At 63.5% G+C, this 56,111-nt stretch carries 52 protein-coding genes and 1 tRNA gene (1 of these 53 cut by a window edge); 32 read left to right on the forward strand and 21 right to left on the reverse strand.

Annotation, left to right across the window (positions count from 1 at the left end; all coding sequences use genetic code 11):
• Window positions 1-10 precede the first annotated feature (10 nt).
• From EOC83_RS19475 to EOC83_RS19500, 6 genes are all read left to right on the forward strand, one after another.
• Complete coding sequence (locus EOC83_RS19475) at window positions 11-997, forward strand: ABC transporter substrate-binding protein (protein ID WP_063169129.1); 987 nt, start codon at window positions 11-13, stop codon at window positions 995-997.
• A gap of 92 nt (window positions 998-1,089) precedes the next feature.
• Window positions 1,090-2,793, forward strand: a complete 1,704-nt coding sequence (locus EOC83_RS19480; protein WP_063169128.1) for an iron ABC transporter permease — start codon at window positions 1,090-1,092, stop codon at window positions 2,791-2,793.
• The gene (locus tag EOC83_RS19485) at window positions 2,781-3,860 is read left to right on the forward strand and encodes an ABC transporter ATP-binding protein (protein WP_063169127.1); all 1,080 of its coding nucleotides are present in this window, start codon (window positions 2,781-2,783) and stop codon (window positions 3,858-3,860) included. Before EOC83_RS19480 ends, EOC83_RS19485 begins: the two co-directional genes overlap by 13 nt.
• Window positions 3,860-5,026, forward strand: a complete 1,167-nt coding sequence (locus tag EOC83_RS19490) for an MBL fold metallo-hydrolase (RefSeq protein ID WP_063169126.1) — start codon at window positions 3,860-3,862, stop codon at window positions 5,024-5,026. The genes EOC83_RS19485 and EOC83_RS19490 overlap by 1 nt, the downstream gene beginning before the upstream one ends.
• Complete coding sequence (locus EOC83_RS19495) at window positions 5,023-5,781, forward strand: 5'/3'-nucleotidase SurE (protein WP_027162942.1); 759 nt, start codon at window positions 5,023-5,025, stop codon at window positions 5,779-5,781. The genes EOC83_RS19490 and EOC83_RS19495 overlap by 4 nt, the downstream gene beginning before the upstream one ends.
• 108 nt (window positions 5,782-5,889) lie before the next feature.
• The gene (locus EOC83_RS19500) at window positions 5,890-7,053 is read left to right on the forward strand and encodes a DUF930 domain-containing protein (RefSeq protein ID WP_063169125.1); all 1,164 of its coding nucleotides are present in this window, start codon (window positions 5,890-5,892) and stop codon (window positions 7,051-7,053) included.
• On the opposite strand, the gene EOC83_RS19505 is transcribed toward EOC83_RS19500, so the two are convergent.
• Together EOC83_RS19505 and EOC83_RS19510 are read right to left on the reverse strand one after the other, a co-directional pair.
• Window positions 7,050-7,724: an HAD family phosphatase gene (locus EOC83_RS19505; RefSeq protein WP_024503715.1), complete on the reverse strand. Its 675-nt coding sequence runs from the start codon at window positions 7,722-7,724 to the stop codon at window positions 7,050-7,052. The two genes, EOC83_RS19500 and EOC83_RS19505, sit on opposite strands and share 4 nt — an antisense overlap.
• Window positions 7,725-7,818: 94 nt before the next feature.
• Window positions 7,819-8,460, reverse strand: coding sequence for a hypothetical protein (locus EOC83_RS19510; RefSeq protein ID WP_063169124.1), 642 nt, complete (start codon window positions 8,458-8,460; stop codon window positions 7,819-7,821).
• A gap of 196 nt (window positions 8,461-8,656) precedes the next feature.
• On the opposite strand from EOC83_RS19510, the gene EOC83_RS19515 reads away from it, so the two are divergent.
• The 5 genes from EOC83_RS19515 (at window position 8,657) to ptsP (ending at window position 13,488) form a co-directional block, all read left to right on the forward strand.
• Window positions 8,657-9,094 (forward strand): transcriptional regulator GutM, encoded by a 438-nt coding sequence (locus tag EOC83_RS19515; RefSeq protein ID WP_013529327.1) that lies wholly within the window; start codon window positions 8,657-8,659, stop codon window positions 9,092-9,094.
• Between the two features lie 88 nt (window positions 9,095-9,182).
• Window positions 9,183-9,944, forward strand: coding sequence for a PTS glucitol/sorbitol transporter subunit IIC (locus EOC83_RS19520; RefSeq protein ID WP_013529328.1), 762 nt, complete (start codon window positions 9,183-9,185; stop codon window positions 9,942-9,944).
• Window positions 9,945-9,960: 16 nt separating this feature from the next.
• Window positions 9,961-10,962 carry a PTS glucitol/sorbitol transporter subunit IIB gene (locus tag EOC83_RS19525; RefSeq protein ID WP_013529329.1) on the forward strand — a complete coding sequence of 334 codons (1,002 nt, stop codon included), beginning with the start codon at window positions 9,961-9,963 and terminating at the stop codon, window positions 10,960-10,962.
• A 109-nt stretch (window positions 10,963-11,071) separates the two neighbouring features.
• The gene (locus EOC83_RS19530; protein WP_013529330.1) at window positions 11,072-11,452 is read left to right on the forward strand and encodes a PTS glucitol/sorbitol transporter subunit IIA; all 381 of its coding nucleotides are present in this window, start codon (window positions 11,072-11,074) and stop codon (window positions 11,450-11,452) included.
• A gap of 56 nt (window positions 11,453-11,508) precedes the next feature.
• Window positions 11,509-13,488 (forward strand): phosphoenolpyruvate--protein phosphotransferase, encoded by a 1,980-nt coding sequence (ptsP, locus tag EOC83_RS19535; RefSeq protein WP_063169123.1) that lies wholly within the window; start codon window positions 11,509-11,511, stop codon window positions 13,486-13,488.
• Between the two features lie 14 nt (window positions 13,489-13,502).
• On the opposite strand, the gene EOC83_RS19540 is transcribed toward ptsP, so the two are convergent.
• Window positions 13,503-14,300 carry a hypothetical protein gene (locus EOC83_RS19540; RefSeq protein WP_063169122.1) on the reverse strand — a complete coding sequence of 266 codons (798 nt, stop codon included), beginning with the start codon at window positions 14,298-14,300 and terminating at the stop codon, window positions 13,503-13,505.
• Window positions 14,301-14,456: 156 nt separating this feature from the next.
• Between EOC83_RS19540 and EOC83_RS19545 the strand changes: the two genes are divergently transcribed.
• Window positions 14,457-15,467: a sugar-binding transcriptional regulator gene (locus tag EOC83_RS19545; RefSeq protein WP_013529333.1), complete on the forward strand. Its 1,011-nt coding sequence runs from the start codon at window positions 14,457-14,459 to the stop codon at window positions 15,465-15,467.
• On the opposite strand, the gene EOC83_RS19550 is transcribed toward EOC83_RS19545, so the two are convergent.
• Genes EOC83_RS19550 through EOC83_RS19560 form a run of 3 tightly spaced genes read right to left on the reverse strand, consistent with a single transcriptional unit; the run spans window position 15,454 to window position 18,627 of the window.
• Entirely contained in the window at window positions 15,454-16,305 is an 852-nt protein-coding gene (locus tag EOC83_RS19550) for a TIGR01459 family HAD-type hydrolase (protein WP_063169121.1), read from the reverse strand. The two genes, EOC83_RS19545 and EOC83_RS19550, sit on opposite strands and share 14 nt — an antisense overlap.
• Window positions 16,302-17,576 (reverse strand): FGGY-family carbohydrate kinase, encoded by a 1,275-nt coding sequence (locus EOC83_RS19555; protein WP_063170348.1) that lies wholly within the window; start codon window positions 17,574-17,576, stop codon window positions 16,302-16,304. The genes EOC83_RS19550 and EOC83_RS19555 overlap by 4 nt, the downstream gene beginning before the upstream one ends.
• Window positions 17,577-17,583: 7 nt before the next feature.
• Window positions 17,584-18,627, reverse strand: coding sequence for a class II aldolase/adducin family protein (locus EOC83_RS19560; RefSeq protein WP_063169120.1), 1,044 nt, complete (start codon window positions 18,625-18,627; stop codon window positions 17,584-17,586).
• A gap of 192 nt (window positions 18,628-18,819) precedes the next feature.
• On the opposite strand from EOC83_RS19560, the gene EOC83_RS19565 reads away from it, so the two are divergent.
• The 8 genes from EOC83_RS19565 (at window position 18,820) to EOC83_RS32845 (ending at window position 27,268) form a co-directional block, all read left to right on the forward strand.
• Window positions 18,820-19,596: a DeoR/GlpR family DNA-binding transcription regulator gene (locus EOC83_RS19565; RefSeq protein WP_013529337.1), complete on the forward strand. Its 777-nt coding sequence runs from the start codon at window positions 18,820-18,822 to the stop codon at window positions 19,594-19,596.
• Window positions 19,593-20,972, forward strand: a complete 1,380-nt coding sequence (locus EOC83_RS19570; protein ID WP_063169119.1) for an FGGY-family carbohydrate kinase — start codon at window positions 19,593-19,595, stop codon at window positions 20,970-20,972. Before EOC83_RS19565 ends, EOC83_RS19570 begins: the two co-directional genes overlap by 4 nt.
• A complete protein-coding gene (locus EOC83_RS19575) occupies window positions 20,969-22,513 on the forward strand; it encodes a sugar ABC transporter ATP-binding protein (RefSeq protein WP_024503725.1) in 1,545 nt (514 codons plus the stop codon). Before EOC83_RS19570 ends, EOC83_RS19575 begins: the two co-directional genes overlap by 4 nt.
• Window positions 22,510-23,508 carry a COG4158 family protein gene (locus EOC83_RS19580; protein ID WP_027162931.1) on the forward strand — a complete coding sequence of 333 codons (999 nt, stop codon included), beginning with the start codon at window positions 22,510-22,512 and terminating at the stop codon, window positions 23,506-23,508. Before EOC83_RS19575 ends, EOC83_RS19580 begins: the two co-directional genes overlap by 4 nt.
• Before the next feature lie 76 nt (window positions 23,509-23,584).
• Entirely contained in the window at window positions 23,585-24,523 is a 939-nt protein-coding gene (locus EOC83_RS19585; protein WP_013529341.1) for an ABC transporter substrate-binding protein, read from the forward strand.
• 63 nt (window positions 24,524-24,586) lie between these two features.
• Window positions 24,587-25,480, forward strand: coding sequence for a sugar phosphate isomerase/epimerase (locus EOC83_RS19590; RefSeq protein ID WP_063169118.1), 894 nt, complete (start codon window positions 24,587-24,589; stop codon window positions 25,478-25,480).
• A gap of 332 nt (window positions 25,481-25,812) precedes the next feature.
• Complete coding sequence (locus EOC83_RS19595) at window positions 25,813-26,166, forward strand: cupin domain-containing protein (protein WP_024503728.1); 354 nt, start codon at window positions 25,813-25,815, stop codon at window positions 26,164-26,166.
• 937 nt (window positions 26,167-27,103) lie between these two features.
• The gene (locus tag EOC83_RS32845; protein ID WP_164745797.1) at window positions 27,104-27,268 is read left to right on the forward strand and encodes a hypothetical protein; all 165 of its coding nucleotides are present in this window, start codon (window positions 27,104-27,106) and stop codon (window positions 27,266-27,268) included.
• Between the two features lie 151 nt (window positions 27,269-27,419).
• Here the strand turns inward: EOC83_RS32845 and EOC83_RS33265 are convergent, their stop codons facing one another.
• The 3 genes from EOC83_RS33265 to EOC83_RS19615 all read right to left on the reverse strand — a co-directional run bounded on the left by EOC83_RS33265 (window position 27,420) and on the right by EOC83_RS19615 (window position 31,206).
• Window positions 27,420-29,405: a hypothetical protein gene (locus tag EOC83_RS33265; protein ID WP_244514235.1), complete on the reverse strand. Its 1,986-nt coding sequence runs from the start codon at window positions 29,403-29,405 to the stop codon at window positions 27,420-27,422.
• Window positions 29,406-29,882: 477 nt separating this feature from the next.
• Window positions 29,883-29,959, reverse strand: a tRNA-Arg gene (locus EOC83_RS19610).
• An 83-nt stretch (window positions 29,960-30,042) separates the two neighbouring features.
• On the reverse strand, window positions 30,043-31,206 hold the full coding sequence (locus EOC83_RS19615) for a M20 aminoacylase family protein (protein WP_063169116.1): 1,164 nt from the start codon (window positions 31,204-31,206) through the stop codon (window positions 30,043-30,045).
• A 213-nt stretch (window positions 31,207-31,419) separates the two neighbouring features.
• On the opposite strand from EOC83_RS19615, the gene EOC83_RS19620 reads away from it, so the two are divergent.
• Together EOC83_RS19620 and EOC83_RS19625 are read left to right on the forward strand one after the other, a co-directional pair.
• Window positions 31,420-32,583, forward strand: a complete 1,164-nt coding sequence (locus EOC83_RS19620) for a D-alanyl-D-alanine carboxypeptidase family protein (protein WP_013529350.1) — start codon at window positions 31,420-31,422, stop codon at window positions 32,581-32,583.
• A gap of 3 nt (window positions 32,584-32,586) precedes the next feature.
• Window positions 32,587-33,696: a GTP-binding protein gene (locus EOC83_RS19625; protein WP_027162928.1), complete on the forward strand. Its 1,110-nt coding sequence runs from the start codon at window positions 32,587-32,589 to the stop codon at window positions 33,694-33,696.
• A 10-nt stretch (window positions 33,697-33,706) separates the two neighbouring features.
• Here EOC83_RS19625 and EOC83_RS19630 read toward each other — a convergent pair whose 3' ends face one another.
• The 5 genes from EOC83_RS19630 to EOC83_RS19650 form a co-directional block, all read right to left on the reverse strand.
• Entirely contained in the window at window positions 33,707-33,943 is a 237-nt protein-coding gene (locus EOC83_RS19630) for a sulfurtransferase TusA family protein (protein WP_024503732.1), read from the reverse strand.
• Window positions 33,944-33,951: 8 nt separating this feature from the next.
• Complete coding sequence (locus EOC83_RS19635; RefSeq protein ID WP_013529353.1) at window positions 33,952-35,250, reverse strand: murein L,D-transpeptidase family protein; 1,299 nt, start codon at window positions 35,248-35,250, stop codon at window positions 33,952-33,954.
• A gap of 217 nt (window positions 35,251-35,467) precedes the next feature.
• Window positions 35,468-36,418, reverse strand: a complete 951-nt coding sequence (locus EOC83_RS19640) for an acetyl-CoA carboxylase carboxyltransferase subunit alpha (RefSeq protein ID WP_024503734.1) — start codon at window positions 36,416-36,418, stop codon at window positions 35,468-35,470.
• Between the two features lie 99 nt (window positions 36,419-36,517).
• A complete protein-coding gene (locus tag EOC83_RS19645; RefSeq protein WP_063169115.1) occupies window positions 36,518-37,435 on the reverse strand; it encodes a site-specific tyrosine recombinase XerD in 918 nt (305 codons plus the stop codon).
• A 17-nt stretch (window positions 37,436-37,452) separates the two neighbouring features.
• Window positions 37,453-37,605 carry a hypothetical protein gene (locus EOC83_RS19650; RefSeq protein ID WP_013529356.1) on the reverse strand — a complete coding sequence of 51 codons (153 nt, stop codon included), beginning with the start codon at window positions 37,603-37,605 and terminating at the stop codon, window positions 37,453-37,455.
• Window positions 37,606-37,815: 210 nt separating this feature from the next.
• Between EOC83_RS19650 and EOC83_RS19655 the strand changes: the two genes are divergently transcribed.
• The 3 genes from EOC83_RS19655 to EOC83_RS19665 are packed head-to-tail and all read left to right on the forward strand — an operon-like array spanning window position 37,816 to window position 40,450.
• Window positions 37,816-38,427: a shikimate kinase gene (locus tag EOC83_RS19655; RefSeq protein WP_024503735.1), complete on the forward strand. Its 612-nt coding sequence runs from the start codon at window positions 37,816-37,818 to the stop codon at window positions 38,425-38,427.
• Window positions 38,424-39,560 carry a 3-dehydroquinate synthase gene (gene aroB / locus EOC83_RS19660; protein WP_063169114.1) on the forward strand — a complete coding sequence of 379 codons (1,137 nt, stop codon included), beginning with the start codon at window positions 38,424-38,426 and terminating at the stop codon, window positions 39,558-39,560. The genes EOC83_RS19655 and aroB overlap by 4 nt, the downstream gene beginning before the upstream one ends.
• Window positions 39,557-40,450 (forward strand): HlyC/CorC family transporter, encoded by an 894-nt coding sequence (locus tag EOC83_RS19665; RefSeq protein ID WP_063169113.1) that lies wholly within the window; start codon window positions 39,557-39,559, stop codon window positions 40,448-40,450. The genes aroB and EOC83_RS19665 overlap by 4 nt, the downstream gene beginning before the upstream one ends.
• A gap of 24 nt (window positions 40,451-40,474) precedes the next feature.
• Here the strand turns inward: EOC83_RS19665 and EOC83_RS19670 are convergent, their stop codons facing one another.
• From EOC83_RS19670 to EOC83_RS19680, 3 genes are read right to left on the reverse strand one after another with little or no spacing between them, the layout of a single operon-like run.
• Complete coding sequence (locus EOC83_RS19670; protein WP_024503737.1) at window positions 40,475-42,016, reverse strand: SpoVR family protein; 1,542 nt, start codon at window positions 42,014-42,016, stop codon at window positions 40,475-40,477.
• 9 nt (window positions 42,017-42,025) lie between these two features.
• Window positions 42,026-43,336 (reverse strand): YeaH/YhbH family protein, encoded by a 1,311-nt coding sequence (locus tag EOC83_RS19675; RefSeq protein WP_063169112.1) that lies wholly within the window; start codon window positions 43,334-43,336, stop codon window positions 42,026-42,028.
• Window positions 43,337-43,353: 17 nt separating this feature from the next.
• Window positions 43,354-45,303 carry a PrkA family serine protein kinase gene (locus EOC83_RS19680; RefSeq protein WP_013529362.1) on the reverse strand — a complete coding sequence of 650 codons (1,950 nt, stop codon included), beginning with the start codon at window positions 45,301-45,303 and terminating at the stop codon, window positions 43,354-43,356.
• Between the two features lie 240 nt (window positions 45,304-45,543).
• Between EOC83_RS19680 and EOC83_RS19685 the strand changes: the two genes are divergently transcribed.
• Window positions 45,544-46,350, forward strand: coding sequence for an alpha/beta hydrolase (locus EOC83_RS19685; RefSeq protein ID WP_063169111.1), 807 nt, complete (start codon window positions 45,544-45,546; stop codon window positions 46,348-46,350).
• Between the two features lie 98 nt (window positions 46,351-46,448).
• Window positions 46,449-48,002 carry an acetolactate synthase large subunit gene (locus EOC83_RS19690; RefSeq protein ID WP_063169110.1) on the forward strand — a complete coding sequence of 518 codons (1,554 nt, stop codon included), beginning with the start codon at window positions 46,449-46,451 and terminating at the stop codon, window positions 48,000-48,002.
• Window positions 48,003-48,017: 15 nt separating this feature from the next.
• Here EOC83_RS19690 and EOC83_RS19695 read toward each other — a convergent pair whose 3' ends face one another.
• The gene (locus EOC83_RS19695) at window positions 48,018-48,320 is read right to left on the reverse strand and encodes a BolA family transcriptional regulator (RefSeq protein ID WP_063169109.1); all 303 of its coding nucleotides are present in this window, start codon (window positions 48,318-48,320) and stop codon (window positions 48,018-48,020) included.
• 181 nt (window positions 48,321-48,501) lie between these two features.
• On the opposite strand from EOC83_RS19695, the gene EOC83_RS19700 reads away from it, so the two are divergent.
• The 4 genes from EOC83_RS19700 to EOC83_RS19720 all read left to right on the forward strand — a co-directional run bounded on the left by EOC83_RS19700 (window position 48,502) and on the right by EOC83_RS19720 (window position 53,642).
• Window positions 48,502-49,131, forward strand: coding sequence for a J domain-containing protein (locus EOC83_RS19700; RefSeq protein WP_013529366.1), 630 nt, complete (start codon window positions 48,502-48,504; stop codon window positions 49,129-49,131).
• 123 nt (window positions 49,132-49,254) lie between these two features.
• Complete coding sequence (gene cobS / locus EOC83_RS19705) at window positions 49,255-50,241, forward strand: cobaltochelatase subunit CobS (RefSeq protein ID WP_013529367.1); 987 nt, start codon at window positions 49,255-49,257, stop codon at window positions 50,239-50,241.
• Window positions 50,242-50,712: 471 nt separating this feature from the next.
• Window positions 50,713-52,617 carry a cobaltochelatase subunit CobT gene (gene cobT, locus EOC83_RS19715; RefSeq protein ID WP_181172684.1) on the forward strand — a complete coding sequence of 635 codons (1,905 nt, stop codon included), beginning with the start codon at window positions 50,713-50,715 and terminating at the stop codon, window positions 52,615-52,617.
• Window positions 52,614-53,642 carry an esterase-like activity of phytase family protein gene (locus tag EOC83_RS19720; protein WP_063169107.1) on the forward strand — a complete coding sequence of 343 codons (1,029 nt, stop codon included), beginning with the start codon at window positions 52,614-52,616 and terminating at the stop codon, window positions 53,640-53,642. The genes cobT and EOC83_RS19720 overlap by 4 nt, the downstream gene beginning before the upstream one ends.
• 11 nt (window positions 53,643-53,653) lie before the next feature.
• Here EOC83_RS19720 and EOC83_RS19725 read toward each other — a convergent pair whose 3' ends face one another.
• From EOC83_RS19725 to rpmB, 3 genes are all read right to left on the reverse strand, one after another.
• On the reverse strand, window positions 53,654-54,325 hold the full coding sequence (locus EOC83_RS19725) for a hypothetical protein (protein ID WP_063169106.1): 672 nt from the start codon (window positions 54,323-54,325) through the stop codon (window positions 53,654-53,656).
• Window positions 54,326-54,384: 59 nt separating this feature from the next.
• The gene (locus EOC83_RS19730) at window positions 54,385-55,065 is read right to left on the reverse strand and encodes a queuosine precursor transporter (protein ID WP_024503743.1); all 681 of its coding nucleotides are present in this window, start codon (window positions 55,063-55,065) and stop codon (window positions 54,385-54,387) included.
• Between the two features lie 184 nt (window positions 55,066-55,249).
• Window positions 55,250-55,546 carry a 50S ribosomal protein L28 gene (gene rpmB / locus EOC83_RS19735; RefSeq protein ID WP_013529373.1) on the reverse strand — a complete coding sequence of 99 codons (297 nt, stop codon included), beginning with the start codon at window positions 55,544-55,546 and terminating at the stop codon, window positions 55,250-55,252.
• A gap of 258 nt (window positions 55,547-55,804) precedes the next feature.
• On the opposite strand from rpmB, the gene EOC83_RS19740 reads away from it, so the two are divergent.
• Window positions 55,805-56,111 carry the 5' portion of a DUF3108 domain-containing protein gene (locus tag EOC83_RS19740; protein ID WP_063169105.1) on the forward strand. It continues 482 nt past the right edge of the window, so 307 of the gene's 789 nt are visible here — the first part of the coding sequence; the start codon lies at window positions 55,805-55,807; its stop codon lies beyond the right edge, outside the window.

Consider the following 56,111-nt stretch of genomic DNA (forward strand, 5'->3'; position numbering starts at 1 on the left):
GGAGGTCTCATTGAAGACGCACTTCATCAAGCTGCTGGCCAGCCAGCTGGCGCTCGCGGCAACTTTGTTTGCCGGCGTGGCAAACGCCGAAATACTGACGCTCTACACGTCCCAGCCGGAAGCCGACGCGGCCAAGACCGTGGATGCCTTCAAGAAGGCGCAGCCGGGTATCGATGTGAATATCTATCGCTCCGGAACGAGCGACATCCTCACCAAGATGGCGGCCGAGTTTGCCGCCGGCAGCCCGCAGCCCGACGTGCTTCTGATCGCCGATGCGGTCTCGATGGAGCTGTTGAAGAAGGACGACCGGCTACTGCCCTATCCCGAGGCAAAGCTCGATGGCATCGAGGCGGATGCCTATGACGCCGACAAGACCTATTTCGGCAGCAAGCTGATCACCACCGGCATCGTTTACAACACCGCCGCGGCCGAGAAGCCGCAGCATTGGGCCGATCTTGCCAAGCCCGCCTATGCCGATGGCCTGGTCATGCCGAGCCCGCTCTATTCGGGTGCCGCCGCCTACCTGCTTTCGGGCTTCGTCGGCGACGCCAATTATGGCTGGGATTTCTTCCAGAAGCTGAAGACCAACAACACCGTCAGCGTGCGCGGCAATGGTGCGGTGCTGAAGGCGGTGGCATCGGGCGAAAAGCCCTATGGCATCCTGGTCGACTTCATGGCGATGAACGCCAAGAAGAAGGGTTCCCCGGTCGAGTTCGTGTTCCCCTCGGAAGGTGTGCCGGCAGTGACCGAACCGGTCGCCATCATGAAGACCGCCAGGAATGTCGACGGCGCCAAGAAGTTCGTCGACTTCATTCTTTCCGATGACGGCCAGAAGCTTGCGCTTTCGATGGGCTATCTGCCGGCGCGCGCCTCGGTCGGCCGCCCCGAATGGCTGCCGGAAGGCGTCAAGGTCAAGGTGATGCCGTTCGACACCAAGGCAATCGTCGCCAAAACCGACGCCGACAAGGCGAAGTTCTCGGAATTGTTCGGGGGCTGAGCCGGCAATCCAGTCAGGGGTGCCGTCCCAGCGGTATCCCTGACGGGCAAAACCCCGATCGCATCGGCTGATCGACCCCAGGAAACGCAATCATGTCAACACGGATCAGGGAAAGCCGGGGCCAGGAAATGGTCCTGACGGCGGCGGTAGCCATCGTCATCGTCCTGCTTTCCCTGCTGCCGATGCTGCGCCTGATCAAGGAGATCGTGGCGCCCGGCGGCACGCTGTCGACCGTCGCGATAAAGGCGGGGCTCGCCAGTCCGGCGACCTGGATCGCCACCTGGCACACACTGGTCGTCGGTATCGGCGGCACCCTGCTTGCGGTGCTGTCTGGAACGCTGGTGGCCGTCCTCGTCACTCTGACCGATATCCGCGCTCGCAGCGCCATGGTGCTCTGTTACGTCATGCCCTTGATGATCGCGCCGCAGGTGACGGCGCTGGCCTGGCTGCAATTGTTCGGCCCGGCAAGCCCGTTCCTCAAGCTGTTCGGGGCGGCACCGCCGCTCGGTACCAGGAACCCGCTCTATTCGACATCGGGCATCATCCTGCTGCTCGGCGTGCAGTATGGCCCGCTGGTTTTCCTGTTGGTGCGCGCCGGGCTGCGCAAGCTGCCGCGCGAGCTGGTCGAAGCCGCGCGGGCGGGCGGTGCCGGCTGGTTCACCGTGCTGGTCACCATCGTGCTGCCCTTGATGACGCCGTCGATCATGGCGGCCGCTGCCCTTGCCTTCGTCTCATGCGTCGGCAATTTCGGCATTCCGGCCTTTCTCGGCATTCCCGCCAACTATCTCGTGCTGCCGACGCTGATCTATCAGAAGCTGGCCGGCGGCGGCCCCGCCGTGCTCGGCGAAACCGCATTCCTATCGGTGCTGATCGGCATCATCGCCATGGCGGGTATCCTTGCCCAGGAGATCATGAGCCGCCGCCGCGACTATCGCATCAGCTCCACGTCGCTTTCGGCCGAACCCTATGAACTCGGTCGCTGGCGGCCTACGGTCCAGGCCGGCATGTGGCTGCTGATCATCGTGGTGCTGTTCCTGCCGCTGTTCGGGCTGGTTCTGACATCGCTGGTGCCGGGCTACGGCATCGCGCTCACCGCCAAGACGGCAACGCTCGACAATTATCGCTTCGTGCTGTTCGAGCATGACGCGGCCAGCCGCGCCTTCTTCAACAGCTTCTGGCTGTCGATCGCGGCGGCCTTCTTCGCGGTCCTGGTCGCAGTGCCGATCGGCTATCTGATCGCATGGGGCAAGCAGCGCTGGGTGCGGCTGCTCAATCTGTCGGTCGAGCTGCCCTATGCTTTGCCCGGCGTGGTGCTGGCGATCGCCTCGCTGCTCATGTTCCTGCGGCCGATCCCGCTCACCGGCATCCAGCTCTACAACACCGTCTGGATCATCCTCTACGCCTATCTCGCCCGTTTCCTGGTGCTGGCGCTGCGGCCGACCATCAGCGGCTATCACCAGATCGACCGGGCGCTGGAGGAGGCGGCGCAAGTAGCGGGCGCCGGGCTGTTCACGCGCATGCGCACGATCATCTTTCCCCTGGTGGCACCGGCGGCGATCGCCGGCGGACTACTGATCTTCATGACGGCGCTCAGCGAACTTACCGTCTCGGCGCTGCTGTGGTCGTCCGGGTCGGAGACGATCGGTGTCGTGATGTTTTCCTTCGAGCAGGGCGGCGATTCCAACTATGCGGCGGCGATGTCCGTCATCACTGTGGCGGTCACTTTCCTGTTGATGCTGGTGACCAATCTGCTTGCCCCCTACCTTCCGACCGGAGTGCTGCCATGGCGCGATTGAGCCTGGACAATGTGACCAAGAGCTTCGCCAATTTCGATGCCGTCAAGGACGTATCGATCGATGTCGGCGACGGCGAGTTCCTGGCAGTGCTCGGGCCGTCCGGCTGCGGCAAGACCACGCTGCTGCGGCTCGTTGCCGGATTCGAGAAGGTGACGTCAGGCGAGATCCGTATCGGCAGCGAGGTCGTGTCGGGCAAGGGCGGCAGCGTCGCGCCGGAAAAGCGGCGCGTCGGCATCGTCTTCCAGAACTACGCGCTGTGGCCGCACATGACGGTCGCCGAAAACATCGGCTATTCGCTGAAGGTGGCGCAGCTCGACAAGGCCGTCGCGCGCCAGAAGGTTGAAGACGCACTCGCCCTGGTCAATCTGCAAGGGCTGGGCGAGCGTCGGCCGGCCAATCTGTCCGGCGGCCAACGCCAGCGCGTGGCATTGGCGCGCTGCCTTGTCGCCGCGCCCTCGTTGGTTCTGTTCGACGAGCCGCTGGCCAATCTCGACGTGCATCTGAGGGCTTCGATGGAGGACGAGTTCGCGTCCTTCCACAAGCGCACGGGCACGACGATCGTCTACATCACCCATGACCAGGCCGAGGCGATGGCGCTGGCCGATCGGATCGCGGTGATGGATGGCGGGCGTCTTGCCCAGCTGGCGACGCCACGCGAACTCTATCATGAGCCGGCAAATGAAATGGTGGCTTCCTTCATTTCGCAGGGCATTTTGCTGCCTGCGGATGTGTTGAGCGCGGAAGAAAGAGGGCACTGCAAGGTCCGCGTTCTCGGCGCGGAACTGGTTGTCCGCTGCCGGCCAGGCGAGCGGCCGCGAACCGGGGCAAAGGTCTGCTGCCGGTCGGCCGATCTCGACGTGTCGCCGGACGGTCCCGGCTTCGATGGTCTGGTCAAGCGGGTGATCTACCAGGGTGGCTCGGCGCGCATCGAATTCACGCCTTCGACCAATCCCGACCTCACCTTGCATTTCGAACAGCCCGATCCAGTCGCGCTGGAGAGCGGAGCCCAGGCACGCCTGCGGATACGCTCCGGCTGGCTGATCCCGGCGGCGGGGGCGGCATCGTGATGATGCTCGACCTGCTCGGCGGCTTTGGCGAAAAGGGCCGCACCAGCCTTGCTGTCTGCAGCGGCAAGGATCGCATCCTGCTCGACGTCGGCATCAAGGTCGGCGCCTCGGGGGCGGACTACTATCCGGCGCTGAACGGCTCGGTCGCCGACATCGATGCGCTGTTCGTCTCGCATGCGCATGAGGATCATATCGGCGCGCTGAGCTGGCTGCTGTCGCGCGGTTATGCCGGTCCGATCTTCATGACCGCCGAGACCCGCGACGAGGCGCCTGCCACGCTCGCCGGCTATGCTGAGCCCGAGGATTTCAGGCGGTTCCCTTTTCCCGAAGATCGCCTCGAATTGTTCGAACCCGGCGACACGTTGAACAGCGGCAATTTCACGATCCGGACGGGACGCTCCGGGCATGTCGTGGGCGGCGTCTGGTTTGCCGTGGACGATGGCGAGAGCCGCGTCGCCTATTCCGCCGATGTGGTGCCGGACAGCAATGTCTTCGTCATGGACACGATCCCGCACTGCGACCTGCTTGTCCTCGATGCTTCCTACGGCGCCGATCCGGTGCCGGGGGCGGCGCGTGCGCGCGAAATCTCGCAATGGGTTGCGAGGCATTCGGGCGGGTGTCTTTTGCCGACGCCGCTCTCGGGTCGGTCGCTGGAGCTGATCGCGGCCTTGCCAGGGCCGTTCGCCATCCATGCCGGCATGCGCTCGTCCCTGGAAGCGCAGATCGGCGCCACGGCAGCCCTGTTGCCGGGCGTTTCAACGTTGCTGCGCCGCCGCCTGCAAGACGCAGCCGACTGGACCGATGCCGATCCCCTGCCGTCCATGCCGCTGCTGGCGGATGACGGCATGGGTGAAGCCGGCCCATCGTCGCGCCTCTTGCCGCGTGCCGACCATTCCGGTTTTCCGGTGCTGCTTACCGGGCATCTGCCGTCAGGTTCGCCGGGCGATGTGTTGCACAAGGCCGGTCGGGCGGACTGGGTACGCATGCCGACCCATCCGACGCTGTCGGGCAATGTCGATATCTGGGAGAAGGCCGGCCGTCCCGCGGCACTCGGCCATTCCTGCACGCCGGATCTTCTCGGCGACCTGCAATCCCACATCCCCTCGCTGCGCACGCAATGCCGCACCGGCCAGCGCATAGTGGTGTCGGAGGCAAGAAAACGATGAGAATTCTGATCTGCAACGATGACGGCATCGAAGCGCCGGGGCTTGCCCGTCTGGTCGCGGCCGCCAGCGCGTTGAGCGGCGATGTCTGGGTGGTCGCGCCCGACGGCAAGCGCACCGCCGCCGGCTCGTCATTGACGATTGCCAGGCCGTTGACCATGCGGCGCCTCAAACCGAACTGGTACGCCTGTTCCGGCACCCCGGCCGATTGCGTGGTAAGCGCCATGACCTGGTTGTTCGCCGATACGAAGAAGCCAGATCTGGTGCTGTCGGGTGTCAACGATGGCCGCAACGTTGCCGAGGACCTTGCCTATTCCGGCACGCTCGGCATTGCGCGGGAGGCCACTTTCTGGGGCGTTCCGGCCATTGGCTTCTCACGCGTGAAAAATCCTGATTTCACCGATGGCGACGACCAATGGCTTGGCGCGCTGATCGTGTCCCTGTGGCAATCGCGCGCCGACTGGGCCGCTGAGGGTCATTGGCTGAGCATCAACCTGCCGACCTCGCTGCCGGCCGAAATCCGCCAGCCGCGCATCGGTCGCGACAAGATCGCCCGCAAGGCCGAGATCGTGGAGAGCGACGGCGACCGCACGGTCATCACCGTGCCGCGCGGGCGGGCTCACGACAGCCAGCCGGGCGACGAGAACGACGCGATCGATGCCGGCTTCATCAGCATCAACCGGCTGAACTGGCTTGGCGAGACGCGGCTGGACGAACGGTTTCTGGACGGGATCCCGCGCCAGCGGCAAACTGGCTGACCTGAGGTCTGCGCGTCGTCATCCGATCACCAACCTGTCAGCGGTTAAATCAAGCCAATCCACTACCTATGCTTGAAGCCGCCGCTATTTCATTCCACATCGGTGCGGATGAAGGGCGAAACAGGAGAACGGCGGCGGCATTTGCTGTGGGCTTTGCCCGCATCGCTGATCCTGCATGCGCTCATCGCGGCGTTTCTGATCTATGGCCTGCCGAGACCCGAGCAGCAGCCGGTTCAGCAGGAACAGCCCGTCAATGTCGCGATCGTGCCGCCGCCCGAGAAGCCCAAGCCGAAACCTGCTCCAAAGCCGCCGGAACCGACACCTGAAAAGAAGGCTGAAAAGCCGCCTGAACAAAAGCCGCCGCCGCCGAAACCGCCAGACGACCAGGTTCTGAAGCGCGTTTTCCAGTACGGCCAGAAAGATACCGGGCCGGAGAAATCGCTCGACGGAAGCAGCGCTAAACCCAACACGCCGTCGCCGGCCAAGGATGAGGCTGCAAAGCCGCCTGTCGCGCCGACACCCGTGCCGACGGAGCCCGCCCCGGCTGCAACGCCACAGCAGAAGGCAGACCCCAGCAAGCCTGACGAGAAGCCGGCCACCGTTGCGCCGGACGAAAAGCCCGCGCAAAGCGAGGAAAAGCAGGCGACCGAGGACACCGACAAACAGCAGCCGGACAAACAAGAACTCGCACCGCAACCTGACGAAAAGCAAGCCGTCGTGACGCCAAAGCCATTGACGGCTGAGACCGGTGACAAGCCGGCGCCTCCAGCTTCGACTGGAAAGGCAAAGTCCAAACCTGCCAAGACAATGACGTTCAAACCCGCAAGAGCTTTCAAAGCGCCGATCGGGAATGCTGGAAGGTCAAATCCCACCAACGACGACGTTGCAGGATCACCAATCTATTCCGGCCTTCCGGGCGTCAGAAAGCTTTACTCGCAAGGGGCAACCGGCAATGCGTTCGCTACAAGCTCCATGGAGAATGTGCCGCGCGGTCAGCGGGTGGCCACCCTTTGCGGCAACGTTCTGAGCCGGGAACTGCAAAGTGCCGACTATACGGTCAAATGGGTGCCAACCATTACGCTGGACAAAGGCAATGTTCTCAATCCTCCGCAGGCCGCCTTCAGCACCAGAAACGCTTGGTACAACCTAAATTTCCGATGCGAAGTCGACGCCGATGCGACGAGGGTCCTGTCCTTCAACTTCCGTGTGGGCTCACTCGTGCCGCCTGGCGAATGGGCCAGCCGTGGATTCACAAAGTATCGTCTAAACTAGGCCGGCACACCAAACCTAGCCAATTGCCGGCTAACTTCTTGCCAGTCGGCGCAGACGAAATCGGCACCGGCAGCCGTCAGCCGCGCGGCGTGCTCGGCATAGGTATGGCCGCCACCGGTGTAGCCGATCGCCGTCATGCCGGCGGCGATCGCGCCCTGGATGCCGAAGGGCGAGTCCTCGATGACGATGCAGTCAACGGGATTGGCGCCGATCTTGTCCGCCGCGAAGAGGAAGATGTCCGGCGCGGGTTTGCCGTTCTTGACCATCGAGGAACTGTAGATCGCATCGCCGAAGAAACGCGCCAGCCCGGTCACCGCAAGGCTGTGGTTTATGCGCTCGACGGAGGAGGACGAGGCGACACAGCGGTCGCCTGCAAGCGCCTCCAGAAAGGCAGTGATTCCCGGTGTCGGCTTCAATTCCTGCGAGAACAGCACCTTGGTCTCGGCCCAGATGTCGCCGTCCGCCGCCGCCGGAAACTGGTGGCCGGTCAAATCTTTGATCCTGGCGATGATATCGGACTGCTTCATGCCGATGCATTGGGCGATGACGCTGGTGTTGACGCCGGGCATGCCGTGCTTTTCGTAGACGCGCTCATAGGCGCGGGCGGCCAGAGGCTCGCTGTCGACAAGAACGCCGTCGCAATCGAAAATAATAGGCCTTGGTCGCGCCACGCGTTTCCCTCTCGAGTCAATTTTCGCACATCGCTATCGGCAAAAAGTCAAATGTTCAATAGCACGTGCGGTTTTGGGGGCGCGAAGAGCGGGCTCAAAGCTGGCGCAACGCATCGCTCGCACGGGAAGACACGAGCGCCCGTTGCATGGCTTGCCGGGACTGCGCGCGATCCGGGGTGATCCAGTTCGGTTCGGCGCCGAGAAAGCGGTCGAGGAAAGCCACCGCATAGGCCGGCATCTCGGTCACATTCTCGCGATAGGACCACCAGGTGCGCAAATCGTCGGCGCATTTGTCGATCCCGGGTGTCGTGCCGAATTCCTGCTCGTGGATCGCCGAAATCACCGAGACGCAGTAGTTGGTGTAGAGGAAACCCTCCGGCCAGAAGCGGACGATTTCCAGCGTGCCGGCGTTCGTTTCCGTCTCGATCAGCTGCGTGAGGCCGGAGATTTCCCTGGCCGGCGCCTGTTTTATCAGCTCACGCAGCACGAGGCCGGCGGCAAAGACGATGAAGTCGGCGCGGTCGATCGCGGCGAAGCGCTTCTGCCCCTCCATGATCTCGACCCAGTCGAGAAAGGCCCTGGTGAGCTTGGCCTCGTCGATCTCGAAGCGCACGCCGAACGTGTCCGAGACCACCTTGGCGCTGCCGCGAAAGGTGGCGCGGAACCAGCGCAACTGCCGCAGCCGATGGCGAAGATCGGGCATCAAGGCCAGTTCGTCCCTGAAGGGCAGGTCCATGTTTCCTCGTATCCTGTTTCCCGGTCAGCCTAGCACAAGCGCGCCGCCGCCGAAATCTGTCAGCGGCCCTGTGGATGACCGCTTCAGAGGCCAATATCATACATATTGACATTCTCGGAAACAAATGTTCTCACTTTGCTGTTGTCACGCGCCGGTCCAAGGTGCGATTCAACTGAGGCTTCGGGAGGAGAACCGAATGGCGATTTGGCAGTGGGGACTGCTTCTGCTGGTTATCGTGTGGGCGCTGCAGTCGCTCGGCGTCTGGCTGCAGATGCGGCATTATTCGGATGTCTTCAGGGGCGTCACCGACCAGTACAAGGACGGCTTCGTCGGAGCCGGCAATTTTCGCGGCCGGTTGGCCAAGGGCACCATCGCGCTCGTGGTGGTGACGCCCGATCTGGTCGTGCGCCGCCTGATGGTGATGAGCGGCCGTTCCGTCTTCACCAAGTTCAAGAGACATGAAGAATTCGAGGGTGTTCCCCTCGATCGACTCCGGTCCAACCCTGCAATCATGGGGGAGGGGGAACCCGGTGTGGCCGAGGCCGTGAAACGGGCGATCGAGCAGATCGACAAGACACGGTCGGAGCCGGGGAAGAAGCCGGGCCTGTCCGGTTTGAACGTAGCAAGGGCTTAGAGCCGGATGATTTCGGGCTCTAAATCAAAGGGATAGAGGACGCCGCGCACCGACTGGGATCAACCGGCGGGTGGCATAAGGAGGAGAAATGTCTGTATTTTCGTTGTTGGCGCAGCATGCCGACATGGCCGTGCACAATCTGCATGTCGCAGGTGCCATGGTTTCGGATGCCGCATTGCATGGCAAGCTCGCTGTCGAGCATGCCTCCGACCATCTCGTTGTCCTCGCACAAGCGGACAGCGGACCGATCACCGTCGATCAGTTCAAGGAAAAGCTGAAGGACGTCCAGCAGGAAGAGCAGCTCGGCTGGCTGACCGCCATCGGCAAGTACTTCATCGGCATCTTCCAGAAGGGCGGCGAGGTCTTCGCCGGCTTCGTCACCGGCATCATTCCGACGCTGGTCGTGCTGATGACGGCCTTCTATGCCGTCACCGAACTGGTCGGTGAAGAGCGCGTGCATGGCCTGGCGCGCGGCGCCGGCCGGATCGCGCTGACGCGCTACACGCTTTTGCCGCTGCTGGCGGTGTTCTTCCTCACCAATCCGATGGCCTATACGTTCGGATCGTTCCTGGAAGAAAAGCACAAGCCAGCCTTCTATGACGCGGCCGTGTCCTATGTGCACCCGCCGCTCGGCCTGTTCCCGCACATCAATCCCGGCGAGTATTTCGTCTGGGGTGGCATTCTCGTCGCGCTGCTGGAGCTGGAAAAGAAGGGCGTCGTCGTCGCCGGCTACCACGTCAAGGTGGCGATCTGGTACGCCATCGTCGGCCTCGTCGTCATCCTGCTCAAGGGCATGCTGACCGAACGCATCACCGCGATCATGGCACGCCGCCAAGGCGTCGAGCTGTAAGGGCGGGGAGGACATCATGGCCAAGACATATAAAGCCGTAAAAATCTCCCAGGGCAAAACCGGCTGGGGTGGCCCGCTCATCATCGAGCCGACCGAACAGCGCAGCAAGGTGGTTTCCGTCACCGGTGGTGGCATTCACCCGGTGGCGCAGCTCATCGCCGACATGACCGGCGCCGAGGCCGTCGACGGCTTCAGGGCACCGCCGATCGAAAGCGAGATGGCGGTTGTCGTCGTCGATTGCGGCGGCACCGCACGATGCGGCGTCTATCCGCGCAAACGTATCCCGACCGTCAATCTGACGCCGGTCGGTCAATCCGGGCCGCTGGCCCAGTTCATCACCGAGGACATCTACGTTTCGGGCGTGAAGCCGGCCAACATCACAATGGCGGACGGATCCGAAACGATCACGACTGCAGGGGGAGCAGCAGCGATGAGTTCAAACAACAATGCGACCGCGGCACCACAGCCGCTGCCGAGCGAAGGTGGGCTGATCGGCCTCATCAGCACGATCGGCCGCGTCATGGGACGTATCGTCGGCATCTTCTTCAATGCCGGCCGCCGCACCATCGACCAGGTCATCCGCAACGTGCTGCCGTTCATGGCCTTCGTGACCATGCTCATCGGTCTGATCCTGTATACCGGCATCGGCGATGTGCTGGCGCAGCCGATGGGTCCGCTGGCCAACAACATCGTCGGCCTGCTGATCATCTCGGCGATCTGCGGCCTGCCGTTCCTGTCGCCCATCCTCGGGCCAGGCGCTGTCATCGCGCAGGTCATCGGCGTCGCCATCATCGGCCCGCAGATCGCCAACGGCACGATTTCGCCGGCAATGGCACTGCCGGCGCTGTTTGCCTACAATACCCAGGTGGGCTGCGACTTCGTCCCCGTCGGCCTGGCGCTCGGCGAGGCCAAGCCTAAGACGATCGAAATCGGCGTTCCGGCGGTGCTCATCAGCCGCCAGATCATGGGTCCGGTCTCGGTGCTGATCGCCTGGGTCGTCAGCCTGATCGTGTTCTAAGGCAATTCCGGGAAAAGCGCACAATGCTTTCCCTTGGAAACTGCGTCAAAACAAAGAGATAGAGCGGTTCACCGCTCTAGGGAAAGTTTGAGAAAATGAGGTTCGCCATATGACGGTTCTTTTGAGAACACGGGTCACTGCCATCGGCCCCGAAGTGGCGGACCTTGCCGAAGGGGGCGTGGTCATCCTGTTTGCGGATGGCTCGCCGCCGGAGCTTGCCGAGGTTTCGGTGCTCCACAAGGCGGAGCAGGGACCAAGTGACGGAGCGCCCGCCAAGGGCGCTTCGATCACCCTCGGCCCGGTTGCCGCTGTTATCACAGCGGTCGGCTCCAGCGCGTGGAGCAAGGTGCTGGAAATGGGTCATGTCGTCATTTCGTTCAACGGCGCTACCGAGGCCGAGAGACCGGGCGAGATCTGTGCGTCGCAAGTCGATCCGCAAGCGCTCGTGGCCGCCCTGAAGACCGGCGCGATCATCACCATCGCCGCCTGACAGCATTCGCGCCGCGGCCCATGTTGGGAGCGGCGCCCAAAACCAGAGTATTTGCCATGGAACGCTCGACCATCGTCAGAGTGCATGAAGGTTTGCACGCCCGTCCCGCGACGCGGTTCGTGAAGCTCGCCAAGGGCTTCGAATCCGACGTCGAACTGATCAAGGACGGCAAGGCGGTCAGCGCCAAGAGTTCGGTCAAGCTGATGCTGCTGGCGGTCAAGGAGAACCAGGAAGTCACGGTGCGGGCGAATGGCGCCGATGCCATCGAGGCGCTCGAGGCGCTGATCGGCTATCTCGAGAATCCGCGGGCCGGCCTCGATGATGAAGCGGAAGCGCAGAGCCCAGCCAACGATGCCGGGCAGGAAGCGGCACCCGCGCCGGGATCCGTGCCGGCGGCACCTGGCGGGGCAAACCGCTTGCGTGGCGTGGCCGCCAGCGAAGGTTTCGCCATCGGCCCGGCCTTTGCGCATTTCCCACCCGATATCGCCGGACAGGGCCGCATGTTGCGGGCCGAGGAGATAAAAGGCGAGATCGACAGGTTCCGCACGGCTGTCGGCGCGGTCCAGGCCCGCATGGATCATGCGTTGGCGCAGGACAGCCTGTCGGCTGGAGACCGCGGCATCGTCGCCGCGCTGCGCGATATCGCCGCCGACGACAGCCTGACTGGTGAGGCCGAGGGCCTGATCAAGGGCGGCAACGACGCGGTTTCCGCCGTCATCACCGCCGCCTCCACCATTGCCGCCGAATTCAGCGCCGTCGACGATCACTATCTCAACGCGCGGGCAGATGATGTCCACGCCGTTGGGCGGCAGATTTGCCTGGTGTTGCTGGGCCAAGACGATGTCAGCCTCGAAAACATCCCCGAAGGGGCTATCCTGATCGCCGACGACATCGGCGCCTGGGATCTGGCACGCGCGCCGCTGAAGCGTATCGGCGGCGTGGTGTGCGGCCATGGCGGCGCCACCTCGCACATCGCCATCATCGCGCGCTCGCACGGCATTCCGGCAGTGCTCGGCCTCGGCGACCAGGTCAATGCCTTGCGTACCGCGCGAGACGTCGCGCTCGACGGCAATGCCGGCCATGTGATCATCGACCCCGACGAGGCGACCCGTGCCGATTTCGCCGGCCGCGTCGAAGCGGCGGCAAAGGAGCGCGCCGGGCTGACCGTCTTCAAGACGGTGACGCCGAAGCTCGCCGACGGCAGGATCATCGAGGTGGCGGCCAATATCGGCTCACTCGAGGAAATCGAAGCGGCGCAAGAGGCTGGTGCCATGGGCATCGGCCTGTTCCGCACCGAGCTTTTGTTCATGCGCCATATGCATCTGCCCTCGGAAGACATGCAGGCCGAGACCTATGCGGCGCTGGCCAAGGCTTTTGCGCCTTATCCGGTCATTGTGCGCACGCTCGACATCGGCGGTGACAAGCCGATTGCCGGCATCGAATTTCCCGACGAGGAGAATCCCTTCCTCGGCTGGCGCGGCATCCGCATGTGTCTCGACCGGCCCGACATCTTCAAGCGCCAACTGCGGGCGCTGCTGCGCGCAGCCGTGCACGGCAACATCAAGGTGATGCTGCCGATGGTGTCCGACCTCTCGGAGGTCAGGCAGACGCGCGTGCTGGTCGACGAATGCACGGCCGAGCTGAAAGCCGAAGGCGTGCCGCACGCATCATTCGATCTCGGCGTCATGATCGAAACCCCGGCCGCCGTGCTCATCGCCCCGGCGCTGGCCAAGGAGGTCGCTTTCTTCTCGATCGGCACCAACGATCTGACCCAGTACATCATGGCCGCCGACCGGCTCAATCCGACCGTCGCCAAGCTCAACGATGTCACCAATCCGGCCGTCATATCGGCGATCGAAATGACGGCAAAAGCCGGCGTCGCCGCCGGTATCATGGTCGGCATGTGCGGTGAGGCGGCCGGCCGTCCGGATCTGATTGCGACCTTCGTGAAGATGGGGCTGACCGAACTCTCGATGAGCCCGGCTTCGATCCAGCGCGCCAAGAAAGCGATCATGGCCATGGCCGCTGAAGGCTAGCCCAGGCCGGCTGACTACGGCAGATGGGCAAGCAAGGTGGCGAAGACCGGTGTCAGCTCAGCGATCGGGTTTGCCTTGGCGCAAGCCTGAACGATGCGATCGTGGCGAATATCCGCCGCCAGGATCGCGATCTCCAGCATGTCCGGCTCCGGCGCGCCGTCGCTGCCGGTGGTCGCCAGGCCGCAGGCCAAAGCGAGCGGCGCCAGGCAGCTTATGTCGAGCGCCCGGCCGCCCGCCGGCGTTCCCGGCACGGTCTCGGCAAAGCGAACGGGACGCTGATTGAGGCACTCGACCAGCAGCGCCGAGCAGGTGGCCGCGATTGCCTGCAGTCCGGCACCCGGCGCGGCCAATGCGGCCAGGAGATCGCCATGCCGCTTGCGCATCGTGGCATGGACGGCCGCGAAATCGGCTTCGTGGATGCGGGCATTGTCGATGTTCAGGCCGGCAAGCACCGCTTTGGTCAGATAATACATATCGCGCCGGAACAGGCGCTCGGCGTCCAGTTGGCGATCCTCGTTGCCGACCGGGAAATAGGTGCCGAGGCCCTTCACCGTGGTGCCGTCCACCTTGATCGGGCGCTCATGCGGGACGAAAGCTTCGGCGATCGACAGTGCTTCGTCGACGGCACTCGCGGCATGGCTGAGCAGGCCTTCGATGCCCTTGCCTGGAAACGGCGGCAGATGGCTGGTTGCTTCGCGCAGGATGCTGGCATCGCCGCTGCCGTCATGGCGGCTCTGGCGGATGATTTCGCGGACTTCCCGCAGCCGGTCCTTCAGATTGACGCGGACATCTTCGGAGATTTGTCGGAGCATCGCGGATCGCCTTGAAATTTGCTGCGGATAGCCGACCGGGGCAGCCGCCACTCTCTACATTGTTCCTATCGATAGGTAGATCAATAGGCGATACTAGACCAGCATGCAGAATCGGCGGCGGCGCCCTCGTCCGTCGCCGCAGGGGGAGAGACAGACTTGGGCAGACGACGACAGGGCGAAAGCGAAGACGGTCGAGGCGAGGCAACCGAGCAGGTCGCCAGCGAAAGCCGGACGGATCGCCTCAGGATTCGCGCCGCCTGGATGTATTTCGTCGAACAGATGACGCAGAACGAGATCGCCGACGTGCTCGGCGTCGGTCGCGTCACCATCGTGCGCATGCTGGCGGATGCCCGGGCGCGCAACGAAGTGAAGATCACCATCGAGAGCGAATTGTCGGAAATCGTGCGGCTTGAGCGCGCATTGGAGAAGACGTTCGGGCTGCAGCAGGCGCTGGTGGCGCCGCTTTCGGCAGCCGATGCCGATCCCATACCAGCGATCAGTGCCAAAACCGGCAGCTTCCTGTCGGACACGATGAAGTCCGGCATGCGGGTCGGTGTCGGCTGGGGGCAGACGCTGTTCTCGAGCCTGCCTTTCATCAGCGCCAAGTCGCTCACCGACTTCAAGGTGATTTCGCTGCTTGGCGGTGTCGGCGTCGTGCGCCGGGTCAACCCAGCCGAGTTCGCCTGGCGCTTCGCTCAGATATTCCAGGGCGACGGCTATCTGATGCCGACACCAGCCGTGGTCGACAGCGTCGAGACCAAGATCGCCCTGATCGAGCGCTGCGGCCTGCAGGAGATTTTCGAAATGGCCGACGTGCTCGATGCCGTTCTGCTGAGCGTCGGCGGGATCGCCTCGGCCACCACCTTCTCTCGTGGTGGCTTCCTCAAGGAGGCGGATCGGGAGGCCCTGCTTGCGCGTGGCGCCGTGGGTGACCTCCTGTTCCATTTCTTCGACCGCAACGGCGATCTGGTCGACCACCCCGTCAACAGCCACGTGATGTCGGTGGATGTCGACCGTCTGCGCAAGGCACCGATCCGCATCCTCACCTCCGGTGGCGAGGAGAAAACCGAAGCGCTGCTCGGCGCCATGACCCTCATCGCCCCAACCATCCTGATCACCGACGAGGAGAGCGCGCGGCGCATGCTGGAAGCGGTCAGCGGAAGCTGAAGCTGTCCATGATGTAGTCCGGCCAGGCCTGCTGTTCGTCGAAAACAGCGGCGAGATCCGGTGTGTCCGCCAGTATTCCGCTCAGCACCAGCGCGGTGGCGATGCCGGTGCTGTTTCCCCCCGATATGTCGTGTTCGACGCTGTCGCCGACGCAGACCACGGTGCCACGGTCCGGCTCGCCGGCCAGCGCCAGCGCGGCGTCGAAAATCGCCGTGTCGGGCTTGCCGATGCGGGTAACGCTGCCGCCCAGGCTTTCGTAGAGATCGGCCAGCCGGCCGGCGCCGAAGCGAGGGCCAACGGCCGTCAGCATGATGATGTCGGGATTGGTGCAGAAACACGGCACCCGCCGCTCCGCCGCCGGCGCGAACAGCCTGCGATAATGGTCAAGGTCAAAGCGGTCACCCTCGCTGGCCGCGATCAGCACCAGCTCGGCCTCATCGCCGGACCCGGTCAGCGCAAATGGCAGGCCTTCGATCGCGGAGCGGTCATTGTCGCGGCTGATCAGCAGGCATTTTGTCCCCGGGCGCAGCTTTCCCGACGCCGCCATCTCCCCAAAGGATCGCCACGCCACCTCGCCGGAAGAAACGAAATGATCCCAGCTTCCCGGTTCGAAGCCGAGTTTCATGAGCCGGCTTTCATTGGGTTGAGCCCGCCTGCCGGAGTTCGAAACCAGCACCACGGTCTTGCCGGCGCGTTTCAGCGCCGATAGCGCTGCCGCCGCGCCTGGATAGGGCCGCGTGCCGTCGTGCAGCACGCCGAACTGGTCGAGCAGGAACACATTATAGCGCTCCGCCAGCGGCCCGAGGCCGTCGAGACGTTCGATCGTTTTCGCGCTCATAGGAGTCCTGCCCGGCTTGCACCCATCAGCGCCAGCCGCGCCGTGCCGGCGGCGGCCTCGTCGGAAAGCGCGGGCAGGAAATCGACGCCGAGCCTGCGACGCCGGATTGCCGTCCAGGCCGGGTTCGCTGCCCCGCCTCCGACGCTCCTGACCGATATCAGCGTGGGCGCGCCGAGCTCGGCAAGCCTGTCATAGCCGAGCGCTTCGATCGCGGCGATGCCTTCGAACATCGCTTTCAGATAATCGGCGTCGTCCGCCGGCCGCGGCGCAAGGCGAGGCGGCAGCGCCGGATCGGCGATCGGAAACCGTTCGCCCGTGGCGGGAAGCGGATAGTAATCGAGGCCGGTGCCCGTCTCCGGGTCGATTGTCGCGCTGAGTTCGATGATACGGGCGAGCGGAAAGTGCTGGGCCAGCACCTTGCCGCCTGAGTTCGAGGCACCGCCCGCCAGCCAGGCGTTGCCGAGCCGGTGGCTGTAGATGCCGAAGCGCGGCGCCGAAATCGGCCGGTCGGACAGGATCTTGATGGTCAGCGAGGATCCCAGCGCAGTGACCCCGTCGCCGATCGCGGCGGCACCGGTCGCCAGGAACGAGGCGCAGCCATCCGTGGTGCCGGCGACGACGGCCACATCGCGCGGCAAGCCGAACAGTTCCCCGGCTTCCGCGGTGAGGGCGCCCGTGACCTCGCCCGGCACGATCACGCGCGGCAGCAACTCCATGCGCATTCCGGTCGCCGCGATCCATTCCGGCCAGCGGCGGGCCTCGACATCATAACCTGTCTTCAGGGCATTGTTCTCGTCGCTGACGTCGAAGCGGCCGGAGAAGTTTCCGGCAATCCAGTCGGCCTGATGCAGCACTGCCGCAATGCCCGGTAGATGCTGGAAGCGCAGGGCCTTGGCGAGGCCGGATGTCGCTCCGTGCGCTGCACTTGCAGCCGGCGCGGTGCGGGCGATCGCGGCCAGGATGTCGTCGTCATCGACCTTGTCGTTGTACATCAGCGGTTCGGCCAGCGGCAGCCCGGCGGCGTCGACCGGCAGCAGCGTGCCGGAGGTGCCGTCGACGGCGATGGCGCGGACCGCCGTGCGGTCGATGCCGGAAAGCAGCTCCGTCAGCGCCGCCTTGACCGCTTGCCACCACGCCGTGGGGGCTCGGCCATCGCCGCCAAACCTGTCGAGTGGAACGGCCGAATGCCCGGCTATGGAAAAATCAGGGCGCATGGCGACGGCGCGCGCACCTGATGTGCCAATGTCGATGCCGATGACAAGTGGCATCATGTCCATGCTAGCCGCCAGCCGCGTTGAGCTTCTGGCGATACTGCTCGGCGTCCCAGTTGACCAGCTCGTCATTCTCGGAAGCGGTGAGATAGTTCAGCCGCGCGGCGATATCGATGCGCGCCGTCACGTCGGCGAGGCAGCGTTGCATGGCATCGGCGCCGGCACTGGCGTCGCCGCGCATCAGCACGCCTGCGCCGGGAAACAGGATCGCCGCAGGCGACGTGCCCAGTCGTGCAACGACATCTGCCACGGCCTCGCCTGGCTTCGCCACGACGGAGCCCTGGCCGAGGAAGATGACGTGGTCCGGATAGAGGCTGCCGGCCTGCGCCATGCGGCGGCTCTCAGCGTCGAGCGCAACCGCATGCGCTTCGACATCGGCCGGCAATCTGTAGCCGCTGTCGCCGGCAAGCGCGGCCAAGGCGTCGAGGTCGGGTGCGGCGGTCGCGCGCGCCGGCCGGGCCAGCAATGACCTGATACGGCGCAGCAGAAGCTCCGCCCCGGCGACGGTTTCGGCAGCGACGACCAGCCCGTGATTGCCAAGGATCAGCACGTCGACACCAGGCCGCAGTTTTTCGGCAATGCCGCGTGCAAGCGGCAGGCCGGGCCGGAAATAGGGCACATAGGCCCATTCGATGCCATCGAGCCGCTTGGCGACCTCGGCCTCGCCATCGGCCTGCACGGCAAGCGAGATGGTGTCGACGCAATGGACATGCAGAACGACGCGCTGCGGCATCAAAGCGTGCACCGTGGTCTCGATCGATGGCCGCAGGCCGCGCGGGTTGAGCGCTGCAATGGTGAAACCCTGCGGCTGGTCGGCGGCGCGATCGCGCTGTTCGACGGCTTTCAGCAGCGGCGCCATCGCCACCGGCACCATGATGTCATCGACGAGCGCGTCTTTCAGCCAGGTGCCGGAGGCCTTGATCCACAGCGTGTCGCCGGCTTTCAGCGAGGTGTTGCCGCCTGCCGCCTGGGTGAGATGCGGGCTCCGCCCTATGCTGGCCGAAAGCGCCCGCAAGGCCGCCAGTTCCTGCGCGTCAGCTTCGGTCGCCATGGCGCTTTTCCTCCAACGGCTCGGCCGTGTCCTGCGCGAAATCCCGTTGCCGGGATCGAATTGGCGCTGATATCGCAGAAACGAGTGATCTACGTCAATAGTGATCTACTGTCATCAAACACGCTTGCAATCCGACTAATGTTGAGTAAGTTACGCCAATTGCCATGGAAAATGGCATCCGGGAGGAAAGAATTGAGCGACTCCGGCCGTCAGCGTCAGATCGTCGAACTGTTGCGGGATCGTCCGTTCGCTTCGGTGCGCGAGTTGCAGGAGCGGCTTGGCGTTTCAGCCGCGACGGTCAGGCGCGATATCGACAGGATCGACGAGGCCGGCGAAGCGCGGAAGGTCTATGGCGGCATCTCGGCGCTCGACGGCGCTTCCCAGGCCGGTGTTGCCTACGCCAGGCCCTACGACGAGAACCGCGACCTTGCGGTCGAGGCCAAGCGGCAGATCGCCGCTCTCGCGGCGACCATGGTGCGCGACGGCGACGCCGTCATCGTGCATGGCGGCTCGACCTGCTTCCATCTGGGCGTCAAGCTCGCCGAGCGCAACATCCGCCTCTACACCAACTCGATGCCGCTGGCGGCCTATCTCAGCGACCACGGCCATTGCAGCCTGACGGTTGCGGGCGGTGATCTGCATCGCGAACCCGGCATCATCCATTCGCTCAGCCAGGCCGTGCCCTTCTATGCCTCCAAGTTCTTTCTCGGCGCGCAAGGCCTTGGCCAGGAAGGCGTGATGGAATCGCACCCGCTGCTGGTACGCTCGATCGTCGATCTCAGCCTTTGCGCCGACCAGATCGTGGTGCTGGCCGACAGCCGCAAACTGTCGATCCACGCGCGCAATGTCGCGCTGCCGCTTTCCCGCATCGGCACGCTGGTCACCGACGACGGTCTCTCCGACGCCGATGCGCGCATGCTGGAGGACGCCGGCGTCATGGTGCGGATAGCCTCGGGAGCCATCCAGTGAAGGTGGCTGTCCTCGATTTCGGCAAGACCAATTCGAAGCTGTTCGTCTTCGGCCAGGACGGGCGGATCATCGACGAGCGCCGGACACAGCCGAAATGGATGCGCCAAGGCGGCTTCAGCGTGCTCGACGAGGCGGCGCTCCACCATTGGGCGCTCAGCGCCGTTGCCGATACGGTCGACGGTCATGGAGTGGAAGGGGTCATGGTGTCGGGCCATGGCTGCACCTTTGCCTTGGTCGACGAAGCGGCGCTGACGCATCCGATCCTCGACTACGAGCAAGAGCCGCCGGCCGAGATTGCCGCGCGGATCGATCGCCGCATTCCGGACTTTTCGGAGACCTTTTCGCCGCGGCTGCCGCTCGGCTTCAACTACGGCCGCCACATGCTGTGGCTGCAGGAGGTCGATCCCGACGCGTTCGCTACGTCGAAATCGATCCTCGGCTATCCGCAATACTGGAGCTGGCGCCTTGGCGGGCGGGCGGTCTCGGAAGTGTCCTATCTCGGCTGCCATTCGCATCTGTGGGCGCCGCGGAGCCAGGACTTTTCCTCGCTGGTCGACGCGCAGGGCTGGCGTGACCGGATGCCTGGCTTCGAGCGCGCCGGCACCGTTATCGGCGAGCACCGCCTCGGCGCTGCGGCGCGACCGATCGCCATCCACAACGGCGTCCATGATTCGAATGCGGCGCTCTATGCCTATCGCCGGCAGGAGCTTGGCCCGGTCACCGTCGTTTCGACCGGCACCTGGGTCGTCGTGCTCAATCCGGATTGCCCGCTCGACACGCTCGACCGGGATCGCGACATGCTGGTCAATGTCGATGTCGGCGGCGGCCCGGTGCCGACCATTCGCTTCATGGGCGGACGCGAATTCGCAACCATCAGCGGCGGCTGGCAAGGCGAGATCGCCGGTCCGGTGGTGCAGCGGGTGATCGATGCCGGCATCATGGCGCTGCCGAGCTTCGCGCCAGGCGGGCCGATGCCCAGTCAGTCCGGCCGGCTGGTGGGGCGCATGCCCGATGCCGGGGAACGCGCGGCCACCGCGCTGCTCTACGTCGCGCTGATGGTCGATCTGTCGCTCGACCTCATCCATTCGAACAACACGGTGATCGTCGATGGCGGGCTGAACACAGGCGGTGTGTTGGCCGGACTGCTGGCGCAGTTGCGTCCCGGCCAGGCTTTCCTGCAGGGCGCCACGCTGGAGGGCAGCGCCACGGGTGCAGCGGCGCTCGCCTTCGAGAGCGTCGGGCGCGAATTCGCCGCCGAAGTTCCAGAGCCGGTGCACGCGTCGCGTTTCACCGGGTTGGCAGGCTATCGCAGCAACTGGCGTGACGCCACGATGGACCAGAGCGTCGCCGGTGCGGCAGTGGGAGGCGCGCGATGAGTGCGATTGCCCAGGCTGAGACGGCGCGCCAGCCGGTGCTGGAGATGCGCCACATCTCCAAGACGTTCGGCGCGATCCGTGCCTTGCACGATGTCTCGCTCAGCGTCCATGCCGGGGAGCTGCACGCCCTGATGGGCGAGAACGGCGCCGGCAAGTCGACATTGATGAAAGTGCTTTCAGGCGCCTATCGGCCGGATGCCGGCGGCGAGATCCTGATCGACGGCATGCCGGCTGCGACCGGCGATCCGATCAAGGCGCGCGCCAGCGGCGTCGCGGTGATCTATCAGGAGCTGTCGCTGGCGCCCAATCTGACGGTGGCGCAGAACATCTTCCTCGGCAACGAGCCGCGACGCTTCGGCATCGTCGATCGCGACCAGTGCACCCGGCGCGCCAGCGAGATCATCAAGCGGCTCGGCGTTTCCTTTTCGGCCCGCGACATGGTCTCCAGCCTGTCGCTCGGCGAGCGCCAGCTGGTCGAGATCGCCCGCGCGCTATCGACCAATGCGCGCATCATCGTCATGGACGAGCCGACCACGTCGCTGACCTCGCGCGAGACCGACCGGCTGTTCGAGGTCATCGCGACGCTGAAATCGCAAGGCATCGCCATCATCTACATCAGCCACCGCATGGAAGAGGTCTACCAGCTTGCCGACCGCGTCAGCGTGCTGCGCGACAGCGGTTATGTCGGCACGCTCGAGCGTGCCGACCTCAGTGCCTCGCGCCTCGTCTCGATGATGGTCGGCCGCGATTTGTCGGCTTTCTACAAGAAGGATCATCGGCCGCCGGATGAAAAGCGCGCGGTGGCGCTCTCGGTGCGCGCCATGTCCGACGGCCGTCTCCTGAAAAACTGTTCGTTCGACCTGCACAAGGGCGAGGTGCTGGCGCTGGCGGGTCTGGTCGGTTCCGGCCGCACAGAGCTTGCGCGGCTGATCTTCGGCGCCGACAGGCACATTTCAGGCACGCTGGAACTCGACGGCAAACCTGTAACCATCGGCTCGCCGCGCGAGGCGCTCGATGCCGGCATCGCCTATCTGACCGAGGACCGCAAGGAACTCGGCCTGTTCCTCGACATGTCGATCTCCGACAATATCAGCATGGGCGTGCTGGCGCGGGATTCGCGCGCCGGCGGCTTGCGCGACTTCGCGGCCGCCGAAAGGCGTGCTTCCAAGGCCGTTGCCGATCTCTCCATCCGCACCAGTTCGGTGCAGGCCAATGCCGGCTCGCTGTCGGGCGGCAACCAGCAGAAGGTGCTGCTCGCCCGCCTGCTCGAGACCGAGCCGAAGGTCGTCATCCTCGACGAGCCGACCCGCGGCGTCGATGTCGGAGCGAAATCGGAAATCTACCGGCTGATCGACAATCTCGCCAAGCAGGGCATCGCCATCCTGATGATCTCCAGCGAACTGCCCGAGGTGATCGGCGTCGCCGATCGCGTGCTGGTGATGCGCGACGGAAAGATATCGGGCGAGGTGACGGCATCGCAAGGCGAACCGCTAAGCCAGGAGGAAATCATGGAACTTGCAACGGGAGCGGCTCAGCAATGACCGACAAGGCGACCGAGATCAGCGCAGGCGGCCAGGCCACCGGCACGAGCCGACGGTTGCGCACGGCTTTCGCTGCCCTTGGCATGCTGCCGGTGCTGATCCTGCTGGCGGCCGGCTTCCAGTTCCTGAACCCGCGCTTCCTGACCGAGACCAACCTGTTGATCGTCACCCAGCAGTCGTCGATCAACATCGTGCTGGCGGCCGGCATGACCTTCGTCATCCTCACCGGCGGCATCGACCTGTCCGTCGGCGCCATCCTCGCCGCATCGGCGATGGTGGCGGTGATCGTATCGCTGGTGCCGGACTGGGGTTTGCTCGGCGTGCCGGCGGCCATTCTGGTCGGCCTCGGCTTCGGCCTCATCAACGGGCTGCTCATCGCCTACATCAAGCTGCCGCCCTTCATCGTCACGCTGGGTTCGCTGACCGCGGTGCGCGGTGTCGCCCGCCTGCTCGGCCAGGACACCACGGTGTTCAATTCGGACCTGCCGTTCGATTTCATCGGCAACGGTTCGCTGTTCGGCATCCCGTGGCTGGTCATCATCGCACTGTCGGTGGTGGTGCTGTCCTGGCTGGTGCTCAAGCGCACCGTGCTCGGCACCTGGATCTACGCCGTCGGCGGCAATGCCGAAGCGGCGCGGCTGACCGGTATCAAGGTGCCGCTGGTGCTGCTCTTCGTCTATGGCGTTTCCGGCCTGCTGGCCGGCCTCGGCGGCGCCATGTCGGCGGCCCGGCTCTACGCCGCCAACGGCTTGCAGCTGGGCCAGTCCTACGAACTCGACGCCATTGCCGCGGTCATTCTCGGCGGCACCAGCTTCGTCGGCGGCGTCGGCTCGATCTGGGGAACGCTGATCGGCGGCCTGATCATCGCGGTGCTCTCCAACGGGCTCATCTTGGCCGGTGTCTCGGACATCTGGCAGTACATCATCAAGGGATTGGTCATCATCGTGGCGGTCGCCCTCGACCGCTACAGGCTCCAGGCAGGAGCAAGAACGTGATTGACCTTAGTCGCCGGCGTCAACGACCGGTTTGTGTAACGCACCGTGAGAGGCGCGGGGCAATCGGAGGAAAGCAATGAAGACCATCGCCAAACTGCTCTGCGGCGTCGCACTCGCGTCGCTCGCCATCGCGCCTGCTTCGGCCAAGGACCTCAACAAGGTCGGTATCTCGGTCGGCCTGCTCGGCAATCCCTTCTTCGTCGCCACCATCAAGGGCATCGAGGACGCGGCCAAGAAGATCAACCCGAAGGTCGAGGTGACCTCGGTATCGGCCGATTATGACCTGAACAAGCAGGTCTCGCAGGTCGATTCGTTCATCGCCGCCGGTGTCGACGTGATCATGCTCAATGCCGTCGACGCCAAGGCGATCGCGCCGGCGGTGAAGAAGGCACAGGCCGCAGGTATCGTCGTTGCCGCCTTCGACGTTTCGGCGCCGGGCGCCGACGTCACCGTGATGACCAACAACGTCAAGGCCGGCGAAGAGGCCTGCCAGTACCTGGTCGACCACACCGGCGGCAAGGGCGACTACGTCATCCTCAACGGACCGGCATCGTCGTCGATCCTGGAGCGGGTGAAGGGCTGCAAGAACGTGCTTTCGCAGCATCCCGACATCAAGATCCTCTCCGACGACCAGAATGCCGAAGGCTCGCGCGACGGCGGCCTGAAGGTGTTCCAGTCGCTGCTCACCCGCTTCGACAAGATCGATGCGGTGTTTGCCATCAATGACCCGACGGCGATCGGCGCCCAGCTCGCTGCCAAGCAGCTCAACCGTTCGGAGTTCATCTTCACCGCCGTCGACGGCGCGCCCGATATCGAGAAGGAACTCTCTTCCGGCACCTCGATGATCAAGGCCTCGGCCTCGCAGGATCCCTATGTGATGGCCGGCCAGTCACTGACGATGGCGGCCGAGCTGCTGGCCGGCAAGAAGCCGGCGGAGCCGACCGTTCTGCTCGACCCGAAGCTGATCACGGCCGAGAACCTGAAGGACTACAAGGGCTGGACCGCAGCCCGCTAAATTCTTCCAAGACCGGTGCGGCCGGGATGACCCGGCCGCACCTTGTCAGCACCGGAGACGATGATGTCGCGTATTGGAATCCATTCTTTCGTCTGGTCGGCGAGCTCGGCTCAGGCCGATCTGGAGCGCACGCTGGCCAACACCAGGGAGGCCGGCTTCGATCTCATCGAATTCTCCTATCTCGACCCCGCCGATGTCGACATCGGCGGGCTCGCCAGGCGCATCGCCGATCTTGGCCTCGGCGTGGCGATCAGCATCGGATTGCCTGTTGACGGCGATATTTCGAGCGCCGACAGGGCGATTGCCGCGCGCGGCGTCGAAATCCTCAACGATACCATCGCGCTGACGCGTGACCTCGGCGGCCGGAAGGTCGCCGGCATTCTCTCGACCAGCCACGGATTGCAGGTCGAGGCGCCGACGCGCGATCAATGGCAGCGCAGTGCCGGCACGCTGGCCAAGGTTGCCGAAACAGCCAAGGCGGCCGGCGTCACGCTCAACCTCGAGATCGTCAACCGCTTCGAAAGCAATCTGCTCAACACCGCCGCGCAAGGACTGGCCTTCATCGAGGACACTGGCTCGGACAACATCTTCCTGCATCTCGACACGTTCCACATGAACATCGAGGAGGCCGATGTCGGGCTGGCCATCCATCAAGCCGCGGACAAGATCGGCTATGTCCATATCGGCGAAAGCCATCGCGGCTTCCTCGGCACCGGCAATATCGATTTCGCCGCGATCTTCGATGCGCTGACGGCGATCGGCTACAGCGACGATCTCAGCTTCGAATCCTTCTCTTCGGAAATCGTCGATGAGCACCTGTCGAAGAAGACCGCCATCTGGCGCAATCTGTGGACGGACAACATGGCGCTGGCCAAGCACGCGCGCGCCTTCATCGGGCTCGGGCTGGAGACGGCAAGGCGCAAGGCGGAACTCGTTTCGGCGCGCCACAAACCCTGACCCGCCCGTCGAGAGGGCGCGGCGTGCGCCGCATGGCAGGGCTCTGACTTCAAATCAACAAACGGCCTTATGGCAGCCAGTGCTGGCAGCTTTTGCGCCGCCAGCTTTTTCGCGATAGGAATTTTTTCTTGACTCGGTGACCTCAGCTATGGTACATTTTTGCCTATGGTGCTGATTTGCGCCAGTGACCCGCCGCACAGGCGGGTTTTTGTTTGATGCACCGTCAGCCAAGGTGCCGGCCGTATGGCGGCGGCATTGCTCGCGGCAGGTGCATCGGTTATCTGACCGGCCAGGCAAACAGCGCCACGCAATCCCCAAACGGAGTTCAGCACATGACACGCGAGACAATCCTCAAATTCGGCACCGTCGAACACGCGGACGCAGGCGATCTGGCTGGCTGGATCGTCGTCGAGGGCAGGCCGACCATGCAAACCGCCGTCCAGCACACGACCGAGGACGGCAAGGTGTTGTCGGGCACCTGGCGGGCGACACCCGGCACCTATCACGCCACCTATACCGACTATGAGTTCGTGCACATGATCGCCGGCCGCATCATCATCACGCCGGACGGCGGCACGCCGGTCGAGGTCGGCCCCGGCGATGCCTTCGTCGTGGAAGCGGATTTCAAGGGAACCTGGAAGATCATCGAGCCGGTGACGAAGCATTTTGTCGTGCGGGTCGGCTGAAGCGGGGTGATCCGTCTGGCCGCGCCATCGCGGCGAGTGCTCAAGCGAAGCTTTTTCGTGCCTCCGGGGGCCTTTTGGAGGCCATCCCACCGACATCGCCTGGGTGTCGCCGATGGCTCGGAGGAGGTGCGCTGACCTGGGCGCGGTAAGCGTATTCGCTGATCTCTGCATTCGCCGGGGCCTCGGCCAGGCCACTCCTCGGACTCCGGTCATTGGGTCATGAAGGCGTCTGCGGCGTCATCCAGACGGTCGGCCTCGACATGAATGATACGGCACTCGCCAGCCAAGCGCCCTCTCATCGGTGCTTGCCGGCCAGGTATCCTTGATAGACCGGATTGATCCCCTAGTTCTTTCGGGGGCGCGGCAATCGCGAGGTTGCCTCGGGGGCAGCGGCGGTTCGCGCCGTTCTGACTGCACGCCGCGGAAAGACGGTTGGACCGACGCATCCATGGAGGTCGTCGTGCGTCAATCGCGTGGATTCACCTGTGCGTATTTCGTCTTAGCTTGCTCGATCGCGGTAGTTTGCGCAGGAGCTGCAACCGGTGGTCAGCAAGGCGGAGGGCATGGCAACGGCGGCCATGGTTCTGGTGACCATGGGGGCGGTGGAGGTCATGACGCCGGCGGCAACCAGGGCGGCTCGCACAAAGGGACTGGCGACGACCCCGGCGGCTCCAGTTCGTCGGCGGACGACGGCGAGACCAGCACAAGCGGCACTACGACAGCCCCGGGGACTGTAGGTTCGGCCACCGCCACTGCTGTTGCGTCCGCAAGGGGCGGACAGTCGCTCGACCTCCCGGCCGCTCTCCAGCCTCCCAGCGACAGCAAAACTCAATCAACAGTCAGCCGAACCGAGGCGCTGCCGGGCGTCCCGGATAAAGTCGTTCGGGCCTGCCATGATGCCATCGAGTCGGCCGCCGCTCCGTTGGGGGCGACCAGCGTGCGCGTCACCAGCGCGGGCTTCGTACATCAGTTGAGTCGGGCGACGATCTCGGCCCCCATCGAGGTCAGCATCGACTATGCGCGGCAAGGCAGCGTGGAAACGCGGCAGGCGGCGATCCAATGCGAATTGGACGCGACAGGCAGCGTGATCGGCCTGACATAGCGCATCGCGCAGAACACTCTCGCTGATGAAGCAGGGTGAATTCGAGAGGCCATTCATCTTTGGCCGAAATGGCAGCAGGCCTCGGGTGCATTACGAAGGGGTGCGGGGCATCAAAAATGGCCTTCCACGGAAGCGACCGCGCAGTCGGAAATCACTGCGGTGTCACGTGTCTTGGCAAGAGCGAATAAGGAAGTGTGATCGAACGCACCCGGGTCATCCGCGAAGGGCTGCGAACCTTGCCAATCTTCTTGCTGACGGCCTTCACCTGGCTGGCTGCCGCGCGGCCAGAACGCGGCTTCAGGGGCGGTTCGATCTGCGCGCTGCGGCGCTCAGTCCTGAGCCTGTCGTTGTCCCCGCGCGCCGCAGCCAAGTCGCGGGCAAGAGAAACAGTGGCCTTGCGTTGCTCGTCCAGAGCCTCCTGAAGCTTAGCGACACGCACCAAAAGAGCTTGGGCGGCGGCTTCGCGCTCGATGCGTGCTCTGTCGAGATCCTTACGATTCATGACGGCTGTAGTACGTTCCCGTGCCAGGGCCTGTGCCGTCTCGGTTGCGGCCTGCTCGGCACGCTCTTTCGCTGAGACTGCCTTGGCTCGCTCCAGTTCAGCCGCCTGGCGCTCGATGCGAGCTTCTTTCAGCTCCTCAACGGCCGCTGCTGCTGCAGCGCGTTCTCGTGCGAGCGTTCGCTCCGTGTCAGCTGCGGTCCGCTCCACTTGTTGTCTCGCTGTGACCGCGTCGGTCTGTTCCTGCTCAGCCGCAGCCGTACGCTTCATGAGTGCGGCATTGGCCAGTTTCGCTTCGGCGAGATCGCCACGAAGCAGCTCCGTCTTCCGGCGCTCGTCGTCGAGTATGCCGCTCGCCTGCACCAGTGAAGCCTTGGCCGTGGCGCGATCCTTGGCGGCCTCGGTCTCAAGCTGTTCAATTTGGACGCGCGCTTGCGATAAATCGCGCGCCTGCCTTTGGGCTTGCTCCTGCTCGAGATGAGCAGCGGGCATCTCCTTAAGGACATAGCTGGCGCCCTCGCTCAGCATCGTGCCGGCCTCTCCCGCAATGCGCCGCAACGCGTCAAGGGTGCGGGCTGCCGCGAGTTCATTGCGCAACCGCTCCTCGCGCGCGTCATCGGCAGCTGCCATGCTTGCCCTCAGCGTGTGGATCTGCTTGCTCGCCTCGAGGAGCGCTCCCTGCAGAGCGGCGCTCCTGGCACGCTCGCCTTCCGCCGCCCGGTGCTCCTGGTCGGCCAATTGTCTCGCAGCGGCAGCCTGAGCACGATCCGTCCCGGTTTGCGCCTGGTTAGCCGTGAGATCCGGGCCAAGCAATTCGGCACTCGCCTGAAATCCCAGCGGGCGCGAAAGGTCTCGATGGGCCTGGTCTTGGGTTTGCGAGATGGCGGAAGCGCTTTCGACCCAGATTTGTCTCGTCATCGCATAGCCAATCGGCGCGGCCAGACAAATGGCGGCGAGACCCAAGCGCGATACAAGAACGATCGGCCTGCGAACGACAGGGTTTGAGGCAGGCGCCATGGCCGGGTCGGGATCTCTCAACTGAGCTGTGAAATTCAAACCGCGATCCGCAGCATAGGCCAACGGAGCAATTTTTGGCGGTGAAGCCTTATGGCGCAATTGGTTCCATGCCGACCCGCAAATCCGCTTCCCACGTTCCGCGATCGCGCTGATGGATGCTGCAAGCCGGCCAGACTGCACTCTGTTCGGTGCAGGAGCACCGGTCTCGACCACTGACGAGCACCCGCTGGGTTCGGATGTCGCGGCGAAATGTTCGATTCGCACTCCGAACCGAGAGTAGTTGGTATTTTGAGCCCGAACATCCAGGCCGACCGCATGCAAGGGGTTGGCAGCCTTGGAAGAAGCAGGCCCGACGACAAGTCCGTCCGGGCTTTCCCATTCCCAAGAAGCCTCGTCGGCGAAACCGGATCTGCCTTCGTCAAACGCTGCAAGGCGGCGCCGTCGCACTGCGGCAAGGATACGCCGGAGCACAAGATAGACGCCCACCGATGCAAGCGTCACCACTGCGCTCAGAATGGCCAGATTTACGTCGTTTGCATACATTTCGGCAAGATAATTTGGCATTGCCGTGCCCGTGCGTTCTGGGTGTATTGCCAAGTTCATAAAGCGATGTCTGGTCATTCGCCTTGGTATTCGCCAAGGCCTTACCGCTCTCGGAGCGTCGCTTTCTTCGGGATCCTTCTGGTCCTTGCGAATTGTTGCGGATGGCGGGGCGCCGGTCGCGTTCCGATAGATCGCCGCAGTTGATATTCCGTAGCGGGCAATGGCCGACCAAGGACGCATGCAGGGCTCTGAAACGCCGGTTTGCGCCTCTGCATAGCAACCTCGCGAGAGTTCGCCGGTGCGGACAATTCGCCATTTCCGGGCTTAGGACTGTCCATCATGAACTTTAAGCTAGGTCACAGCGCACCACGGTCAACCATCAGCTCCTAGTGATCCTGCAGGCAGCCTTCGGCCAGACAAAGGGCCATTGTAGTGCCCGCTCTTCGTAGTGAAGCTGATCGTTCCTTGTTCGGTGATGCATTCCCGCCGAGATTAGAATTCGTCGTACTGTTTCGCGAAAAGTACGACGTCAATTTGCTAAGCTGATGCAAAGCATGGTGATCCCGACAGGAATCGAACCTGTGACCTACAGATTAGGAATCTGCCGCTCTATCCTACTGAGCTACGGGACCACGCGGCCAGACACATAGCCGCTTCGGATCGTTTCGCCAAGAGGCCGGCCGAAGGCAATTCGGCCGGCTTTGCGCTGCCGCTGTCAGGCGGCCAGCGCGGTTTCAGCCAGTTTCACCCAGTAGCTCATGCCGTGCGGGATGACCTCGTCGTTGAAATCGTAGGCCGGGTGGTGCAGACCGGCGGTGTCGCCATTGCCGATGAAGATGAAGGCGCCGGGGCGGGCTTCGAGCATGTAGGAGAAATCCTCGCCGCCCATCACCGGCTGGATGCCGCGGTGGACATGGGCGTCGCCAGCGACACTCATCGCGACGTCACCGGCAAACACCGTCTCTTCCGCGTGGTTGAAGGTCACGGGATAATTCGCCTGGTAGTCAACCTCGATCCTGGCCCCGAACGCGGTCGCCAGCCCGTCGCAAATGCTGCGGATGCGCTCTTCGGACTTCTTGGCGATTTCTTTTCGCAAGGTGCGCACGGTGCCGGCGATTTCGGCGGTTTCGGGGATGATGTTGTAGGCATCGCCGGCGTGGAACTTGGTCACCGACACCACCACGGCCTCGACCGGATCGGTGCTGCGCGAGGCGATCGTCTGCAAGGCGCCGACCAGTTGGCTGGTGATGACGATCGGGTCGATCGTACCGTGCGGCATCGCCGCGTGGCCGCCCTTGCCGCGCACGGTGATGGTGAATTCGGCGGTCGCCGCCATGATCGGGCCCGGGCGAATGGCGAACTGTCCGACAGGCAGGCCCGGCATGTTGTGCATGCCGAATACCCTGGAGATGTCGAAACGCTCCATCATGCCGTCCTTGACCATCTCGTTGCCGCCGCCGCCGCCCTCTTCGGCCGGCTGGAAGATCACCGCCACCGAACCGGTGAAGTTGCGCGTCTCGGCGAGGTATTTGGCCGCACCCAGCAGCATCGCCGTGTGGCCGTCATGGCCGCAGGCATGCATCTTGCCGGGGATGGTCGAGGCGTAGGGCTTTCCTGATATCTCGTTGAGCGGCAGCGCGTCCATGTCGGCGCGCAGGCCGATGGTGGGACCTTCGCCCTGGCGGCCGCGGATGATGCCGACCACGCCGGTCTTGCCGAGCCCGGTGACCACATCGTCACAGCCGAAAGCCTTCAGCTTCTCGGTGACGAAGGCGGCGGTCTTGAAGACGTCGAAGTTCAGTTCTGGCGTCTGGTGCAGATGCTGGCGCCAGCCGGCAACTTCGTCCTGCATTTCGGCGGCACGGTTCAGGATTGGCATGATGGTTCCATCTCGCTGTTGGGACGGCGGGTGTTGGCCGCTGCCTTGCAATTGTGATCGCCAGGCACTTTGCCATCTTGGCGTCACATAGAGTAAATAGCACCGCAACAATGGGGTCCGGGTTTTGAGGGTCGGACCATATGCTGGCGATCGCGTAATGAAATCTTACGGAGCCAGGGGCGACTACGGCAAGAGGCGATTTCGGATTTGATCATGCGGTACAGGCATTTCCTCAAACTATTCTCGGCTGGCACAATCGCGCTGTCGGTTGTGGCCGGGCCGGCGCTGGCCAATCCGGTGGTCGTGTTCGACCTCGGCAGCGGCAAGATCCTGCAGCATCAGGATGCGTTCAAGCGCTGGTATCCGGCATCGCTGAGCAAGCTGATGACCGCTTACGTCACCTTTCGGGCGATCGCGGCCGGCGAGGTACAGCTCGATTCGCCGATCAAGGTGACCAAACACTCCGCCGCCGAGCCGCCAAGCAAGATGGGCTTCAAGCCGGGTTCGGTGATGCGGCTCGACAATGCGCTGAAGATGATGCTGGTCAAATCGGCCAACGACATTGCCATGGCTGTCGGCGAAAATGTCGGCGGTTCGCAGGCGGCCTTTGCCGACCGGATGAACGCCGAGGCGACCCGGCTCGGCATGAACGGCACGCATTTCGTCAATCCGAACGGGCTCTATTCGCCGGATCAGTACACGACGGCGCGCGACCTCGCCGTGCTGGTGATGGCGATCCGCCGCGAATTTCCGCAATATGTGCCGTGGTTCTCGATCGAGGGCCTTGCCGTCGGCAAGAAGGCGATCCCCAACTACAATCTCTTGATCGGCCGCTATCCCGGCGCCGATGGCATGAAGACCGGTTTTGTCTGCCCTTCCGGCTTCAACATGATCGGTTCGGCGACGCGCAACGGGCGCACGCTGGTCGCGGTTGTGCTTGGCGAGAAGTCGGCGGTCACCCGCGCCGAGACGGCGGCAAAACTGCTCGATCAGGGGTTCGACACGCCTGTCGCCGGCTCGGCCACCGTCACCACGCTGGCGCCCTATGGCGACACGGTCTCACCCAACGACATGCAGGACGAGGTCTGCAAGAAGAAGACGCCGCAGGAGCAATCCGAGGCGCCGCCGGCCGCCGCCAAGAACGTGCCGAAATCACCCTATCAGGAAAAGCTCGACCATGTGCCGACGCTGGTTGCCGTCGGCCTTGGCGGCGCCACCGGTCCGGCGCCGAAGGCCATCCTCGACCAGGGCGCGCAGGAATTTGCCGATGTGCCGATCCCGAGCTGGCGGCCCGACAGGCCGGCACCGGCCGGCACCGGCCCGAAGATTGCCGGCTCCGCCGCGCAGGGCGACCAGCCGGTCAAGGTTGCGAACTAGCCAATGGGCAGCGGCTTCCCGATCCCAGTCTCGGTGCTGACCGGCTTCCTCGGCGCCGGCAAGACGACGCTGCTCAACCGGCTGCTCAAGGATCCGGCGCTGGCCGACACCGCGGTGATCATCAACGAGTTCGGCGAGGTGGCGATCGACCATTTGCTGGTCGAGCAGTCTTCCGACGGCATCATCCAGCTGTCGGACGGCTGCCTGTGCTGCACGGTGCGCGGCGAACTGGTCGATACGCTGGCCGACCTGGTCGACCGGCTGCAGACCGGCCGCATTGCCCGGCTCGCCCGCGTCATCGTCGAAACCACCGGCCTTGCCGACCCGGCGCCGGTGCTGCAGTCGATCATGGCGCATCCGGCGCTGATCCAGGCCTTCCGGCTCGACGGCGTCATCACTTTGGTCGATGCCGTCAACGGCAACGCCACGCTCGATGCCCATGTCGAGGCGGTAAAGCAGGTTGCCGTCGCCGACCGCATCGTGCTCAGCAAAGCCGATCTGGCCACCGACCCCAATGAGCTGGAAATGCTGCGGGCGCGCCTGCGGCAGATCAATCCGGGCGCCGAACTGCTCGATGCCGGCGACACGGAGACAGGCGTGGCGGCGTTGTTTGATTGCGGCCTCTACAACCCGGCAACCAAATCCGCCGATGTGCGGCGCTGGCTTGGCGAGGAAGCGGCGCACGATCATCACCATCATGCTGGTCATGATCACGAGCATGGCCATGACCACGGCCATCGTCACGATCAGCGCGTGCGCTCCTATTCGCTGGTGCATGACGGCCCGGTGCCGTTTTCGGCGATCGAGATGTTCCTCGACCTGCTGCGTTCGACCCATGGCGAGCGCCTGCTGCGCATGAAGGGCGTCATCGAGCTCAGGGAAGACCCGTCGCGGCCGCTGGTGATCCATGGCGTGCAGAAGATCCTGCATCCGCCGGTGCAATTGCCGTCCTGGCCGGATGGCCAGCGTGGCACGCGGCTGGTGCTGATCACGCTCGACATGCCGGAAGATTATATCCGCAGGCTGTTCGCCGCCTTCACCGACCGGCCGTCGGTTGACACGCCCGACCGCGCGGCGCTGGAAAACAATCCGCTGGCGATCGCCGGGCGGTAGCTCCCAACGATTACGGCGCGCCGCGCTCGACCAGGAAGCGATGGCCGCCGGAGACCGCGGCCGTTTCAATCAACTGGTGGCCGCTCTCGGAGCAGAATGCCGGAATGTCGATGACGGCGAGCGGGTCGGTGGTCTCCAACCAGAGCCGACTGCCCGGTTGCATCCCCGCGAGGCGCTTCTTGGCCTTGAGCACGGGCAAGGGGCAGTTCAGCCCCTTGAGGTCATAAATAGCGGCGCGATCAGCCACGGGCGATATCAACCGCCGAACATGCCGAGCAGCTTGTTCTTCAGCTTCGTCACCCGGCTTTCGTCGGCACTCGCCGCTTGCGTTTCAGCCATTGGCGCCGCTTCCGAAGGGGCCGCGATGGTCGCGGTGGCGACTGGGGCCTCCTTGGCGGCCTTCTCGGCCTCCTTTTCGGCCAGAGCCTGGGCCTTGGCGGCTTCCTTGGCTTGCTTGGCCGCCTCTATGGCAGCCAGCCTCTGCTCCTCGGCCTTCTGCTTGGCAGCTTTTTCGGCATCAAGAGCCGCCATCTTGCGGCCGGCGGGCGAATCGATGCGGCCCATGCGTGCCGTCTCGGTGACCGAGCCGTCATTGTTGAGCGACGGCGGATCGATCGGTACGCGTTCGCCGCGTGCGCGGCGCTTGGACCAGTCGGAGACGATGCTGGCTTCCTTGATACCGGCGATGGTCGGCTTGGGCGCCGGCACGCTGGCCTTGACCGCGCCGCTGAACGCCGCGTCATAGGTGCTCATGTAGGAATTGTAGGCGCTCTTCAGCGAATCAGGCTGCGTCGTCGCCGGGCAGGCGCCAGTCGGATCGAATGTCTGACCGTCGGCGGCTACCTGGTTGAAGACATAACGCTTCTCGCAGACATCGACCTTCGGCGGCACCTTGGTGATCTCGAAATTGTCGTAGCCGACCTTGAGCATCTTCCAGAAGTCGTAATTCGGGTCGTTGCGGTAGCGCGCCATGTTGGCGGCGGTCATGCGGAACGGAAACGCCTGGATCTGGAACTCGGTCTGGCCGCCCTGGAAAGCATCGCGGCCGAAGGCATAGATCTGCTCGATCTGCGCATCGGTCATCGAATAGCAGCCCGACGACGAACAGGCGCCGTGCACCATCAAATTGGAGCCGGTGCGGCCGTTGGCGCGGTCATAGGCGTTGGGATAGCCGATGTTGAAGGACAGATGGTAGTTCGAGCGCGGATTCATCTGCGCCGGGCGCACCGTGTAGAAGCCTTCCGGCGCCTGGCGGTCGCCTTCGGTGTATTTCGGCCCGAGCTTGCCCGACCATTTGCAGATGTCGTAGCTGGCGACCATGTCATAGCGGCCGTTGGTCTTGGCCTTCCAGATCTCGAGCTTGCCTTCTTCCTTGAAGATGCGGGCCATCACCGACGAGGTGCGGACCATGCCCTTGGCCCTCATGTCGGCGAGGATCTTGTCGGGCAGCGGCTTGTTGGCCTCCGGGGCAAAATCCTTCATCGACGAATTGTTGCAGCCGGCAACGCCGAGGGCAGCGATCAGGATTCCGGTGCGGGCAAGCTTGACAAACATGGCTACGGATATCGTCTTTTCTCTGGCGCCAGGACGTTTCCTGCCCCGGCTGCTACACTGCGCATCGACGGACCCTAAGCCCGTTAACCCTAATAAATTCCTTACCGCAAGTGCCGACGCATCCCCCTGCGGCAGTCTCATTGAGCCGAATGCAGCGGCATTTTTGTGGCAAAAATGCTCCGCTCCGCCACATTGTTGCGGCCAAGGGTGCCTGTGGTCAGAGACTGCGGCCCATGGCCAGGTATTTTTCGCGGCGCTGTTCGCGGAAATCGGTGTTGGCGCCGGCGAAGTCCTTCATCGTCCTGGCGATGAGGTCTCCGGTCGCGGCGATCACGGTTTCGGCGCCGCGATGCGCACCGCCGAGCGGCTCGGGGATGATGGCGTCGATGATCTTCAGTTCCAGAAGATCCTGCGCGGTGATCTTCATGTTGGTCGCCGCGTCCTTCGATCGTGTCGTGTCGCGCCACAGGATCGAGGCGGCACCTTCCGGCGAAATCACCGAATAGATGGCGTGTTCGAGCATGTAGACGCGGTTGGCGGTGGCGATGGCAATGGCGCCGCCCGAACCGCCTTCGCCGATGACCACCGAGATCGACGGTACTTTCAGGCCGAGACAGGTCGAGGTTGAACGGGCGATAGCCTCCGCCTGGCCGCGCTCCTCGGCGTTGACTCCGGGATAGGCGCCGGCCGTGTCGACCAGCGTCAGGAGCGGGATCTTGAAGCGGTCGGCCAGTTCCATCAGCCGTACCGCCTTGCGGTAGCCCTCCGGCCGAACCGAGCCGAAATTGTGCTTCAGGCGGCTGGCTGTGTCGGAACCTTTTTCCTGGCCGATGATGGCAATGGGTTCGCCGCGGAAACGGGCGAAACCGCCGACGATCGCCTGGTCCTCACCGAAATTGCGGTCGCCGGCCAGCGGCGTGAAATCGGTGAACAGGCCCTTGATGTAGTCGACGCAATGCGGCCTGTCGGGATGGCGCGCCACCTGCACCTTCTGCCAAGGCGTCAGCGCCTTGTAGGCATCGCGCAATGCGTCGCGGGAGCGCTTCTCGAGACGGTTGATCTCGTCGCCGACATCGACCGCCTCGCCATTCTCGGCAAGCTTCTTCAGCTCGAGGATCTTGCCCTCGAGGTCCTGCACCGGCTTTTCGAAATCGAGGTAATTATACATGCGTGAGCGGACCGATACGTCGGAAGGCAGTGGCTGACGGAACCCTTGAATCCAAGGCTCCGGGCGGTGAAATGTCGTCCTCACATAGCGATATGAGGCCTAGTCGGCAAGCGGATGATGATCGTTGACCAGCCGCACCAGCCGCTCTTCCAGCACATGGGTGTAAATCTGTGTCGTCGATATGTCGGCATGGCCAAGCAATTGCTGCACGGCCCGCAGATCGGCGCCGTTCTGCAGGAGATGGCTGGCGAAAGCATGGCGCAGCACGTGCGGCGAGATCTTCGCCGAGGCAATGCCGGCCCTTGCCGCCAGCCCTTTCAGGTCACGCGCGAAGACCTGGCGCGAGAGATAGCCGCTGTCCGAGGCGGCCGGAAACAGGAACGGACTGTCGGCCAAGGCTGGCACCTTGGCGCGGGCGGCAAGCCAGGTCTTCATCGCCGCGCGTGCCTTGGCGGAGAGCGGCACCATGCGCTCCTTGTCGCCCTTGCCGCGCACCATGAAGAAGCGGTCGTCGCGTTGCGCCACCGTCACCGGCAAGCCGACCAGCTCGGAAACGCGCAGGCCGGTGGCGTAAAGCACCTCGACCAGCGCATGCAGGCGCAGTGATGCCAGGCTGTCCCCATCGCCCGACGAGACATCGCCGGCTTCAATTGCTGCACGGTCGATCAGCCGGCCGGTGTCGGCCTCGCTCATCGTCTTGGGCAGCGGGCGGCCCTTTTTCGGGCTGTCCAGCGTGCCGGTCGGGTCATCGCCGCGCAGGCCTTCGGCGTAGAGGAATTTGAAGAACTGGCGGATCGCCGACAGTTTGCGCGCCTGCGACGTGGCGGCAAAGCCGCGGGCGGCAATGTCGTCGAGATAGGCGCGGATATCGGCGGCGGCGGCACCGGCCAGCCCGCCATCGATCGCGCCGGAAGCGTCCTCGAGGTCGCGGCGGTAGGAGGAAAGCGTGTTTTCTGCCGCGCCCCGCTCGGCGCTCATCATTTCCAGAAAGGCTTCGATGCGGGCGGCGCTGTTCATTCAGCCTGTCTTGTCATTCAGCTTTTCTTGGGATTGAGCTTTTCCGGAGGGATGCGCACGCTCATTTCCCCCTTCTTTGGCTCGACGAACATCACCAGTGCGAACATCGTACCATAGGCAATGCCAGCCAGAATCGCCGTTACCACGACAAAGCGAAACAGTGTCGGCATCAATTTTCGCCCGTCTTCTTGTTCTGCGTTTCCAAACCCTGTCCCCTTATGGGACGCCAATCCGGCCAATTCAAGGAAGAAGCTGGGGCCTGTTAGCAACTTCTGATGCAGACCCTGCCAGTCCATATCGGGTTCAAGGCACTTGCCACGCTTGACGCAAACGGGCTTTTCATGTCGATACGCCGGCAAAGAGGGCCTTCGAAACATCCGATGAACGCGCTGCCAGCAAATCCTCCAGACGAGAACCACGCCGCGTTGCTCGGCAGGCTGGGCAGCCGTTCCGTCGTCTTCGTCGGACTGATGGGCGCCGGCAAGACGGCGATCGGCCGCAAGGTGGCGACGATGCTGGCGCTGCCCTTCATAGACAGCGACCAGGAGATCGAAAGCGTCTCGCGCATGACCGTTCCGGAACTGTTCGAGCGCTACGGCGAGACCGAATTCAGGGCGCTGGAGCAGCGCGTCATCCTGCGCGTACTGGAAAACGGGCCGCAGGTGCTGTCGACCGGCGGCGGCGCCTTCATGAATGCGCAGACGCGCGAGGCGATTGCAGCGCAGGGCGTCTCGGTGTGGCTGAAGGCCGAACTCGACCTTCTGATGGATCGCGTCGCCAAGAAACAGAACCGGCCGCTCCTGAAAAGCGCCGACCCGCGCGCCGTGCTGGAGCGGCTGATGGGCGAGCGCTATCCGGTCTACGCGACATCGGACGTCACAGTGCCGACCCGCGACGACCGCAAGGAAGTCATCGCGACCGAGGTGGTGGACGCGCTGTGCCGGCATTTCGGCATTGATCAGGCGGCTGCGACGGGCGAGGTGGAACAGTGAGCATCGAGGCACCCGTTGTCGTCGAAGTCGGCCTTGGCGACCGGACCTACGACATTCTGATCGGCTCGGGGTTGTTGGCCCGCGCGGGTGCCGAGATTGCGCGCCGGCTGCCGGGCACACGCGCCGCGGTCGTCACCGACGCCAATGTCGCGGCAGCGCATCTCGGTGCGCTGAAGGCAGGCCTCGAAACGGGTGGCATCCAGACCGCCATCATCACACTGCCGGCCGGCGAGAAGACCAAGAGTTTTGCCCATCTCGAAGAGGTGGTCGACGGTGTGCTGGCTGCGAAACTGGAGCGCGGCGACATCGTCATCGCCTTCGGCGGCGGTGTTATCGGCGACCTTGCCGGCTTTGCCGCCGGCATCGTGCGGCGCGGCATGAATTTCGTGCAGATTCCGACCTCGCTGCTGGCGCAGGTCGATTCCTCGGTCGGCGGCAAGACCGGCATCAACAGCCCACGCGGCAAGAACCTTGTCGGCGTCTTCCATCAGCCGAAACTGGTGTTGGCCGACACAGGGGTGCTCGACACGCTGCCGATCCGGGAATTCCGCGCCGGCTATGCCGAGCTCGCCAAATACGGGCTCATCGACCGGCCGGAATTTTTCGCCTGGCTGGAAAAGAATTGGGTCCAGGTTTTTGCCGGCGGGCCGGAGAGGGCGCAGGCGATTGCCGAAGCCTGCCGCGCCAAGGCCGACGTGGTTGCGCGTGACGAGTTCGAGACCGGCGACCGCGCGCTGCTCAATCTCGGCCACACATTCGGCCACGCGCTGGAAGCCGCCACCCAATATGACGGAAGCCGCCTCGTCCATGGCGAAGGGGTCGCCATCGGCATGGCGCTGGCCTACCGGTTCTCGTCGCGGCTCAATCTGGCCAGCCCCGACGATGCCGCGCGCGTCGAGGCGCATCTGCGCGCCGTCGGCCTGCCCTGGCGAATAGCCGACATCCCGGGCGATCTGCCTGACGCCGAGGCGCTGCTTGCCTTTATCACCCAGGACAAGAAGGTGTCGCGCGGCGCGCTGACCTTCATCCTGACGCGCGGCGTCGGCCAGGCTTTCATTGCCAAGGATGTTCCGGCATCGGAAGTGCTGTCGTTTCTGAGGGAGAACCACCCAAAGGAAAGCGACCGGAGATGAACGAGCCCGGCTGGATCGTTGTCGCCGTCCTTGCCATCCTCATCGTGCTGCTCGTTGCCGTGCGCACGCGCCTGCTTGCCATATTCGGGTACGAGCTTTCACGCATCGAGCCGCAGCGCTCCAGCCAGGACGAATTGCGCGGCGCGGTCGACGATTTCCGCCGCGACGGCCAGGTGGTGCGCGAGGATCGCGACCGCGTCGGCGGCCTGTTCGATCTCGCCGAGCTCGAAGTCTCCGACATCATGGTCCACCGCACCAACATGCGCTCGGTCAATGCCGACAATGCGCCGGAAGCGGTGGTGCGCGAGATTTTGCAAAGCCCGCACACCCGCATGCCGCTGTGGAAAGGCTCGCTCGACAACATCGTCGGCGTGCTGCATGCAAAGGATCTGCTGCGCGCCTTGAACGAAGTCGGCAACGATTTCTCCAGGATCGACGTCATGAAGATCGCTTCGAAACCCTGGTTCGTGCCCGACACCACGACCTTGCAGGAACAGCTCAACGCCTTCCTTCGCCGCAAGGCGCATTTCGCCGTCGTCGTCGACGAATATGGCGAGGTCGAAGGGCTGGTGACGCTGGAGGACATTATCGAGGAGATCGTCGGCGAGATCGCCGACGAGCACGATGTCGACATACAGGGCGTCAAGCAGGAGGCCGACGGCTCCGTGGTCGTCGACGGTACGGTGCCGATCCGTGACCTCAACCGGGCTCTCGACTGGAACCTGCCGGATGAGGAGGCAACCACCATTGCCGGCCTCGTCATCCACGAGACGCAATCGATCCCCGAGGAGAAGCAGGCTTTTACGTTCCACGGCAAGCGCTTCATCGTCATGAAACGCGACAAGAACCGGATCGCAAGGCTGAGGATCAGGCCAGCCGGCGACGCCTGATGTGCGCCGGGAGACCGGGTGCCGTCATCCCGCGATCTGGCTCGTCGAGCGTTCGTGGATCGTCGCGCCGGTCTCGGCATCCATGGCCGCCAGGCTGACTTCATAACCCCAAAGCCTGCGGATGTGACGAAGCGTGGCGTCGCGGCTGGCATCCTCGAGAAGGATGCCGTCATTGACCTTGTGCTGCAGCCGCAAATGGCGGTCGCCGAGCAGATCGACATCCACCACCTGAATGTCCGGCCGGTTCGCGCCGAGATCATAACTGTTGGCGAGCGCGGCGCGTATCTTGGCGTAGCCGCGCTCATCGTGGATGGACGCGACCAGGCAATGCGGCTGGTCGGCAGCGTCGCCGAGCACAAAAAACCGCCATTTCCGGATCAAGGCAGGGCTGAGGTACTGGCGGATGAAGGATTCGTCGCGATGCTCGGCCCAGGCGTCCAGCAGGACCTCGCGCCAGTTGCCCTGGCCGGCCATGTCGGGGAACCAATCGCGGTCCTCGGCCGTGGGTTCGGTCGAGATGCGCTGAATGTCCTGCATCATGTCGAGGCCGAGAGCATAGGGGTTGATGCCTGAAAAACGCGGATCGTCGAAGGCCGGCTGGAAGACCACGTTGGAATGATTGCGCAGGATTTCGAGCATGGCGCCTTCGCTGATCTGGCCGCGGTCGAACAGCATGTTCATCAGCGTATAGTGCACGAAAGTGGCACAACCTTCGTTCATCACCTGTGTCTGCCGTTGCGGGTAAAAATATTGCGCGATGACACGAACGATCCTGATGATCTCGCGCTGCCAGGGCTCCAGGACTGGGCTGTTCTTTTCCAGGAAATAGAGCAGGTTTTCCTCGGGCAGATTGAGCGATTTCTTCCACTCTGGGTCCTGGCCCTTGTCGTTGGCCGCTTGCTGCGAGGCCGGCAGCGTACGCCACAAGTCGTTGTAGGAGCGCTCCTCGTATTCGAGACGCTCGCGAATTCCTTCGCGTTGCCGTTCCGACGACAACCTCGGCGGCCGGTGATAGCGAAACACGCCCTGATCCATCAGCGCGTGGGCGGAATCGAGAACAGCTTCGACGGCGGCGAGGCCGTGCCGCTCCTCGCAGCGGACTATGTAGCCCTTGGCGAAGTCCAGGTAGCTGAGGATCGCACCCGCATCCGTCCACTGTTTGAACAGCTGATTGTTCTTGAAGAAATGATTGTGCCCGAGCGCTGCGTGGGCCGTCACCAGGGCCTGCAGGGCCATGGTGTTTTCCTCCATCAGATAGACGATGCAGGGATTGGAATTGATGACCAGTTCATAGGCAAGCCCCCGCCCGCCCTTGCGATAGAGCAAATCCTGGTGGAGGAAATGTTTGCCGAAAGACCAGTGACGGTACATCAATGGCATGCCGATGGACGAATAGGCGTCGAGCATCTGCTGCGACGAGATGATCTCCATCTGAACGGGATAGGTGTCCAGATGAAGCTCTTCGACCGCGAGTGCCTCGATAGCGTCATAGGCCCGCGACAATGTTTTGAAATCCCAGTCGGACCCTGAAAAAAGCAGGCTGGATTTGCTCGCTTGTCTGGCCATCGGGAACCCTCATGCCCTCTTGAGGGCGGCCGGTTGCCTGCCGAAGAGCTGGCGAAAAACCGGATAGATATCGGCGGGTGTGGCGATGCGGCTCATCTGGAAGTTCGGCCATTTCTGGTCGATGGAGTTGTAGGCACGCCAGAGCGATGTCCCGTTTTCTGTCGAGCCGAAAATATGAGCTTCACGCTCGTCGATGATCTCGACATAGGCAAAATACTGGCACAGCCGCATGAGCTCGCCGTTGAGCAGCGAAATGCATCGCTCCGAATCGCCGGCGAAATTGTCGCCGTCCGAGGCCTGGGCGGCATAGATGTTCCAGTCATGGGCCGGGTAGCGGCTGGTGATAATACGGTGCATTTCCTCCAGCGCGGTGGAAACGACGGTGCCGCCGCTTTGGGTGTTGTAGAAAAATGTTTCCTCGTCGACCTCCTGAGCCAGGTGCGTGTGGCGGATGAAAACAATCTCGATGCGGTCGTAGCGCCGTTTCAAGAACAGGTGCAGCAAGACGAAGAAGCGCTTGGCCAGATCCTTCTCGCGCTCGCCCATGGACCCGGACACGTCCATAAGACAGAACATGACGGCATTGGCGTTCGGCACCGGCCGGGAATCGAAGCGGTTGAAGCGGATGTCGACCGGATCGACATAGGCAATCCGGCGGCGGCGGCGTTCCAGCCGGTCGAGCTCTTCGCGCAATGCCGCAATACGCTGGCGCGCTTCGGCGCTGGATGGCGTCGACTCGAGCGAGGCGATTTCCTCGAGGATCGCATCCAGTTCGACCTGCTTGGGGCGCCTCAGCGCAATGCGGCGGCCGTGGCTGTTGCGCATTGTGCGGCCAACATTGATGTTGGTCGGCGAACCTGTGGCGGCGAAGCCGGCTCTGCGCGGCTTGAAGGCAAGGATCTCCTTGAGGTTGAGCTTGACCATGTCCGGGAGCTCGAGATCCTCGAAGAAAAGATCGAGCACTTCCTCGCGCGACAGCACGAAACGAAAGTCGTCTTCAGATGCCTTGTTTCCCGGCGACGATGCTCCCCCGCCGCCCCCGCCGGGTTTGGGGATCAGGTCTCCAGCGGAGAAATGCCTGTTGCCCGGCAAGATGTGCTGGCGCCTGCCGCTGTCGCGGGCGTTGTTGAAGCTCGGCTCGCTTGTGCCTCTTTCGGGCATGCGCACGGCATGCTCGGAATCCGCGTCGGCGATCCTGCCGGTGCGGATCTGATCGCGTATGCTGCGTTTCAATTCCTCGCGCGCGCGTCGCAGGAAGCGCTGGCGATTGCCGAGGCTTTTGTCTTTAGGGTTCAGGCGGCGGTCGATGAAGATCGGCATGGAACCATCCGGGTTCTCTAACCCGCCCTGTTCACCCGCATGTACCAGTCCACAAGGCGACGCACCTGCCGCTCGGTGTAGCCGCGCTCGACCATCCGCTGCACGAATTCATTGTGCCGCTTTTCCGTGACACTGTCCTGCTTGGAGCCGAAACTGATCACCGGCAGGAGGTCCTCGACCTGGCCGAACATGCGTTTTTCGATGACTTCCCGCAGCTTTTCGTAACTTGTCCACGCCGGGTTGCGGCCATGGTTTCTTGCACGGGCGCGCAGGGTGAATTTCACCACCTCATTGCGGAAGTCCTTGGGATTGGCGATGCCGGCCGGTTTTTCGACCTGTGAAAGCTCGTTGTCCAAAACCTCGCGGTTGAGGATCTGGCCTGTGTCGGGATCCTTGTAGTCCTGGTCTTCGATCCAAGCGTCGGCATAGGCGATGTAGCGGTCGAAAAGGTTCTGGCCGTACTCGCTGTAGGATTCCAGATAGGCTTTCTGGATCTCATGGCCGATGAATTCGGCATACCGCGCGGCCAGCTCGGACTTGATGAACTCCAGATAGGCGGCTTCCGTCTCCTTCGGAAACTGTTCGCGCTTGATTGCCTCCTCCAGGATGTACATGAGATGCACGGGGTCGGCGGCCACCTCTTCGGTGTCGTAGTTGAAGGTCTGCGACAGGATCTTGAAGGCAAAGCGCGTGCTGACGCCTGCCATGCCCTCATCTACGCCGGCGGCGTCCCGATATTCCTGAACCGACTTTGCCTTGGGGTCGACTTCCTTGAGGTTCTCGCCATCATAGGCGCGCATCTTGGTGTAGAGCGGCGAATTGTCGTGCTCGGCCAAGCGGGTCGAGACGGTAAACCGGCTGAGGATGTCCAGCACCTCTGGAGCGCAGGGACTGGCGGCCAATTCGCTCTCCCGCAACAGTTTCTCGTAGATCTGCCGCTCTTCGGTTATCCGCAGGCAATACGGCACCTTGACGACGAGGATGCGATCGAGAAAAGCCTCATTGTTCTTGTTGTTCTTGAACTGCAGCCATTCCGACTCGTTGGAATGGGCCACGATGATCCCCTGGTAGGGAAAGGCGCCGAAATTTTCGGTGCCGTTGTAGCTGCCTTCCTGGGTAGCCGTCAGCAGCGGATGCAGGACCTTGATAGGCGCCTTGAACATTTCGACGAATTCAAGCAGGCCCTGGGTGGTCCGGTTCAGTCCACCGCTATAGGAATAGGCGTCCGGATCGGACTGGCTGAAGTTTTCCAATTGCCGGATGTCCACCTTGCCGACCAGGGCCGAGACGTCCTGATTGTTCTCGTCGCCGGGCTCGGTCTTGGCGATGCCGATCTGGCGCAGTCGCGACGGCATCAGCTTGACGACGCTGAACTTGGAAATGTCGCCGGAAAGTTCGTCGAGGCGCTTGGCCGCCCATGGCGAAATGAGCCCATTCAAGCGGCGTCGTGCAATGCCGTATTTATCCTCCAGCAGGTCGCCCATGCGATCGGGATGGAAAAGGCCAAGCGGCGATTCGAAAACCGGGCTGACCTGGTTGCCGACCTTCAGCGTGTAGATCGGGCGCTGTTCCATCAACTTCTTCAGCCGCTCGGCAAGGGAGGATTTGCCGCCGCCCACCGGGCCGAGCAAATAGAGGATTTGCTTGCGCTCCTCGAGCCCCTGGGACGCATAGCGAAAATAGCCGGCGATGCGCTCGATTGTATCCTCCATGCCGTAGAAATCGGCGAAGGAGGGGTACACTTTCAGGGTCCGGTTGGAGAAAATACGGCCGAGCCGCTCATCCTTGCTGGTGTCGACCAGGTTCGGCTCGCCGATCGCCTCGACCATCCGTTCAGGCGCCGAGGCATACATCGACTTGTCCTCGCGGCAGGCAAGGAGATATTGCTGGATGCTGATCTCTTCCTGCGCCGCGTTGGTGTAAATTTCCGAAAAGAGATCGAAGACGTCAGACTGGTTCTCTCGCATGATGCTTTTGCCCTCGGAGCCGCTGTGGCTTCCATTCGGCTCGTCTCGCATTCAACTGCCGGGGGGCACCGTTTGTTCCCTTCATGTGAAGAGGTGGCCGCGATCTTAAGGATTGAGGCTACTCCGCGAGACCAAAGCGCTCGTTGCGGAGCCGTATTCAGCGGGTAGCGGGTGTGTTGCGAACCCCTGACTGGACGGCTGGGGCGGCCGCGTGCAGTCTTGCCTTGCCAGGAGACAATGATGATCGATCGACGAAGCCTGATCATGGCCTCCATGGCGGCGATGCTGCCGTTGGAAGCGTCGGCCGCGTGGAAAACACGCCGGCCCACGCCAGAAACCTTCGACTACGGGCCGGCCAAGCTCGACATCTACGCGCCCGATGGTGCAACCGGCCTGCCGGTCGTGTTTTTCGTTCATGGCGGCACCTGGCAGTTTGGCAAACGCAGTCAGGTGGACGCCAAACCGGCCTTCCTGCTCGCCAACGGCTTCTGCTTCGTCTCCATCGATTACCGCATGCTGCCGCAGGCCAATGTCGCCACCCAGGCTGGTGACGTCGAAAAGGCCTATGCTTACATCAGGGCCAACATCGCCCGGCATGGCGGCGATCCCAACCGCATCGTCGGCATGGGCCATTCGGCCGGCTGCCATCTGGTTGCGCTGACCGGCATGCGCGGCGGATTGCCGGGCATAGCCGCGCTCATCCTCGACGACACCAGGGCCTATGATCTTGCAGCACTTGCCAAGAATGGCGGTATGGTCCGGGCCTATGCCCGCGTCTTTTCCGATCCCGCGCAATGGGCGGCACTTTCGCCGGCCAGCTATGTCGACGGCCGCAAGCACCCGCCGACTTTCATCGCCTATTCGCGGGCATCGGGCCGGAGCGAGGACTCCAGGGCCTTTGCCGAGCGCCTGCGATCGACGGGCACCAAGGTTACGCTGTTCGACGGCAGCGCCTATACGCATATGTCGATCAATCGCGATTTCGGCGAGGAGGGCGACGCGCTGACCGCGGCCGCGCTGGCATTCCTGAAATCGACGGTTGGCTGATCTTTACGGCACTGGATTAGATCAAAAGTAGCGGCAAGACATTGCTGCAGGTGCTCGCGGGTGCAACTGCTCTGCGATCTTGAGCGGGAGGGAATTGCATGAACGGCGCCGATGTCCTGTGTGACGTGCTTCTGGCCAATGATGTGACGGTCTGCTTCGCCAATCCCGGCACCTCCGAAATGCACTTCGTTGCAGCGCTTGACCGCAAGCCGAAAATGCGTTGCGTGCTCGGGCTGTTCGAAGGCGTGGTGACGGGTGCCGCCGATGGCTATGCGCGGATGACCGATCGGCCGGCCGCGACGCTGCTGCATACCGGTCCCGGCCTGGCCAACGGGCTGGCCAACATGCACAATGCCCGGCGTGCCTTCAGCCCGATGATCAACATCGTCGGCGACCACGCCTCTTACCATCTGCCGCTCGATGCCCCACTCACCAGCGATATCGAGAGCCTTGCGGCGCCGATGTCCAACTGGGTCGGCCGCGTCAAGGGTCCGGCCGATGTCGTGCCGGCAGCTGAAGCGGCCTTTCGCGCCTCGCTGACACCACCCGGCGTCGCGACCCTGATCCTGCCGGCGGATGCCGCCTGGGGCGAAGTCGAGGCGGTTTTGCCCGGCAAGGTGACGTTGGCGCCGACGCCGGCCGTCGATATGGACGCGGTACGCAAGATCGCCGCGGCGATCCGTGCCGCTCCGGGCCGGGCCGGCATGATCGTTCGCGGAAAGGCCGCGCGCGCCGATGCGCTCGCCATCGCCGGGCAGATCTCGACGGGCAGCGACGTCCGGCTGTTCGGCGAGGTTCTGATCGCACGGATGCAACGCGGGCGCGGGCGTGTCGCGCCGACCCGCATCCCCTATCCGGTCGATGCGGCGATGGCTGTGCTGAGCGACGTCGATGTTCTGATCCTGGTCGGCGCAAAGGAGCCGGTTGCCTTCTTCGCCTATCCGGGAAAACCGGGACGGCTTGTCCGGGAAGGCTGCGAGGTGCTGACATTGGCCGCCCATGGCGACGATCTGCATGCGGCGCTGGAGGCGCTTCGCGACGAACTTGGCATCAAGCCGTCGCGACACAAGGTGCTGGCGGCCGCTTTTCCCGACGAGGCAACGCCGAACGGCAAGCTGACGGAAGATGCCGTCGCACTTTCGGTGGCGCGCAAACTGCCGGCCGATGCGATCGTCTGCGATGAAGCGGTCACCTCGGCCAGGCGTTTCTTCGCGCTGTCGGCCTTTGCCGCGCCGCACGACTACATGATGGGCACGGGCGGATCGATCGGTGGCGGCATCCCGATGGCGACCGGGGCGGCAATCGCCTGTCCCGACCGCAAGGTGGTCAATCTCGAAGCCGACGGCAGCGGCATGTACACGGTGCAGGGATTGTGGACGCAGGCGCGGGAAAAGCTCGACGTGGTGACGATCGTGTTTTCCAACCGAACCTATGCGATCCTGCATGGCGAGATGAAGAATGTCGGCGTCGGCGCCATCGGCGAGAACGCCAGGCGCATGCTCGACCTCGACCATCCCTCGCTCGACTGGGTATCGCTGGCCAAAGGCATGGGCGTGGAGGCGGCTCGCGCCGATACGTGCGAGCGCTTCGACGCGTTGCTGGACAGTGCGCTGTCACGGCGCGGGCCGTTCCTCATCGAAGCGGTGCTCTGAGCGCGGGGAAGCGACCTACCAGCGGGTCTTTTCGCCGGGAGCCGCGGGTTCGATCGCCAGCGCATGCACGCCGGCCTTCAGTTCGTCGGCAAGCAGTTCGTTGACGGCGCGGTGACGGTCGATGCGGCTCATGCTGGCAAAGGCGGAAGCGACGACGCGGACGCGAAAATGCGTCTCGCCGGTGCCGTCGTAAGTGCCGTGATGGTCGGAGCCGTGATGGTGGTGGCCGGCATGGAGATGGCTCTCGTTGATGATAACCAGCCTGTCCGGCGAAAATGCCTTGTTGAGCTTGTCTTCCATGGTCGCCTGTATGGACATCGCCATCTCCCTTCACCACATATCGTTGGCGTCTCGGCCTGGAAACCGAAAATCGGTTTCGCGAGGGGCCGCCGCCGCGCAACAAAATCCGCCATTCGCCTGCTTTATGCCGCGATTCAGCGGTTAGGGCGATGATCGCGAAAATGTCAATTCTTGTTTCGCATCTGCGAACGCCCCATAAATGGGTAAGATGAAGCCGTACCCCAAATATTTCGAGAAGATTCGCGTCCGTCCCGACAAGGACGCGGAGCTGAAGTCGCACTCGCCGATCTGCCAGTGGGACGGCTGCAAGGAAGCGGGCACCCATCGTGCGCCGGTCGGGCGCATGAAGGAGGGTGAGTATTTCCACTTCTGCTTCGATCATGTGCGCGAGTACAACAAGGGCTTCAACTACTTTTCCGGCGTGCCGGACACCGAGGTCGCGCGCTTCCAGAAGGAAGCCATGACCGGGCACCGGCCGACCTGGAAGATGGGCGCCAACGGGGCCTCGACCCGGTCGTCGCCCGATATGGCCCAGATGCGCTCCGGCCGCGCCGGCTACTATAACCGCATGCGCGACCCGTTCGACCTGTTCAAGGGACCCAAGGATCCGCGCGAGGCGCGCGAGCGCAAGGCCAAGCCGCTTGAGGCCAAGGCGCTGGAAACGCTTGGTCTTGATACAAAGGCGACTGGCAAGGAGATCAAGGCGCGCTATAAGGAACTGGTGAAACTACACCATCCGGATGCGAATGGTGGCGACAGAGGTTCGGAAGACCGGTTCCGCGATGTGCTGCAAGCCTATCGCGTGCTCAAACAGGCGGGCCTGTGCTGAGCGACCATACGGTTCGTGTCGTTTTCCAACTTTCATAAGGTTGGAAAAGGCTTTAAGACCGCCCCCGGACAAAATCGATTGCCGGCGAAATCAGACGTTTCGCCCGTGGAGACGTTGAGAGATATGAACAAGGTCGATCGCGACATCGCCAACCTGCCCGACACGACGGTGTCGGTGAAGGAGAAATTCGGCTTCGAATCCAAGATGGTGGTGCCGGCCTATTCGGTGACATCGGAGCATGTGCCCGACATCGACCCGGACTATCTGTTCGACAAGAACACGACGATGGCGATCCTTGCGGGCTTTGCCTACAACCGCCGCGTCATGGTGTCGGGCTATCACGGTACCGGCAAGTCGACCCATATCGAACAGGTAGCCGCCCGCCTCAACTGGCCCTGCGTGCGCGTCAACCTCGACAGCCATGTCAGCCGTATCGATCTCGTCGGCAAGGACGCGATCGTGGTCAAGGACGGGTTGCAGATCACCGAATTCCGCGACGGCATCCTGCCCTGGGCCTACCAGCACAATGTCGCGCTGTGCTTCGACGAGTATGATGCCGGCCGTCCGGATGTGATGTTCGTCATCCAGCGCGTGCTGGAATCGTCAGGCCGGCTGACGCTGCTCGACCAGAGCCGGGTTATCCGCCCGCATCCGGCCTTCCGGCTGTTTTCGACCGCCAACACGGTCGGCCTGGGCGACACCACCGGCCTCTATCACGGCACCCAGCAGATCAACCAGGCCCAGATGGACCGCTGGTCGATCGTCACCACGCTGAATTATTTGCCGCACGACAATGAAGTCGCCATCGTGCTGGCCAAGGCCAAGCACTATCGCGACGGCAAGGGCAAGGACATCGTCAACAAGATGGTGCGCGTCGCCGACATGACGCGCTCGGCCTTCATCAACGGCGATCTGTCGACCGTGATGAGCCCGCGCACGGTGATCACCTGGGCAGAGAATGCCGAGATATTCGGCAATATCGGCATGGCGTTCCGGCTGACCTTCCTCAACAAGTGCGACGAACTGGAGCGCTCGGTGGTGGCCGAGTTCTACCAGCGCGCCTTCGGCGAGGATCTGCCCGAGAGCGCCGCCAACGTGGTGCTGGGCTAAGACCGCTCCATGGGAACGACCCACCGGACGTTCCTATGGAGTCTTGTATTCCTCTGCTTTGGTCTCAGTCAGGCAGCCATGGCCCAGAACCAACCACTCAAACCTGGGCAGACTTGGACGTATCACGGCGCGACACCAGTATCCTCGCGTGTGATCATAGGCGCTGTCGATTATCTGGAAGGCGAAAGTCAGCCGATCGTATCGATCTCAGTCTCTGACGCGCCGATACCTAATGACGGAAAGCAGCTGCAAACAATCCCTCACCTCCCTGTAGCGGCTGACGTACTGAGAGAAAGTCTGGTTGAACTTGAGGGTGTTCGTCCAATTCCCGACGGGTTTGACCACGGATACAGTCATTGGAGACAGGCATATGACAGTGGGAAAGGCGGCTATTTTACGATCTCGGTCGAAGAGATTATCGGCCTCCTGCGCACTCAGCTTGGCCAGCGGCCAGCGGTACAATAGAGATAGATGATGGCGGGTCCGGGCGACAACACGCGCAACAAGTCGAAGACGGGCTCTGAAGCCGACAGCTTCAAGCGTGCCGTCACCGTCTGCATGCGCGCCATTGCCGGCGACAAGGAACTGGAAGTCGGTTTCGCCAAGGACCGGCCGGCGCTCGCCGGCAGCCGCGCGCGCTTGCCGGAGCTGCCCAAGAAGGCATCGAAGACCGATATCGCGATCACCCGCGGCCTCGGCGATTCCATGGCGCTGAAGCGCGCCTGCCATGATGTGCGCATCCACACCAAGCTGGCGCCGGAAGGCAAGGCGGCCCGCGCCATCTATGACGCGGTCGAGCAGGCCCGCGTCGAGGCGATAGGCTCACGCGCCATGCAGGGCGTCGCCGACAATATCGGCTCGATGCTGGAGGACAAATACGCCAAGGCCAACCTCGTCGACATCAAGGACAAGGCCGACGCGCCGATCGAGGAAGCTCTTGCCCTGATGGTGCGCGAGAAGCTGACCGGCCGTCCGATCCCGAAAAGCGGCGAGCGGCTGGTCGAACTTTGGCGCCCCTGGGTCGAGGAGAAGGCCAAGGCCGACCTCGACGGATTGTCGGCCAAGCTCGGCGACCAGCAGGCGTTCGCCCGGGTCGTGCGCGAGATGCTGGCCTCCATGGAAATGGCCGAGGAACTCGGCGACGACCAGGAGACGGAAGATTCCGAGGACAATGATGACAACCAGCCGCAAGGCGAGGAGCAGAGCGAGGAGGGCGGCGAAGAGGATTCCGGCTCCGAGCAGTCGCAGTCCGAGGATGCCGAAGCTTCCGCCGATGACGAACAGTCGGCCGAGACGGAAGCCTCCGACGCCACCGCCGACGATCTGTCCGACGATGACGACGCCGATGCCGAAACACCCGGCGAAGCGCGCCGCAACGACAATCCCTTCACCAATCTGCCGAAAGAGATCGACTACAAGGTCTTCACCACCGCTTTCGACGAGACGGTCGGCGCCGAGGAGTTGTGCGAAGAAGAAGAGCTCGACCGGCTGCGCGCCTTCCTCGACAAGCAGCTCGCCAACCTGTCCGGCGTCGTCGGGCGGCTGGCCAACCGCCTGCAGCGCCGGCTGATGGCGCAGCAGAACCGCTCCTGGGACTTCGACCTGGAAGAGGGCTATCTCGACCCGGCACGGCTGGTGCGGGTCGTCATCGATCCGATGCAGCCGCTGTCGTTCAAGCAGGAGCGCGACACCAAGTTCCGCGACACGGTGGTGACGCTGGTGCTCGACAATTCCGGCTCGATGCGCGGCCGGCCGATCACGGTCGCCGCCACCTGCGCCGACATATTGGCGCGCACGCTGGAGCGCTGCGGCGTCTCGGTCGAGATCCTCGGCTTCACCACGCGGGCGTGGAAGGGCGGGCAGGCGCGCGAGAAATGGCTGAAGGACGGCAAGCCGCCGAATCCTGGCCGGCTCAACGATCTGCGCCACATCATCTACAAATCGGCCGACCATCCGTGGCGGCGGGCACGGCGCAATCTCGGCCTGATGATGCGCGAAGGCCTGCTCAAGGAAAATATCGACGGCGAGGCGCTGCTGTGGGCGCATAACCGGCTGATCGCCCGGCCCGAGCAGCGCAAGATCCTGATGATGATCTCGGACGGCGCGCCGGTCGACGATTCGACGCTGTCGGTCAATCCGGGCAATTATCTCGAACGCCATCTGCGCGCCGTCATCGAGCTGATCGAGACGCGTTCGCCTGTGGAACTCTTGGCCATCGGCATCGGCCACGATGTCACGCGCTACTACCGCCGCGCCGTCACCATCGTCGATGCCGAGGAGCTGGCTGGCGCCATGACCGAGCAGCTGGCTTCGCTGTTTGCCGAGGAAAGCGCGAAGGATACGCGGCGCGGCGGTGGTATGCGGCGCGCCGGATGATCTCCAGGCGCGGCGGCTTTCAGCAGACGCTTTTCGCCGCCATCGCCCTGCTTTCCGGTGTGGCTTCGGCGGCAGCCGGTTCGCCCGACTCTGGTTCTGTCGAACCGGTCGAAATCTCGGCCCGCCCGATCACCGAATTTCACATTGGCCGTGCCGACAAGCAATTCGGCCCTTTCGAATTCGTCGGCGGGCTGGAGATGACCTCGCCGACACGCGATTTCGGCGCGCTGTCGGCCTTCCGCTTCCTGAAGGCCGGCGGTGACTTCATCGGCGTTGCCGACACCGGCTTCTGGTTCTTCGGCACGGTGGTCCGCGACGCGGAAAAGCGGCCCTCCGGCATCCAGAATTTCCGCATGCAGCAGATGGTCGACGAGACCGGTCGGCCGATCGACAGGAAATGGGAGGTCGATGCGGAAGGCCTCGCGGTCAAGGACGGCATTGCCACCGTCGGCTTCGAGCGCAGCCACCGCGTCGCCCAGTTCAAGATCGACGCCAACGACATGAAGGCGCCGTTCAAGCCGCTGGATTTCGTCGTTCCGGCCCAGGAGCTGCGCCAGAATCGCGGCTTCGAGACCGTCACCCACGCCAATGCCAACGGTCAGCATGAGGGCGGCCTGGTCGTGGTCTCCGAAAAGAGCCTCGACAAGGCCGGCAACATCTATGCCGCCATCATCGAGGGGCCGCACAAGGGCGTCTTTACTGTCAAGCGCAACGGCGATTTCGACATCACCGACGGCGCCTTCCTGCCGGATGGCGATCTGCTGCTTCTGGAGCGCAGTTTCTCGATGGCGAGGGGCGTCAAGATGCGGCTGCGGCGCATCTATGGCGAAAGCGTCGAGAAGGGCGCGGTCGCCGACGGGCCGGTGCTGCTGGAGGCCGACATGGGCTACCAGATCGACAATATGGAAGGGCTCGACGTCTGGACCCGCGACGACGGCGCGCTGATGGTGTCGCTGATCTCCGACGACAACCACTCGATCCTGCAGCGCAACCTCTATCTGGAATTCATCCTGCACCAGGATTGAGCCCGCCGGCTTTACGTCTTGGTGGCGATCCAGATGATATGGCGCGCGCCGCGCTTGCCGTTGGCGCGCGTACTGACCTCTTCGACCCCGAAGCCTGCCTGCTTCAGCCGCCGCGTGAAGCCGATGTCGGGGCCTTGCGACCACACCGCCAGCACGCCGCCCGACTTGAGGGCGCTGCGTGCGGCTGCGAGGCCCTGCAGGCTGTAGAGCGCGTCGTTGGATTTGTGGACGATGCCTTCCGGGCCGTTGTCGACATCGAGCAGGATGGCGTCCCAGGCCGCGGGCTGCCAGCGTATCAGCTGCCCGACATCGGTCTCCTGAATGGTGACGCGCGGATCGTCGAGACAGCCGCCAAAGATTTCGGCCATCGGACCGCGCGCCCAGGCGACAACGGCCGGCACCAGTTCAGCGATGACGATTCCGGCATCATTGGCCAATTCTGTAAGCGCGGCGCGCAAGGTAAAACCCATGCCAAGCCCACCGATCAGGATTGTTGGATGGCTATGGCCGGCAATCCGCCCGCAGGACAGTTTTGCCAGCGCTTCCTCGGAACCGCTGAGGCGGCTGTTCATGAGCTCGTTGGTGCCCAGCATGATCGAGAATTCGGTGCCGCGCCGCTTGAGGCGAAGTTCTTGTCCGCCGTCTGGGGTCTTCGCTGAATCGAGCTGGATCCACGGGATCATGATCTTTGTCCGACCAGGATCTTTTCCGAAAACGGGGTCCCACTTTTCGGGATCATGGTTTAAGCCGCAACCGCGGGCTGGCTCCAGCGGGCAGCGAGCAACCGGTAGGGTATGAGTGCGACGACGGCGATGATCAGTTTCACCGAGAGATCACCAAGCGCCCAGGAGATCCAGCGCATCGCCTCGACATGGAAGACGCCCATCAAGGGTGCGTTTTCCAACGCAAAGCCGTCGTTTGGTCCGGCGAAGGCAAAGGCAGCCGAGAAAGCGACGGTGAAGAACACGGCGGTGTCGAACACCGACCCGACCAGCGTGCCGATGATCGGCGCCCGCCACCAGCTCTGCCGGCGCAGCCGGTTGAACACGGTGACATCGAGCAGTTGCGCGGAAAGGAACGCCGCTCCGGACGCGGCCGCGATACGCACCAGCCGGTCGGCGGCGGTCTCGAATTCGATCAGGCCGTGACGGAACAGGAAGGGCGGGACAAGGATCGAGCAGATCACCGCCGTCATGAAGCCGACAAGGACGATCCGGCGCGCCACAGTGGGTCCGTAGCGGCGGTTGGCGAGGTCGGTGACCAGGAACGAGAAGGGATAGGTGAAGGCCCCCCAAGTCAGAAGGTCGGCCAGCGAGAGGCCCCCGATCTGGCCCTGCATCGGGAATTGCACGAGAATGTTCGATGCCACGACGACAAGCGCCATGGCGGCCACGAAGGGCAAATACCGCGAGAAGGAAGTCATTTTTTTATCCTGGGTAATGGAACCAGCCAAGCATCATGCCCATGCGGGCGATGCTCGCCTTCGTATGTGGGCACCGGATTGCCAAAACCTTGCGGCTTCGATCCGATGCCCCAAGGCCAACAAGATGTTGGCCAGAGGCCAACAAGATGTTGGCCAGGGCGGTCGTCCCCCGCCTTTGAACTGTTTAAGCGGCAGCCTGCTCGGCGGTCTTCTTGGCGATCTGCTTCTTCAGCAGACGGGCGCGCTGCGACAATTCCTTGACGTCGGCCTTGGCCAGGAAGGCGTCGAGACCGCCGCGATGTTCGACCGAACGCAGTGCGTTGGCCGAAATGCGCAGGCGCACATTCTGGTTCAGCGCTTCCGAAATCAGCGTCACATTGACGAGGTTCGGCAGGAAGCGACGCTTGGTCTTGTTGTTGGCGTGGCTCACATTGTTGCCGGACATGACTGCCTTGGCAGTGAGTTCGCAGGTGCGGGACATTGTTCTAACCTTCAGTTCTCGGGGTCTGCCAAACACTCAAGCCCACGCCGGGTGGCGCGCGGTTCTGGTCAGGCGGCCTTATGGAAAAAGTTGGCGTTCCATAGTTGCATTTCGCCGAGGCGTCAAGCTCCTGCATTGCCCACTGCGCGCCCGGCATTTTCATATTAAGGCCGGAATTCATCCTATAAGCGGTCTCATAGGGACATGCCAGACCGGAGTTGCCCGCCTCCGGCCGAAAATCAAGGACCCGATCCCGCCATGCTTCGTTCGTCACATGCCTTTGCCGCCATGCTTGCCGCAGCCTTGCCGTCCGCCGCGTCTGCTGCCTCGCCGCAGTCGTTCAAGGGCGAGTATACGGTGTCGTTCCTTGGACTTTCGATAGCGAAATCAACGTTTTCCAGCCGTTATGAGAACGGCGCCTACGCGATCGAAGGCAGCGTCAGCGCGGCAGGGTTGGCAAAACTGTTCGACGACACGCGTGGCACGATCTCGTCCAAAGGCACGATTGCGGGCAAGAGGATGGTGCCGCAGGCATTCCGCGCCGATTACACCTCCGGCAAGAAGG

Origin of the sequence: Mesorhizobium sp. Primo-A (assembly GCF_003997175.1) — a bacterium.
Classification (GTDB): domain Bacteria; phylum Pseudomonadota; class Alphaproteobacteria; order Rhizobiales; family Rhizobiaceae; genus Mesorhizobium; species Mesorhizobium ciceri.

Coding starts and splice junctions, on each gene's coding strand:
- EOC83_RS19585 (WP_013529341.1), top strand. CDS start 23,585: ATGAAGACCATCGCCAAACTGCTCTGCGGCGTCGCACTCGCGTCGCTC.
- EOC83_RS33265 (WP_244514235.1), bottom strand. CDS start 29,405: ATGACCAGACATCGCTTTATGAACTTGGCAATACACCCAGAACGCACG.
- EOC83_RS19720 (WP_063169107.1), top strand. CDS start 52,614: ATGATCTCCAGGCGCGGCGGCTTTCAGCAGACGCTTTTCGCCGCCATC.
- EOC83_RS19615 (WP_063169116.1), bottom strand. CDS start 31,206: ATGCCAATCCTGAACCGTGCCGCCGAAATGCAGGACGAAGTTGCCGGC.
- EOC83_RS19650 (WP_013529356.1), bottom strand. CDS start 37,605: ATGCCGACACTGTTTCGCTTTGTCGTGGTAACGGCGATTCTGGCTGGC.
- EOC83_RS19490 (WP_063169126.1), top strand. CDS start 3,860: ATGATGCTCGACCTGCTCGGCGGCTTTGGCGAAAAGGGCCGCACCAGC.
- EOC83_RS19510 (WP_063169124.1), bottom strand. CDS start 8,460: ATGGACCTGCCCTTCAGGGACGAACTGGCCTTGATGCCCGATCTTCGC.
- EOC83_RS19700 (WP_013529366.1), top strand. CDS start 48,502: ATGGGTAAGATGAAGCCGTACCCCAAATATTTCGAGAAGATTCGCGTC.
- EOC83_RS19640 (WP_024503734.1), bottom strand. CDS start 36,418: ATGTATAATTACCTCGATTTCGAAAAGCCGGTGCAGGACCTCGAGGGC.
- EOC83_RS19550 (WP_063169121.1), bottom strand. CDS start 16,305: ATGAGCGCGAAAACGATCGAACGTCTCGACGGCCTCGGGCCGCTGGCG.
- EOC83_RS19485 (WP_063169127.1), top strand. CDS start 2,781: ATGGCGCGATTGAGCCTGGACAATGTGACCAAGAGCTTCGCCAATTTC.
- EOC83_RS19525 (WP_013529329.1), top strand. CDS start 9,961: ATGGCCAAGACATATAAAGCCGTAAAAATCTCCCAGGGCAAAACCGGC.
- EOC83_RS19695 (WP_063169109.1), bottom strand. CDS start 48,320: ATGTCCATACAGGCGACCATGGAAGACAAGCTCAACAAGGCATTTTCG.
- EOC83_RS19685 (WP_063169111.1), top strand. CDS start 45,544: ATGATCGATCGACGAAGCCTGATCATGGCCTCCATGGCGGCGATGCTG.
- EOC83_RS19520 (WP_013529328.1), top strand. CDS start 9,183: ATGTCTGTATTTTCGTTGTTGGCGCAGCATGCCGACATGGCCGTGCAC.
- EOC83_RS19500 (WP_063169125.1), top strand. CDS start 5,890: ATGAAGGGCGAAACAGGAGAACGGCGGCGGCATTTGCTGTGGGCTTTG.
- EOC83_RS19575 (WP_024503725.1), top strand. CDS start 20,969: ATGAGTGCGATTGCCCAGGCTGAGACGGCGCGCCAGCCGGTGCTGGAG.
- EOC83_RS19495 (WP_027162942.1), top strand. CDS start 5,023: ATGAGAATTCTGATCTGCAACGATGACGGCATCGAAGCGCCGGGGCTT.
- EOC83_RS19555 (WP_063170348.1), bottom strand. CDS start 17,576: ATGATGCCACTTGTCATCGGCATCGACATTGGCACATCAGGTGCGCGC.
- EOC83_RS19480 (WP_063169128.1), top strand. CDS start 1,090: ATGTCAACACGGATCAGGGAAAGCCGGGGCCAGGAAATGGTCCTGACG.
- rpmB (WP_013529373.1), bottom strand. CDS start 55,546: ATGTCCCGCACCTGCGAACTCACTGCCAAGGCAGTCATGTCCGGCAAC.
- EOC83_RS19540 (WP_063169122.1), bottom strand. CDS start 14,300: ATGCTCCGACAAATCTCCGAAGATGTCCGCGTCAATCTGAAGGACCGG.
- EOC83_RS19515 (WP_013529327.1), top strand. CDS start 8,657: ATGGCGATTTGGCAGTGGGGACTGCTTCTGCTGGTTATCGTGTGGGCG.
- EOC83_RS19645 (WP_063169115.1), bottom strand. CDS start 37,435: ATGAACAGCGCCGCCCGCATCGAAGCCTTTCTGGAAATGATGAGCGCC.
- EOC83_RS19560 (WP_063169120.1), bottom strand. CDS start 18,627: ATGGCGACCGAAGCTGACGCGCAGGAACTGGCGGCCTTGCGGGCGCTT.
- EOC83_RS19655 (WP_024503735.1), top strand. CDS start 37,816: ATGAACGCGCTGCCAGCAAATCCTCCAGACGAGAACCACGCCGCGTTG.
- EOC83_RS19725 (WP_063169106.1), bottom strand. CDS start 54,325: ATGATCCCGTGGATCCAGCTCGATTCAGCGAAGACCCCAGACGGCGGA.
- EOC83_RS19675 (WP_063169112.1), bottom strand. CDS start 43,336: ATGCCGATCTTCATCGACCGCCGCCTGAACCCTAAAGACAAAAGCCTC.
- EOC83_RS19680 (WP_013529362.1), bottom strand. CDS start 45,303: ATGCGAGAGAACCAGTCTGACGTCTTCGATCTCTTTTCGGAAATTTAC.
- EOC83_RS19590 (WP_063169118.1), top strand. CDS start 24,587: ATGTCGCGTATTGGAATCCATTCTTTCGTCTGGTCGGCGAGCTCGGCT.
- EOC83_RS19620 (WP_013529350.1), top strand. CDS start 31,420: ATGCGGTACAGGCATTTCCTCAAACTATTCTCGGCTGGCACAATCGCG.
- EOC83_RS19580 (WP_027162931.1), top strand. CDS start 22,510: ATGACCGACAAGGCGACCGAGATCAGCGCAGGCGGCCAGGCCACCGGC.
- EOC83_RS19690 (WP_063169110.1), top strand. CDS start 46,449: ATGAACGGCGCCGATGTCCTGTGTGACGTGCTTCTGGCCAATGATGTG.
- EOC83_RS19730 (WP_024503743.1), bottom strand. CDS start 55,065: ATGACTTCCTTCTCGCGGTATTTGCCCTTCGTGGCCGCCATGGCGCTT.
- EOC83_RS19635 (WP_013529353.1), bottom strand. CDS start 35,250: ATGTTTGTCAAGCTTGCCCGCACCGGAATCCTGATCGCTGCCCTCGGC.
- cobS (WP_013529367.1), top strand. CDS start 49,255: ATGAACAAGGTCGATCGCGACATCGCCAACCTGCCCGACACGACGGTG.
- EOC83_RS19595 (WP_024503728.1), top strand. CDS start 25,813: ATGACACGCGAGACAATCCTCAAATTCGGCACCGTCGAACACGCGGAC.
- EOC83_RS19665 (WP_063169113.1), top strand. CDS start 39,557: ATGAACGAGCCCGGCTGGATCGTTGTCGCCGTCCTTGCCATCCTCATC.
- EOC83_RS19530 (WP_013529330.1), top strand. CDS start 11,072: ATGACGGTTCTTTTGAGAACACGGGTCACTGCCATCGGCCCCGAAGTG.
- cobT (WP_181172684.1), top strand. CDS start 50,713: ATGATGGCGGGTCCGGGCGACAACACGCGCAACAAGTCGAAGACGGGC.
- ptsP (WP_063169123.1), top strand. CDS start 11,509: ATGGAACGCTCGACCATCGTCAGAGTGCATGAAGGTTTGCACGCCCGT.
- EOC83_RS19625 (WP_027162928.1), top strand. CDS start 32,587: ATGGGCAGCGGCTTCCCGATCCCAGTCTCGGTGCTGACCGGCTTCCTC.
- EOC83_RS19670 (WP_024503737.1), bottom strand. CDS start 42,016: ATGGCCAGACAAGCGAGCAAATCCAGCCTGCTTTTTTCAGGGTCCGAC.